The organism is Streptomyces sp. TSRI0281 (genome assembly GCF_001905125.1).
Classification (GTDB): Bacteria; Actinomycetota; Actinomycetes; order Streptomycetales; family Streptomycetaceae; genus Streptomyces.
Window position 1 is genome coordinate 342,175 of sequence record NZ_LWLE01000003.1, and the last position, 44,008, is coordinate 386,182.

The window sequence follows — 44,008 nt, forward strand, 5'->3', positions numbered from 1 at the left end:
CGCACTGCTCCCCGACGTACCGCTGGTGCCGCCCGCCGAGGTCCTCGCGCGCGCCGAGCTGGTGCTGCTGACCGTCCCCGACGACGCCCTGCCCGGCTTGGTCGAGGGCCTTGCCGAGACCGGCGCCGTACGGCCGGGACAGCTGATCGTCCACACATCGGGGCGGTACGGGGCCAAGGTCCTGGACCCCGCCCGGCGGGCCGGTGCGCTGCCGCTCGCCCTGCACCCGGCGATGACGTTCACCGGCAGCTCCGTCGACGTCCAGCGGCTGGCCGGCTGCTCCTTCGGGGTCACCGCCCCCGAGGAGCTGAGACTGGCGGCCGAGGCCCTGGTCATCGAGATGGGCGGCGAGCCGGAGTGGATCGCCGAGGAGGCCCGCCCGCTCTATCACGCGGCCCTCGCCCTCGGGGCGAACCACCTGGTCACCCTGGTCGCGGAGGCCATGGAGCTGCTGGCCAAGGCCGGGGTCACGGCGCCCGACCGGATGCTCGGCCCGCTCCTCGGCGCGGCGCTGGACAACGCCCTGCGCTCCGGCGACGCGGCGCTGACCGGACCCGTGGCCCGTGGCGACGCGGGCACGGTCGCCGCCCATGTCGGCGAGCTGCGCAAGCACGCCCCGCAGACGGTGGCCGGCTATCTCGCGATGGCCCGCGCCACGGCCGACCGGGCGCTCGCCCACGGTCTGCTCAAGCCGGAGCTGGCCGAGGACCTGCTCGTCGTCCTGGCCGACGGCGAGAGCGGACCGGGGGAGGCCCGATGAACGTCCTGCGTACCGCCGCCGAGCTGGACGCCCTGCACCGCCCGGCCGGTGCGGTGCGTGCCGTCGTCATGACGATGGGCGCCCTCCACGACGGCCACGCCACCCTGATCCGGGCCGCGCGCGCCGCCGCCGGTCCGGCCGGCCAGGTCGTGGTCACGGTCTTCGTGAACCCGCTCCAGTTCGGTGAGGCCGCCGACCTGGACCGCTACCCGCGCACCCTCGACGCCGATGTGGCGGTCGCCTCGGATGCGGGGGCCGACACGGTCTTCGCGCCCTCCGTCGACGAGGTGTATCCCGGCGGCGAACCCCGGGTCCGGATCACCGCGGGCCCCATGGGCGAGCGCCTCGAAGGCGCCTCCCGCCCCGGTCACTTCGACGGCATGCTCACCGTCGTCGCCAAGCTCCTCCACCTCACCCGCCCCGATGCGGCGTTCTACGGGCAGAAGGACGCCCAGCAGCTGGCGCTGATCCGCCGCATGGTGCGCGACCTGAATTTCGGCGTCGAGATCACCGGCGTACCCACGGTGCGCGACCCGGACGGTCTGGCGCTCTCCAGCCGTAACCGCTTCCTCTCCGCCGAGGAACGGCACACCGCCCTCGCCCTGCCCCGCGCGCTGTTCGCGGCCCGGGACAGACTGGCCGCCCAGCAGGCGCTGCACGAGCGCGCGCAGGCGACCGCGTCGAGCACGGGCCGGGCCGCCGGGCTCACCGCGCTCGGCGAGTCCCGCGCGGCGGCCGACGCCCAGGCGGTGGCGCTGGCCCGGCCGAGCGGCGGACCCGCCGCCGTACGGGCAGCCGCGCAGCTCGTCCTCCTGGACGCCGCCCGGGAACGGCAGCCGCTCGTCCTGGACTATCTGGCCCTCGTGGACCCGGCGGACTTCACCGAGATCCCCGACGACCGCGAGAGCGGGGAGGCGATCCTCGCCATCGCGGCGCGGGTCGGTGCCACCCGTCTGATCGACAACATCCCCCTGACCTTCGGAGCCCTCACGTGACCGGAATACGGCTGACCGCCCCCGCCCCCGGCTGGGCCATCGACGCGGATGTCGTCGTGGTCGGCTCCGGCGTGGCCGGTCTCACCACCGCCCTGCGCTGCGCGGCCGCGGGCCTCGCCACCGTCGTCGTCACCAAGGCCCGGCTGGACGACGGCTCCACGCGCTGGGCCCAGGGCGGCATCGCCGCGGCCCTGGGCGAGGGCGACACCCCCGAGCAGCATCTCGACGACACCCTCGTCGCGGGCGTCGGCCTGTGCGACGAGGCGGCGGTACGGACCCTGGTCACCGAGGGCCCCGACGCCGTACGCAGGCTGATCGAGACCGGCGCCCACTTCGACACCACCGACGACGGCGACATCGCGCTGACCCGTGAGGGCGGCCACCACCGCCGCCGCATCGCGCACGCGGGCGGCGACGCGACGGGCGCCGAGATCTCCCGCGCGCTGGTCGAGGCGGTCCGCTCGGCCGCCCTGCACACCGTCGAGAACGCCCTGGTCCTGGACCTGCTCACCGACGCCGAAGGCCGTACGGCGGGCGTCACCCTGCACGTCATGGGCGAGGGCCAGCACGACGGTGTCGGCGCCGTCCGCGCCCCCGCGGTCGTCCTCGCCACCGGCGGCATGGGCCAGGTCTTCTCCGCCACCACCAACCCGCCGGTCTCCACCGGCGACGGGGTGGCGCTCGCGCTGCGGGCCGGTGCGGAGGTCTCCGACCTCGAATTCGTCCAGTTCCACCCGACCGTCCTCTTCCTCGGCGCCGACGCCGAGGGCCAGCAGCCGCTCGTGTCGGAAGCGGTACGGGGCGAGGGCGCCCATCTCGTGGACGCGTCCGGTACGCGCTTCATGCTCGGGCAGCACGAGCTGGCGGAGCTGGCCCCGCGCGACATCGTCGCCAAGGCCATCACCCGGCAGATGCTCCTGCACGGCACCGGGCACATGTATCTGGACGCCCGGCACTTCGGCGCCGAGATGTGGGAGCAGCGCTTCCCCACCATCCTGGCGGCCTGCCGCGCCCACGGCATCGACCCGATCACCGAGCCGATCCCGGTGGCGCCCGCCGCGCACTACGCCTCCGGCGGCATCCGCACCGACCTGCGGGGACGTACGACCGTGCCCGGTCTGTACGCCTGCGGGGAGGTCGCCTGCACCGGGGTGCACGGCGCCAACCGGCTGGCGTCCAACTCCCTCCTGGAGGGGCTGGTCTTCGCCGAGAGCATCGCCGCGGACATCGCCGAGGACCGCCCGCGGCGTACGGAGGCGGTGCACGGGGGCGACGGCACGCCCGCGCCGCTGCTCGCCCCCGAGTCCCGTACCGCGATCCAGCGGATCATGACCCGGGGCGCCGGGGTCCTGCGCTCCGCCGACAGTCTCGCCGCCGCGGCCGACGAGCTGGAGGCCCTGCACCGTGACGCGGTCGCCGACGCGGGGAGCGCCGGTACGTCCGAGGCCAAGGCCACCGTGCCCGGGGTCGAGGCGTGGGAGGTCACCAACCTGCTCCTCGTCTCCCGGGTCCTGGTCGCCGCCGCCCGCGCCCGCGAGGAGACCCGCGGCTGCCACTGGCGCGAGGACCGGCCCGACCGCGACGACGAGCACTGGCGCCGCCACCTCGTGGTCCGGATCGCGCCGGACCGGAAGCCGGTGCTGCACCTGACGGAGACCGCCGCGTTCCCGCCCGTACGTCCCGCGAATTGAGCAGACTGCTCAGCAGGCCCGCGACCGGCCGGGACCGGGACCCGGGCCGCTGAGCGAACCCCGCACCACCCGCGGCCCGACCGCACCGCCCCGTACCACCCGCAGACGCCCCCCGAGGAGCCGTAACCGTGAGCACGCCCGAAGAGAATCCGCGCCCCACGCCCGTGGACGTACCGCTGATCCAGATCGGCGCGCCCGCACCGTCCGCGGGAGGCTGTGGCGACGACTGCGGCTGTGGCGACGGCTACGACCCCGACGCCCTGGAGTGCGGTCTGGACCCCGCGCTCGCCCAGCTCCTCGCCGAGGCGGGTCTGGACCCCGTCCAGGTCGAGGACGTCGCCCATGTCGCGATCGAGGAGGACCTCGACGGTGGTGTGGACATCACGACCGTGGCGACCGTGGACGAGGACGCCGTCGCCACCGGTGACTTCACCGCCCGTGAGGCGGGTGTGGTCGCCGGTCTGCGGGTCGCCGAGGCCGTCCTGTCCATCGTCTGCACCAGCGAGTTCGAGGTCGAGCGCCATGTCGAGGACGGCGACCGCGTCGCCCCCGGCCAGAAGCTGCTGACCGTCACCACCCGCACCCGTGATCTGCTCACCGGCGAGCGCAGCGCGCTCAACCTGCTGTGCCGCCTCTCCGGCATCGCGACCGCCACCCGTGCCTGGGCCGACGTGCTCGAAGGGACGAAGGCGGAGGTCCGCGACACCCGTAAGACGACGCCGGGCCTGCGCGCCCTGGAGAAGTACGCGGTGCGCTGCGGCGGCGGGGTCAACCACCGCATGTCGCTCTCCGACGCGGCCCTGGTCAAGGACAACCACGTCATCGCGGCGGGCGGGGTGGCCGAGGCGTTCGAGCGGGTGCGGGAGGAGTTCCCCGACGTACCGATCGAGGTCGAGGTCGACACGATGCAGCAGGTCCGCGAGGTGCTCGACGCGGGCGTCGACCTGATCCTGCTGGACAACTTCACACCGGGCGAGACCGCCGAGGCCGTCGCCCTGGTCGGTGGCCGCGCGGTGCTGGAGTCCTCCGGCCGGCTCACCCTCGACTCGGCCCGCGCCTACGCCGAGGCGGGCGTCGACTACCTGGCCGTCGGCGCGCTCACCCACTCCTCGCCGATCCTCGACATCGGCCTGGACTTCCGGGACGCCGCCCCGGCCACCGGTGAGGCCCGCGCCTGATGCTGCTCACCATCGACGTCGGCAACACCCACACCGTCCTCGGCCTGTTCGACGGCGAGGAGATCGTCGAGCACTGGCGGATCTCCACCGACGCCCGCCGCACCGCCGACGAGCTCGCCGTACTGCTCCAGGGGCTGATGGGCACGCATCCGCTGCTCGGCATGGAGCTGGGCGACGGCATCGAGGGCATCGCGATCTGCGCCACCGTCCCGGCGGTGCTGCACGAGCTGCGGGAGGTGACCCGCCGCTACTACGGCGACGTCCCCGCGGTGCTCGTGGAGCCCGGCATCAAGACCGGGGTGCCGATCCTGGTGGACAACCCGAAGGAGGTCGGCGCGGACCGCATCATCAACTCGGTCGCCGCCGTCGATCTCTACGGCGGTCCGGCGATCGTGGTCGACTTCGGCACGGCCACCACGTTCGACGCGGTGTCCGCCCGTGGTGAGTACGTGGGCGGAGTCATCGCCCCCGGTATCGAGATCTCGGTCGAGGCGCTCGGGGTGAAGGGCGCCCAGCTCCGCAAGATCGAGCTGGCCAAGCCGCGCAGTGTGATCGGCAAGAACACCGTCGAGGCCATGCAGTCCGGCATCGTGTTCGGCTTCGCGGGCCAGGTCGACGGTGTCGTGGCGCGGATGAAGAAGGAGCTGGCGGGCGACCCCGAGGACGTCACGGTGATCGCGACCGGTGGCCTTGCTCCGATGGTGTTGGGGGAGTCCTCCGTCATCGACGAGCACGAGCCGTGGCTGACGCTCATCGGGCTGCGTCTCGTGTACGAGCGCAACGTCGCACGCATGTAGGCACTGCCGGGACGGTCGGCGGGCGGGGCGCCGGACGCGGGCGGCTCACCTGCGACAACGCCCGCCGACGGCGTACCACCGCCCTCCGCGGAACCGTCGGCGGAGCCCCGGTGGAGTCCCGGCGGGCGCCGCGCCGCCGTCGGCCAGTTAAACGGATTTTGTCCATTTAGCACGTATTGTCGCGCCATGCCCACGCCCTACGGATCACGAGGCGGCATGGCGTTCGGTGCGGACGAGCTGCGGGTGCTCCGACGTGCCCTCGCCATCGCCCTCCACCCGACGCCCCTGCCCGACGAGGATGTCCAGGACTGCCTGCGGCTCGCGGGTGCCGTGGACGAGGCGGTCAGCGAGGCGGGGAGACTGCGCGCGTTCCTCCTCGCCGATCTCGCCCGCTACCGCGAAGCTCTCCCCGGCTCCGTCACCGGCTATCTGGAGCTCCTCCAGGACGCCGTGGCCGCCGGTTACGACCCCCGCCCGGACGATCTGGCCGCCCTGCGGGCCCTGCGCGGCAGGCCGGTCGCGGCAGCGCTCCTGGAACGCTGCCAGGTACTCGCGGAACGTTCCGTACGGGCCCGGCTCGCCGGCCGCTCCGTCGCGGTGACGGCCCCGGCGCCCCGAGGCCGGCTGCTCGCCCTGCCCGGCGGCCGCGCCGCGGAGCGGGAACCCGAGCGCCCCAAGGCCCCGGTCGCGCCCGGCCGTCCGCAGACCCCGGCGGAGCGGCCGATGCCCAAGCCCTCCGAGGTGTTCCCGCCCCGCCGCCGGCCCGTGCCGCCGCCCGGCGAACGCGCGGCGGGCTGAGGCCCGTCCCCGCAATCGCCGATCCCGGGAACTTTCCCGGCGGGACGCGGCGTCCTCCTCGGGAGGGCGCCGCGTCCCGCTGATCGGGGCTCGCTACTCTGGACGGCATGGACTACGTATCCGCGCTCGTGCCCCCCGTGGTGATGGCCGTCTTCTTCATCGCTCTGATCGTGGTGATCGTCAAGAGTCAGGGCGGTCCTAACAAGACCAAGGAAGACGCCGCCGTGGATGCGACGCTCGCCCGCGTGGAGCCGGCGAAGCAGACCGCTCGTCCGGAGAGTGTCTGACCGCTGGGCAGCGGCCCCGCGCACCCGTCCGGCGGGCGCGCGGGGCACCCCGTGCACCGTCAAGGGCGTACGGCTCATGGGAGCCGTACGCCCTTTCGCTGTGTAAATACCAGCTCATTCAAGACATCTGGCACTAAGGTGACGCTGTGCCTCGCCAATTGGGAGAGCTGGAAGACGCCGTGATGACCCGCGTCTGGCAATGGAACCGTCCGGTCACTGTGCGGGAAGTCCTTGAGGACCTCCAGCAGGAACGGTCCATCGCCTACACGACTGTCATGACGGTAATGGACAATCTCCATCAGAAGGGCTGGGTGCGCCGGGAAGTCGATGGCCGGGCATATCGATATACGGCCGTCTCCACCAGGGCCGCGTACTCGGCCGCACTCATGAACGAAGCGTGGTCCCGCAGTGACAACCCGGCGGCCGCTCTAGTCGCGTTCTTCGGCATGATGTCCGCGGAGCAGCGCGAAGCCCTCCAGGACGCGGTCCGCATGGTTTCCCCGGGCCTCACCGATCCGCCGCCCACAAGCCCCTCCGGTGACGTGTCGCCCGGTGCGGACGTGCCTGTGGCCGATGACGCGGCGCCGGAGAGCGGGCGATAGCGTCGGGGCATGTCCTCAGAGCTGCCGCATACCGAAGAGCCACCGGATACCGAAGAGCCGTCGCATACCGGGCCGCATACCGATTTTGATACCGACCCGTCGGTAAAAAAGCCCGCGATCACCGTCCGGCGTGCCAGGACGAGCGATGTGGCGTCGGTCCGCCGACTCCTCGACGGGTACGTGACCGAAGGGATCCTGCTCGACAAAGCGACGGTCACGCTTTACGAGGACATCCAGGAGTTCTGGGTCGCGGAACGCGACGAGGACGCGCGGGTCATCGGCTGCGGCGCACTCCATGTGATGTGGGAAGACCTCGCTGAAGTGCGCACCCTTGCCGTCGATCACAGCATCAGAGGTGGCGGAGTAGGTCATCACGTGCTGGACAAGCTCTTGCAGACCGCACGCTGGCTCGGTGTACGGCGGGTTTTCTGTCTCACCTTCGAAGTCGACTTCTTCGCGAAGCACGGCTTCGTCGAGATCGGAGAGACACCGGTCGACACAGATGTCTACAGTGAGCTGCTGCGTTCCTATGACGAAGGTGTCGCGGAGTTCCTCGGTCTCGAACGAGTGAAGCCGAACACCTTGGGCAACAGCCGGATGCTTCTGCACCTGTGATCGACAGAAGATGCCGGAACCCTATGTCCGAATCGCGCATGTTTCCCGCGTTCTTGAGCTCCTGAACCTCTCCCGGGGGTTTGTGTTTTCCGGGGAAAAGCGGTTTCCTTTCCGCGTACTCCATTTTCGATGAAAGGAAATCCGGTGGCACAGAAGGTTCAGGTCCTTCTTGTCGATGACCTCGACGGTGTCGAGGCGGACGAGACTGTGACGTTCGCGCTTGATGGCAAGACGTACGAGATCGACCTCACCACGTCGAACGCGGACAAGCTCCGTGGTCTTCTTGAGCCGTACACCAAGGGTGGCCGTCGTACCGGTGGCCGTGCCGCTACCGGCCGTGGCAAGGGCCGCGCCGTTGCCGGTGGTAACAAGGACACCGCCGAGATCCGTAAGTGGGCGCGCGAGAACGGCCACAATGTGAATGACCGCGGCCGCGTTCCCGCCGAGATCCGTGAGGCTTACGAGAAGGCCAACGGCTGAGCTGCCGACCCATCGGTCAGCAGTCCCATCCGGGCGCGCGACAGCCGGACCCGGTGGCATTCCGTCGCCGCCGCGTCCACCAGCCGTACGAGATCGGGGGCACCCCCACCGCTGCTCCCGAAGCCCGCGAGAGCCGGAAGTGTCGGCTCCACCTCGTGCCCCGGTGCGGGGGGCCGCAGCCATAACGCGGCCCCCGGTGAGCTTTCCGGCGCTCCGGCCGGTGCCGGGGCCGTGAAGCGGCCACCGGTGCCGAGAGCGGTCAGATCGAGGGCGACGCCGCCCCACTCCAGCCAGTCGAGCAGCCCCGGCAGTTCATCGGCGCTTCCCGCGGCCACCAGCAGCCTCATCCGCGCTCCGGTCAGTGCCACCGGGCCGGTGCGCACGGCACGCCGCAGGACCGCGAGACCGGCGTCGGCGGGCAGTTCCAGCACATCGAAGCGCTGCCCGGTCAGCAGTCGTAGGGGAGTCCTTCCCGCGGTGGCCCAGCCGAGTTCGCGCTCGTACCACCGCGCGAGGGCGTCAGCGGCACCGTCGGTGATACCGGCGGCACCGTCGGCATCAGCGGTAGCGGTGACACCAGCAGTAACGGTGGCTTCGGTGGCACCAGCGGCACCAGAGGCAACAGCACCACCACCGGCTTCCACGGTGCGTGCGCGGGCTTCTGGGGACGAGCGGGGTGGCGGGACGGTGAAAACCATGTCCGATGAACAGCCGAACCACCCCCGGGGTTACGCAGGGTTCCGGATCGATCGCGCTGGGTGCCCGTCCTGGGGGCGTGCGGAGGCATTCAGGAGCGCGGGGATGTTCGCCCGTAGCGGAGGGAACCGGGGCGCGCCGCATGGACTGTCAGTGATTGCGGGTAAGACTTTCCTAGTGGGAAGGGGCGACACGCAGGCCGAGGCGTCTCACGTTCGCCATCGGCGTACTGGCGAAAGGGGTATCTGCCTGGCCTGCGGGAACATCGTCTCGCACCATCGGGTTGGAGCAGTTGTCAGCTGTTCGGCAGTAAGTTTCCCCGCCGGTGCGGGGGTGATCCGGACGGATGTCGGCAGTTGGAATGAGCTGTCCCGTCCTGCGGGACTAGCATGCGGAAGGACTGGGAGGGGACCGACCCCTCACTGACCGACCGCTCTGAGGAGCGATTAACGATGTTCGAGAGGTTCACCGACCGCGCGCGGCGGGTTGTCGTCCTGGCTCAGGAAGAAGCCCGGATGCTCAACCACAACTACATCGGCACCGAGCACATTCTCCTGGGCCTTATCCACGAGGGTGAGGGTGTCGCCGCTAAGGCCCTGGAGAGCCTCGGGATTTCGCTCGAGGCGGTCCGCCAGCAGGTGGAGGAGATCATCGGTCAGGGGCAGCAGGCCCCGTCCGGCCACATCCCCTTCACTCCCCGTGCCAAGAAGGTCCTGGAGCTCTCGCTCCGCGAGGCCCTTCAGCTGGGTCACAACTACATCGGCACCGAGCACATCCTGCTCGGCCTGATCCGCGAGGGCGAGGGCGTCGCCGCCCAGGTCCTCGTGAAGCTGGGCGCCGACCTGAACCGGGTCCGGCAGCAGGTCATCCAGCTGCTTTCCGGGTACTCGGGCGGCAAGGAGGCGGCCACCGCAGGCGGCCCCGCGGAGGGCACGCCCTCCACCTCCCTGGTGCTCGACCAGTTCGGCCGGAATCTCACCCAGGCCGCTCGTGAATCCAAGCTCGACCCGGTCATCGGGCGCGAGAAGGAGATCGAGCGGGTCATGCAGGTGCTGTCCCGCCGTACCAAGAACAACCCGGTCCTCATCGGCGAGCCCGGCGTCGGCAAGACGGCGGTCGTCGAGGGCCTGGCGCAGGCCATCGTCAAGGGCGAGGTGCCCGAGACCCTCAAGGACAAGCACCTCTACACCCTGGACCTCGGTGCCCTGGTCGCGGGCTCCCGCTACCGCGGTGACTTCGAGGAGCGCCTGAAGAAGGTCCTCAAGGAGATCCGCACCCGCGGCGACATCATCCTGTTCATCGACGAGCTCCACACCCTCGTGGGTGCGGGCGCCGCCGAGGGCGCGATCGACGCGGCGAGCATCCTCAAGCCCATGCTGGCGCGAGGCGAGCTCCAGACCATCGGTGCCACCACGCTCGACGAGTACCGCAAGCACCTGGAGAAGGACGCCGCTCTTGAGCGCCGCTTCCAGCCCATCCAGGTCGCGGAGCCGTCGCTGCCGCACACCATCGAGATCCTCAAGGGTCTGCGCGACCGTTACGAGGCCCATCACCGGGTCTCCATCACGGACGAGGCGCTGGTGCAGGCCGCGACGCTGGCGGACAGGTACATCTCGGACCGCTTCCTGCCGGACAAGGCGATCGACCTGATCGACGAGGCCGGTTCCCGGATGCGCATCCGCCGGATGACCGCGCCGCCGGACCTCCGCGAGTTCGACGAGAAGATCGCGGGTGTCCGCCGCGACAAGGAGTCGGCCATCGACTCCCAGGACTTCGAGAAGGCAGCTTCCCTCCGCGACAAGGAGAAGCAGCTGCTGGCGGCGAAGGCCAAGCGGGAGAAGGAGTGGAAGGCCGGCGACATGGACGTCGTCGCCGAGGTCGACGGCGAGCTGATCGCCGAAGTCCTGGCCACCGCCACCGGTATCCCGGTCTTCAAGCTGACGGAGGAGGAATCCTCCCGTCTGCTGCGCATGGAGGACGAGCTCCACAAGCGCGTCATCGGCCAGAAGGACGCCATCAAGGCCCTCTCGCAGGCGATTCGCCGTACGCGAGCCGGTCTGAAGGACCCGAAGCGCCCCGGTGGCTCGTTCATCTTCGCCGGTCCGTCCGGTGTCGGTAAGACGGAGCTCTCCAAGACGCTCGCCGAATTCCTCTTCGGCGACGAGGACGCGCTGATCTCCCTCGACATGTCGGAGTTCAGCGAGAAGCACACGGTTTCCCGCCTCTTCGGTTCGCCCCCCGGTTACGTGGGTTACGAAGAGGGCGGCCAGCTCACCGAGAAGGTGCGCCGCAAGCCGTTCTCCGTCGTCCTCTTCGACGAGGTCGAGAAGGCCCACCCCGATATCTTCAATTCCCTGCTCCAGATTCTGGAAGACGGTCGCCTGACCGACTCCCAGGGCCGGGTCGTGGACTTCAAGAACACGGTCATCATCATGACGACCAACCTCGGGACCCGGGACATCTCGAAGGGCTTCAACCTGGGCTTCGCCGCCCAGGGCGACGTCAAGACGAACTACGAGCGCATGAAGAACAAGGTCAACGAAGAGCTCAAGCAGCACTTCCGGCCCGAGTTCCTCAACCGTGTCGACGACACGGTGGTCTTCCACCAGCTGACCGAGGAAGACATCATCCAGATCGTCGACCTCATGGTCGCCAAGGTGGACGAGCGCCTCAGGGACCGCGACATGGGCATCGAGCTCAGTGCCGAGGCCAAGTCACTGCTGGCGAAGAAGGGCTACGACCCCGTGATGGGCGCCCGGCCGCTGCGCCGGACGATCCAGCGCGAGATCGAGGACATCCTCTCCGAGAAGATCCTCTTCGGTGAGCTGCGTGCCGGTCACATCGTGGTCGTGGGCACCGAGGGCGAGGGCGAGGAGAAGAAGTTCTCGTTCCGCGGCGAGGAGAAGTCGGCACTGCCCGACGTCCCGCCGATCGAGCAGGCGGCAGGCGGCGCCGGCCCGAACATGACGAAGGAAGCGTAGGGGCGCGTAGCGCCTGAGCGTGCGGGGGCTGCCCCGGACCGGTTTCGACCGGTCCGGGGCAGCCCCTTTTTCGGGGGTCGGGGTGGCGGGCTGTGGCTCAGTAGGTCTCGACCGTGAGCCGGTCGCCCAGCTCGTCGCTTCCGAGCAGCGGTGGCGGCTGGTGGAAGCCGGAGCGGACCGTCACCCGGAGGCCGGGCCACGCCAGCAGCGGTGTGAGGTCCAGCTCCGGTGTGTCCACGGCTGTCCTCAGGGTGAGGACAGCGAGTTCGGGAAAGAGCCCACGCAGAAGCGACACATCCTCGCCGTTCTGCGGAGCCGGGACCGTCAGGCTCCTCAGCGACGGGACCGCTCCGGCGGAGGCGAACGGTCCGGCCCACGGGAACGCCGTGAGCAGGAGCCTGGTGATACGGGAGTTCTCCCGGAACCCGGCCAGCACGTCGTCCAGCGGGCCCGGTGCGTAGACGCTCAGCGAGGTGAGTGACTTCCACGCTCCGAGACCGTCCATCGGCAGCGGATGGCTGCTGCCCACGCTGAGGTGACGCACCATCGAGTGGGCGGGCAGTTCGCTCAATCGGCCGGGACCGGCGTTGTTGACGTTCAGGCGCTTCAGGCCGCGGATGTGAGAGGTCGCGGGCAGCAGGCTGAGCTGTTGGCCCATCGCGTCCATCGTCAGGTTGGTCAGCGCGGTCAGTACGGCGAGAGGGGCGAGGTCCTCGACCGCAAGGCATCCGTGGATGCTCAGATGGCTCAGCGTTTCGGCCTGGGTGCTCAGTGGGGGCAGGGACGTGAGGCGCGCGGTGTCGAGCACGAGTGTTCTCAGTCGCATCCGGGCCAATGTGGTGCCGACCTCCGTGTCCTCGACATCGCCGAGCAGACGGAGGTGCTGAAGGGCGGGCAGATGCCGCAGGGCACTCACCTGTTCTCGGCCGACGCTGACGAGTCCGTTCGTCAGATCACAGTGGGCCAGTACCTCGGACGCGTACTCGGCCGCAGGGAAATTGGCCCATCTGTGGGCGAAGAGACCGCCGTGATCGGGATGGGAGAGGGCCCAGGCGCGGGCATGGGGAATGGCCTCCCTGCCACCGACCCGGCCGATCAGGTCGATTACGTATTCGGTGGAGACCGAATCCGACGGCATGCTCTCCGGCGAGGGAAGGAATAGCAGGGCGGCGGCGCCGAGCCGGGTCAGCGAGTCGAGGTGGTTGTGGTCGGCCGGCGGGAACAGTGCCGCCGTGCTGCGCCGGACCCGTTCCCGTACCGCGCTGTCCAGCCAGGTGGCGTGCTGCTCGCACAGTGCGGCCAGGACATGGATGCCGGTGCGTGCCTCGGACCGCTCGGCGTGCCTCTCCCCGGCTTTCAGCAGCCCATCGATCAGCAGTGGGAGCTGGTGGCGGCTGCAATGCCCCGCCGCCAGCAGGATCACGTCCTGCCAGGCTTCCTCGTCCGCGTGGCGCAGCAGCTCGTTCAGGTGGTCGTCCTCGATGAGCTCCTTCGCGGCGAGGAAGTCCTGGAAGGTGCGGTGGACGAACTGGTAGGTGTCGTCGCTGTGCTCCTGGAGGAGGCCGCTGCGGTTGAGGAGATGGGTGAGGATCTTCTCGGGCGGCCCCTGACCGCTCACCCGCTCCATTCCGGTCAGGCCGCGGGCCAGCTGGCGCAGGGCCTGTTCGCGGGTGAACTCCGACTGGCCCTCGCGGACCAGCCAGACGGCGAGGCGCTGGAGGAGCTGGGTGTGCTCCTCGACGTCCATCTCGATGCCCTCGGGGTCCTCGATGCGACGGCGCCGGTCCCGGTGGCCGAGCAGCATCTCCAGGGACGAGCGGTACAGCTTCCAGCGGGTCTCGGGCAGGAATCCCTCGCGGCGGCGGTGCAGGGCGCAGATCACCGCGCAGAGCAGCGGGGTGCGGGCCAGTTCGCGCAGACCGGGGTTCCGGTCGAACTGCCGGGACAGGTCGCCCTCCAGCTCGTCCAGCCGCTCCCGGTCGTCCTCCTCGGTCAGCCGGGCCGCCCGGTGCCAGGAGGCCACGAACGCCTGGATGTCCTCGTCCCGCATTGCCAGCAGCCGCAGCTCCTCGAATCCCTCCGAGTACAGCCAGTCCGGCTCGACGGCGAGCGGCCGGACGGTCGTGACGCACCGCGTGTCCGGGTAGCGGCGCAGTAACTGGGACAGCCAGCTGTGCGCCTGCTCCCGGTCCTCCGGCGGCACCTCGTCCAGTCCGTCGACCAGCAGGAGCGCCCGGCCCGACTCCAGGACCCGGCCGGCCCATCCCTCGGGGGCCCGGTCGACCACCAGACCGGCCGCGTCGGCCAGCTGCGCGGGCCCCGGGAACGTACCGCCACGGGCCCGCAGGGTGCGCAGCGGCACCACGAAGGGCACCAGGCCGTTCAGCGGGGCCAGCGCTCCGTCCAGGGTGCGGGCCGAGGCGTGGGCGGCCAGCCACCACAGCAGGGTGGTCTTCCCGGCGCCCGCCTCGCCCCGCAGCAGGACCCGGGGGCGGTCGGTGAGCAGGGCGTCGATCCGCTGCGGCGGGGCGGGCGCGTGCTTCGCCGTCCGGCCCGCCGGTGCCTGCGCCTCCAGGCTGAGGTAGGCGGTGTCCAGGTCCCATTCCGAGTCGTGCCGGCCCAGCTCGTCCAGCCCGAAGATCTTCGTACGCCGGTACGCGGCGCCGATCGCGTCCGCGTACTCCTCCCCGTACCGCAGGTCCACCGGGAAGTGGCCGTGTACGCGTTCGTGGCGCGGGTCCATGCCGGACTGGCGGCAGACGAGCTGGAAGGGCTTCGCGCCGAGCAGGCCGCCGAGCGGGACGCACTCGACGCGCCGTCCGCCGCGCCCGTCGGGGATCTGGCGGGCGATGCCGAGCAGGACATCCCCGGCGAAGACCGGCCCGCCGGAGAGACCGGCCAGCACGGAGGGCTCACCGTCCGGGCGGGGGGCCGGCGGCCGGTCGAGTTCGCAGACCAGCAGGTCGCGCATCCGCCCCGCCAGGGGCAGAACCGTCGCGGTGTACTGGTCGGCCTCCACGTGCTTCTCGGTGCCGTACCGCTGGATGCGGGGGAATCCGGTGATCTCGCAGCCGGGGATCGCCTGCTGGGTGTCGAGGAGGCCGAGCCGTACGGGGTCCACGGGCAGCATCGGAGCGGTGGTCCGGAGCAGCGCGGCGTCCAGGGCGTGGTCGATCCAGGCGACGGTCGCGCGGGCCCGGCCCTGGAGATCGGGGTGAGCCGCGTAGCAGTGGGTGCCGTTCTTGACGACATGGGCGCAGGTCAGGATCAGCCGGTCGGACAGCAGGACACCGCTGCCCTGGAGGGCGCCGGAGACCACGACCGTACGGTCGGCGGGCCGCACCTTCGTCACGGTCGCGCCGTCCCTCCCCCGAAGTGCGCGGTACTGCCCTCGTCCTCATGGCCGATCTCCCACGCCTCGCCGGTCACGGCGTTGCGGGGGGTCAACGTGAAGGCGACCTTGTGCGTACGTCCGGTGGCGCGGGACGCGTCGGCGCCCGCCTCCACCACCCACGCCTTCACCTTGCCGCCCGCTTTGGCCTCCTTGCGGAGTTCGAGGGTGAACTCCATCTGGATGTCGCCGACCGCGAAGGAGACGGGGTGGTCCGTGGCCCGGGTCGCCGCCTCGACGAGCTGGTTGCGGATGGATTCGACGGCGTCGGCGAGCTCGATGCCGTCCAGCGCGTGGGTGTTCTCGTCGGTCATGGGGTCCCCCGGGAGCGGTTCCGGACTCTCGTCGGCGTCATGCCGTTGCAGGCCGAAGGTCCCGAATCGGACAGCCTTTGGTCCCACCGGCGGTGACAAGGCGCACAGCCTGATCGGAGCGTACTAGGCGGCTTAGGAGACCGGGCGGTGATCGCCGGAGGGACCTTGGTCCCGGGGCGGGGAGGGGCGTTGGACGTTTCGGATGAAAAGCCTGTATCGCGGCGTGATGTCCGTTTGGGGGCGCACGGAGCAGGGGTTAAACCTGCTCCGCGAAAAGGATTCCGAAGGCTGCCGGGGTCTCCCGACGTGACCCTTCGCGGCGAATTCCCGAGGGTTCGTCTACGGCTTTTGATCGTAGATGGGGGGGTTGAGCATGGGTTGGGGTGCGGGTTACCAAGGTGGGGCAAGCCCGGACAACACGCCGGGTCCACTCACCTCCGGAGGACTTCCCCGTATGTCGAAGCGCGCAACGATCCAGCACTCCACCCGCCCGTCCGTGTCCCGTGTCCGTGGCGCCGTCGTGGCCGTCGGCCTCGGCACATCGATGGTGCTCGGTGCGGGCGCCGCGTTCGCGTCCGGCACCACGGGCGCCACCGGCACCAGCGCCCACCTCGTCGGCAGCGTGACGGCCGACTCGGTCGCCCAGCAGGCGGCGGCGCAGGGCAAGGCGGCCACCACCGCCAAGAAGGCCGCGGCCGACAAGGCCGCGAAGGCCAAGCAGACGGCGGCCCAGAAGGCTGCCGACGCGAAGAAGAAGGCAGCCGCCAAGAAGGCGTCGGCGAAGAAGAAGGCCGCAGCCTGGGAGGCCCCGGTCGACCACTACACGCTGAGCGCCAGCTACGGCACCGGTGGCGCCCGCTGGGCCGCCAAGCACTCCGGTCAGGACTTCGCCGTGCCGATCGGCACCAAGGTCGAGGCCGCCCACTCCGGCACCGTCGTCAAGGCGGGCCCGAACGGCGGCGGCGACGGCCCCGCGTACGGCAACGCCGTCGTGATCAAGCACTCCAACGGCAAGTACTCGCAGTACGCGCACCTGTCGAAGATCAACGTGCACATCGGCCAGCACGTGAACACCGGCCAGAAGATCGCCCTGTCCGGCAACACGGGCAACTCCAGCGGTCCGCACCTGCACTTCGAGATCCGCACCACGCCGAACTACGGCTCCGCGCTGAACCCGGTCGCGTTCCTGCGGTCCGTGCACGTCTCCGTCTGACGGAGACCGGCCTGACCAGGTGGACCTGACCCGGTAGAGCCGGCGGGGACCGGCCCGACCCGGTAGGCCCGGCGGGACGGGCCCGACCCGGTAGACGGACGGGGACGGGCCCGACCCGGTAGACCCGGCTACGCTCCCGGGGCCCCGGGGTCGGCCCCCGGGTCATGGGCTCGTGTCACCAGCTCGACGGCGACTTCGAGGACAGCGTTGCGCTTGTCCTCGGGGTCGCCGTCGACGTCGTTCATGCCGAACATCCCGGCGTGCAGTGTGAACAGCGCGCTGAAGCAGCGCACCTGATCGGTGAGCGGTGCGTCCTTGTCCCGGATCAGGCCCACCAGGGTCAGGACCCGGCTCTTGATCGTGTGGCCGATGCTCAGGTCGCGTACGGTCGCCTGGTTCTCCTGCATGAAGCGGAAGAGCGGGGCGGCGCCGGCCAGCGCCTCGCTGTAGCGGGTCAGGATCTCCGTCTTCGTCTCCAGCGTGCGCGGCTGCGCCTCGCCCCAGACGATCAGCTCTTCGACGGGCCGGTTGAGGTCCTCGAAGATGCTGTTGAGGATGTCTTCCTTGGTCTTGAAGTGGTAGTACAGCGCGGCCTTGGTGACGTCCAGGTGTTCGGCGATCTCGCGCAGTGAGGTCTTCTCGTACCCCTGCTCGGCGAAGAGCTCCAGGGCGACGTCCTGAATGCGCTGGCGCGTGTTGCCCCGGCGCGGTTGCGGCGCACTGCCCATGCCCATCGTGCTCTCCCAGTACTTACTTGACGCCCGGCTAGTTGCGGGTCTACGTTCCCAGTCTAGTCAACTAGCCGGGCGGCAAGTAAGTGCTCGGTGTACCGGGGAAACAGGGGAGTGGGGACCATGGCGGAGCTGAGCAAGGCGTCTGCGGGGCGGACGGCCGGAAAACAGGAACCTGAGCCACGCAGCGTTCGGGTGGTGATACTCGCCCTGATGATCGCGATGCTGCTCGCCATGCTCGACAACCTCATCGTCGGCACCGCCATGCCCACGATCGTCGGTGACCTCGGAGGCATGGAGCACCTGTCCTGGGTGGTCACCGCCTACACCCTGACCACCGCCGTCTCCACCCCCATCTGGGGCAAGCTCGGCGACCTGTACGGCCGCAAGGGCGTCTTCCTCACGGCCATCGTGATCTTCCTGATCGGTTCGGTCCTGAGCGGCATGGCCCAGGACATGAGCCAGCTGATCGGCTTCCGTGCGGTGCAGGGGCTCGGTGCGGGCGGCCTGATGGTCGGCGTCATGGCGATCATCGGCGATCTCGTACCGCCCCGGGAGCGTGGCAAGTACCAGGGGATGATGGCCGGTGTGATGGCCATAGCCATGATCGGCGGACCGCTGGTCGGCGGCGCCATCACCGACCACCTCGGCTGGCGCTGGAGCTTCTACATCAACCTGCCGCTCGGCGCGGTCGCCCTCGCCATGGTCACCGTCGTCCTGCACCTGCCGAAGAAGGAACGGTCGAAGGCGAACATCGACTACCTGGGCGCGGCACTGCTCACCGTCGGCATCACCGCGATCGTCCTCGTCACGACCTGGGGCGGCACGGAGTACGCCTGGGGCTCGGCCGTGATCATGGAGCTGATCGCGCTCGGCGTGGCGGCCCTCGTCGGCTTCCTCTTCGTCGAGCGCAAGGCTCCGGAGCCGATCATTCCGCTGCATATATTCCGCAACGGCAACTTCACCCTGATGTCGGTCATCGGTTTCATGACCGGCTTCGTGATGTTCGGCGCGGTGCTCTTCCTGCCGCTGTTCCAGCAGTCGGTGCAGGGCGCGTCCGCGACCAACTCCGGACTGCTGCTCCTGCCGATGCTGCTCGCGATGATGATCGTCTCGCTGATCGCCGGACGGGTCACCACCAGCACCGGCAGGTACAAGATCTTCCCCATCGCGGGCAGTGCCCTGATGGTGACGGGCCTCTTCCTGCTCGCCCAGATGGACACCGGGACCTCGCGTCTCACCTCCGGTATCTACATGGCGGTGCTCGGTGCGGGCATGGGCTTCCTGATGCAGATCACCATGCTCGTCGCGCAGAACAGCGTCGAGATGAAGGACATGGGCGTCGCCTCGTCCGCGACCACCCTCTTCCGTACGCTCGGCAGCTCCTTCGGCGTCGCGATCATGGGCGCGCTGTTCACCGGCCGGGTGCAGGACGAGATGGCGGCGCACGGCGGCGGAGCCGCCACGGAGAAGTCCGCCCAGCTGGACGCGGCAAGCCTGGCGAAGCTGCCGCACGAGCTGAGCGAGGCGTACCAGTTCGCGGTGGCCTCGGGCACCCACATCGCCTTCCTGGTGGGCGGCTCGGTGGCGGTGCTGGCCCTGGTCGCGTCCCTGTTCGTCAAGGAGGTCCCGCTGCGGGGCGCGGGCCCGGCGGTCACCGCCGACGGTCAGCCGCCGACGGACGACGTGACGGCTGCGGTTTCCGATACTCCGGATACTTCCGCGGCTCCCGATGCTTCCGACACTGCCGCGGCTTCCGGGTCGCCCGGCGCCAAGAAGTCGCAGACCGTCTGAGCATCACGAACAGCGCGAACATCACGAACAACGAGCGGTACGTGGACGGGCCCCGGAGACTCACGTGTCTCCGGGGCCCGTCCACGTACCCATGCATGTCCACGCCTACACGCTCACTCCGCCGGCTGAAGGATCGGGAAGCTCCCGGTGTTCGTCGGCGCGTGCTCCGGCAGCCACAGCACCGCTATCGCCCCGCCCGTCCCCTCCACCGCACCCATCGGCGCCGCGTTGCGGAAGGTCAGCCGGGCCCCCAGCACCCGCGCCTGCCCGGCCGCGATCGTCAGCCCCAGCCCATGGCCGTTCCCGGCCCGGTCCGGGCTTCCCGTACGGAACCGGCTCGGCCCCTCCCGCAGCAGCGCCTCCGGGAAACCGGGCCCGTGGTCGCGGACCCGTACCACCCGGCCCTCGACCGTGACCTCCACCGGGGTGGACCCGTGCTTGGCGGCGTTGCCCAGCAGATTGCCGAGGATGCGTTCCAGGCGCCGCGGATCGGTGGAGACCCACGACTCGTGCACCACCCGCACCGTGACGTCCGGGTCCAGCAGGGCGATCCGGCGGCTGACGAACTCACCCAGCTGGACCTGCTGCAGTTCGGCCCGCTCCGAGGCACTGTCCAGCCGCGCCACTTCGAGTACGTCCTCCACCAGCGTCCGCATCGCCTGCGCCCGGTCCCGCACCAGCTCGGTGGGGCGGCCCGGCGGCAGCAGCTCGGCGGCGGTGAGCAGCCCGGTCACCGGGGTACGCAGCTCATGGGCGATGTCCGCGGTGACCCGGCGCTCCGCCTCGATCCGCTCGTTCAGCGCGTCGGTCAGCGCGTCGACGGCCCGCGCCAGCTCATCGGTCTCGTCGCGGACGACCCCGCCGACGGCCTCCCTGACCCGTACGTCCGTGTGCCCCTGCGCGACCTTGCCGGCCGCGGCCGCCGCCTTGCGCAGCCTGCGCGACAGCTGGCCGCCGATCAGGACGCCCAGGGCGCAGCCGCCGAAGACCACCGAGACCGAGCCGATGATCAGCGCCCGGTCGAGGTCGTTCATGATCGTGTCGCTGCGGTCGGCGAACCGGGTGTGCAGGGAGAGGACGTCACCGTTGGCCAGCGGCACGGCCGCCCAGACGTCGGGCACCCCGTCCTCGTACTCCTCGACATGCGTGGCGCGCCGGTTGTTGCGGACCTCGTCGCGCAGGCTCGGCGGCAGTGTGGGGTCGTTGAGCTTGGCGCCGAACTTGGGCGCCGAACTCTTCATGTTCGACGCCTCGTAGAACCGCTGGGCACCCAGCAGCCGCTCCAGCTGCACCTCGCGGGCGTTCTCGATCATCGAGACCCGGGCTGCGTTGTGCACGACAAGGCTCAGCGCCACCGCGATGAGCGCGCCGACCGCCGCGATCGCGATGCTGATCTTCCAGCGGACACCGGTCCGCAGGGCCAGTTTCTTCATGCCCGGAGCTTGTAGCCGAAGCCGCGGACGGTCTCGATGCGGTCCTGCCCGATCTTGGTGCGCAGCCGCTGCACATGCACGTCCACGACCCGGGTGTCGCCGCCCCAGCCGTAGTCCCAGACCCGTTCCAGGAGCTTGTCGCGGGAGAGCACGGTGCCGGGTGCGGACGAGAACTCCAGCAGCAGCCGCATCTCGGTCGGCGTCAGCGCCACCTGCTCGCCCCCTTTGCGTACCTCCATGCCCTCGGTGTCGATCTCCAGATCGCCGAAGGCCAGCACCCCGCCCTCGGGTCCCGTGTCCAGGTCCGTACCGGCCACCGCCCGGCCGTCCGCCCCGGCCGCGTGGCCGAAGCGGCGCAGCACGGCCCGGATACGGGCGACGAGCACGGCGCCGTCGAAGGGCTTGGTGACGTAGTCGTCCGCCCCGGCCTCCAGGCCGAGCACCACGTCGATCGAGTCGGCCCGAGCCGACAGCATGATCACGGGCACCGTCGACTCGTCCCGGATGCGGCGGCACAGGCTCACCCCGTCGAGGCCCGGCACCATCACATCGAGCAGGGCGATGTCGGGCCGGTGGGCCCGGAACGCCTCCAGGCCGGAGAGCCCGTCGGGCATCGCGGTGACCGCGAAGCCGACCCGCTCCAGCGCGAGCTGGGTGGCCTCACGGATGACGTCGTCGTCCTCGACGAAGAGGACATGGGTCTCGGCCATGCGACTGCTTTCAGCTGCTCTCGGTTGCTCTGATTTCTTCGCGTCGACTGCTTCGCGTCGTCCGTCGCGGGCTCAGCTCTTCGCCGGTTCCGGCACGGGCTCGGAGAGCGTGCCCTCCGTGCTGCCGACGGCCCGGTTGAAGTCGTTGTGCACCCGGTCGTGCTCGTTGAAGCGATCGCTCGCCCAGCGGTAGGTGACCACCTCCGAGCCAGAGGGGTAGGCGAGCGGGTCCTTCGACCCGTACACCTGCGTCGTCACCACCAGATCACCCCGGTCGATGGTGCCGTAGACCGCGGGAGTCTCGGCGGTGAAGACGTTCTGGTACGAGCCGTCGTCGCGCTGGCGGTACACATACGTCCCGATGCCCACCGAATCGGAGCAGGCCATCACGTTGATCACGACATCGGTCACGGGACCGTCGGTCATCGAACCGTAGGAGGTGTCCACCGGGTACGCGTCCCCGGCGCAGGGCTTGAGGCCGTCCTTGACCCGCTCGCTCACCTTCGCGTCGCCCCGCAGCAGTGCCACGGCATCGACCCGCCTGGCGGGCTTCGCCGTACCGGAGGGCGTAGCCACGGGAGGCGTCGTGACCTGGGCGACCGGCTGGGTTCCCGCCGGGCCCTCGTCGCGGGTGCCGGTGCCGCCCGTGGAGCAGCCGACGCAGAACACCACGATGGCGGCGAGTCCGGCCAAGGCCGTACCACTCGCCGCCATGCCCGCCCGGAGCCTGGTGCTCCGGGCGGTACCTCCACGATCGCCGTCGTGCGCGGGGCTGTCGCCCGCGCCGCCGTCGCCGCTGTCCGTCAGGCCGCGCACCGCTCCCGCCCCCGCTCGTCGTGGCGCCCGTTCCGCTGCGCCGGTGTGTGTGCACGCGCCCCGACGACCGCCGCGCGGCCGGAAGGACGGGCCACGGTCGCCCGGTGGCCCTCGGCCTCGCGGCCGACCGCCTCGCGGCTCATGATCTCGCGGCTCTCCAGCTCCTGGCGCAGCCGTGCCAGCGCCCGGTGGAGCGTGCTCTTCACCGTACCGGCCGACATACCGAGCGCGGCAGCCGTCTCCTCGGTGCTCATCTGTTCCCAGTGTCGCAGCACGACGACGCTGCGCTGCTTGGGAGCCAGCACGCCCAGGATGTCCATCAGCAGCGCCCGGTCGGCACGCTGCTCGGTGCCGTCCTCGACGCTCGCGTCGGGCAGCTGCTCGGTGGGGATCTCCTCAAGCTTGCGGGCCCGCCACCACTCGGTACGCGTATTGATCATGACGCGGCGGAGATAGGCGTCGGCGAGGGACTTGTCGGCGATGCCGTCCCAGCGGCCGAACGTACGCACCAGAGCGGTCTGCAGCAGGTCCTGCGCATCCACAGGGTCGGGGACGAGACGGCGTGCGCTGCGCAGCAGAGCATCCTGCCGGGTGCGTACATAGTCCTCGAATTCGAGCACCTCGCCCTGCGCCATTCCAACCGCCTCCGACCCCGTAGATCCCCGTGTGCACTGCTGTCGGAGACGCTACGGAGGCGTTGTCACGAGGGTGTGCGTAGCAGCCATACGCCGACGCACGGCTGCCCATCGGTTGTGTAACAGCCCTGGTCCGACCCGGCCCTACGACCGGGTCGGACCGGGATGGACCGGGGCGGAGGGGTCGGGACCCGGTCCGGTCGGGCCCGGCTCGGGTCAGGTCAGCGGCAGCCGGTACTGACCGTCGGCCAGCGGTTCGACCAGCCCGTCGGCCACCAGCCCGTCCAGGGCGCGGGCCCGCTGCACGGGCTCGTCCCACACGGCGTCCAGTGCGGCCTGCGGAACCGGGGCCACCGACTCACGCAGGACCGCGAGCAGTCGGCCGCGTACCTGCCGGTCGGTACCTGCGTACGTCTGCCCACGGCGGGCAGGCCCCTGGTGCGCGGGCTTCCCGGCCAGCAGCCAGGCGCACTGCGAGGCGATCGGGCACTGCGAACAGTCCTCGTTCCTGGCGGTGCACACCAGCGCGCCGAGCTCCATCGTCGCGGCCGCCCAGCGGGCCGCGCGTTCGTCCTCCTCGGGGAGCAGCGCCCTGGCGAGCTTGCGTTCGGCGGCGGTCGTCGCGTTCGGCGGGTACTGGATACCGGAGGCGGCGCGGGCGAACACCCGGCGGACGTTCGTATCGAGCACCGCGTGCCGTTGCCCGTACGCGAACGAGGCCACGGCCGCCGCCGTGTACTCACCGATCCCGGGCAGCGCCAGCAGCTGGTTGTGCTCGCTCGGTACGTCGCCGCCGTGCCGTTCCGTTATCGCCTGGGCGGCCCCGTGCAGGCGCAGCGCCCGGCGGGGGTAGCCGAGCCGGCCCCAGGCGCGGACCGCTTCACCGGGCGCCTCGGCGGCCAGGTCGGCGGGGCGCGGCCAGCGGGCCAGCCACTGTTCGTACACCGGGAGGACCCGGCTCACCGGGGTCTGCTGCAGCATGAACTCGCTCACCATCACACCCCAGGCGCCCGCTTCGGGGCGGCGCCAGGGCAGATCGCGGGCGTGCTGCTCGAACCACCCGATGACGGGGGTGTGGAGGGACGTGGGGGGCGTGTGTGTCGAAGTCATGGCAGTCATCGCACGTCCGATCCTGGCACGGAAGACGGGGCGAGGGTCACGGGTGCGGGGGTGTCGGCCGTCCCGGTGGCCCAGGGGGCGAGAACGCCACCCGTTCTGTCCCCTCTGCCCCTGTCCAGCGGGTGCCATCAGGGGTTCCGTGATGATGATCCGCAAAACTTCACGATCGGAGCGGCGGGTGGGGCGGGAGTTGGCCCGGATCTCTCGTAGAGTTCGGGACGTGGGTTCTATGCGCAATCCGGTCGGGCCGCTTCCCTCCACCATCTACTGGCGACGGAGGGCAGTAGCGGCGACGCTGGTTGCGCTGCTCGCGTTGCTGGTCGTATGGGTCGTCACCTCCGGTGACGGCAAGGGAAACAGAGGCGACGCGAAGGCCGACGGATCGGATCCGGTGCGGTCGATCACCCCGGGCCCCTCGGGTTCCGGACCGGCGATCAGTCAACAGCCGGGCGGACGCGACGAGTCGGGCGACACCGGCGGGGACGACGGGGGAAGCGACGGCAGCAACGGGGACCCCGGCACGGGCGACAGCGCGGGCTCCGGGTCCACCGGCACGGCGGGATCCGACGGATCGTCGACGGGTGCCGGGACGGCGGGCCAGCAGGTCCCGGCCGGCTCCCCGCTCCCCGACTGCGCCCCCGCCGCGATCCAGTTGAGCCTGCGTACGAAGGTCAGTTACGGCCCCGAGGACAAGCCGAAGTTCGAACTGATCGCCAAGAACACCTCGGCCACCGCCTGCAAGGCCGACCTCGGCCCGAAGAACGCGGTCCTCACCATCACCGAGGCCGGCGGCGACGAGGACAGTCAGGTGTGGTCCTCGAAGGACTGCCCGGCCGCCCCCGGCAGCCTGCTCCTGAAGGTCCCGGCGGGCACGACCGTGGTCCACACCGTGGCATGGGACCGCACCCTGAGCGCCCCCCGATGCGCCACACCCCCCGCGGCGAAGGCGGGCCCGGGGACGTACCTCCTGGAGGCAAGGGCCCCGGGAGAACCCCTGCAACGAGCCTCATTCGTCCTCTCCAAGGACTGACCAGCAAGGACGCCAACCCCAGCCGCCCCGGCCGACCTCAGCCGGTCCGGCCAACCCCAGCCGCTCCCGCCGACCTCAGCCGGCCCGGCCGACCCCAGCCGCCCCGGCCGACCTCAGCCGCCCCGGCCAACCCCAGCCCGTCCGGCGTTTGAGGACGGAACCGTCGCTCCGTGGGGCCGGCACAACGCGCCCCCGGCAGGACCGGTCACCCTTGGCAGGGCGCCAACCCCAACCCCAGCCGGTCCGGCCAACCCCAGCCCGTCCGGCGTTTGAGGACGGAACCCTCGCCCCGTGGGGCCGGCACCACACCGGCCCGGCAGGGCATCACACCCCAGCCCGTCCGGCGCCTGAGGACAAAACCCCCGCCACCCCTAGACGTACCGTTCCAGGATCGACGACTCCGCCAGCCGCGACAGCCCCTCCCGCACGCTCCGCGCCCTGGCCTCCCCGACGCCGTCCACGGTCTGGAGATCGTCCACGCTCGCGGCCAGCAGCTTCTGCAGACCGCCGAAGTGCTCCACCAGCCGCTCGATGATCGCTCCCGGCAGCCGCGGCACCTTCGCCAGCAGCCGGAATCCCCGCGGGGACACCGCCGAGTCCAGCGTCTCCGGCGAGCCGCTGTACCCCAACGCCCGTGCCACCACGGCCAGTTCCAGCAGCTCCGTGTGGCTCAGCGCGTCCAGCTCGGTCAGCGCCTCCGCGACCGTGCGGGACCGCTTGGCCGTCGGCTCCGGCACATAGTCGCGCACGACCAGTTCCCGCTCCGGCTCGACGCCCGCGATCAGCTCGTCCAGCTGGAGCGAGAGCAGCCGCCCGTCGGTGCCCAGCTCCACCACGTACTCGGCGATCTCGGTCGCGATCCGGCGCACCATCTCCAGGCGCTGGGCGACCGCCGTCACGTCCCGGACCGTCACCAGGTCCTCGATCTCCAGCGCGGAGAGCGTGCCCGCGACCTCGTCGAGGCGCAGTTTGTACCGCTCCAGCGTCGCGAGCGCCTGATTGGCCCGGGACAGGATCGCGGAGGACTCCTCAAGGACCCGCCGCTCCCCGTCCACGTACAGCGCGATCAGCCGCATCGACTGCGAGACCGAGACGACCGGGAAGACGCACGCCTTGGAGACCCGGTCCGCCGTGCGGTGGCGGGTGCCGGTCTCCTCGGTGGGGATGGACGCGTCCGGCACCAGCTGCACACCGGCCCGCAGGATCTTGCTCATGTCCTTGTCGAGGATCAGCGCGCCGTCGAGCTTGCACAGCTCGCGCAGCCGCGTCGCGGTGAACTCCACGTCCAGCACGAATCCACCGGTGCACATCGACTCGACGGTCTTGTCCATACCGAGGACGATCAGTCCACCGGTATTGCCGCGGAGGATGCGCTCCAGGCCGTCCCGCAAGGCCATTCCGGGCGCGACCGCGCTCAACGAGGCGCGCATCAGCGCCTCGTTGCCGGTGCCTTGGCCGGACTTTCCGGGCGATGCCGCCCGGTCGTTGGCTGCCACTGCACTCCTCCGGTCACAGGTTTGCGATGCCCTTGCGTCCCTCATACCGTTCGTACGGGCGGGCGAGACCAGGGCAAAGTCTACCGGCGCGCGCCGTCCTCCTGCGGTGCCTCCGGACGAGACCGGCGCGGGAGCACCCTCAGAGCGTCGCCCATGTCGGCGACTTCCGTGACCTTCATACCGGACGGGACCTTCCCCGGGTCGGTCGGGACCAGCGCGTGGGTGAAGCCGAGGCGGTACGCCTCGGCCAGTCTGCGCTGGACTCCGGTGACCCTTCTGACCTCGCCCGCGAGGCCCACCTCACCGATCGCGACCAGGTTCTTCGGCAGCGGGGTGTCGCTGGCCGCGCTGGCCAGGGCGAGCGCGATCGCCAGGTCCGCGGCGGGTTCGGTGAGCTTCACGCCGCCGACCGTCGCGCTGTAGATGTCCCGCTTGCCGAGGGCGCTGATACGGCCGCGCTGCTCCAGTACCGCCAGCATCATCGAGACCCTGGAGGTCTCCAGACCGGAGGTGGTGCGCCGGGGTGAAGGGATCTGGGAGTCGACCGTCAGCGCCTGCACTTCGGCGACCAGTGGCCGCTTGCCCTCCAGGGTGACGGTCAGACAGGTGCCGGGCACCGGCTCGTCGCGACGGGTGAGGAAGAGGCCCGAAGGGTCGGCGAGCCCGGTGATGCCCTCGTCGTGCAGCTCGAAGCAGCCGACCTCGTCCGTGGCCCCGTAACGGTTCTTGACGCCGCGCACCAGACGCAGCCGGGCATGGCGGTCGCCCTCGAAGGACAGCACCACGTCGACCAGGTGTTCCAGCAGCCGCGGCCCGGCGATCGCGCCGTCCTTGGTGACATGGCCGACCAGGAGCGTGGCCATCCCGCGCTCCTTGGAGGCCCGGATGAGCGCCCCGGCGACCTCGCGGACCTGGGCCATGCCCCCGGGAGCGCCGTCGATCTCGGGCGAGGCGACGGTCTGGACGGAGTCGAGCACCAGCAGCGAGGGCTTGACCGCGTCCAGATGGCCGAGCACCGCGGACAGGTCGGTCTCCGCCGCGAGATAGAGGTGGTCGTTGATCGCCCGGATCCGGTCGGCGCGCATCCGCACCTGGCTCGCGGACTCCTCGGCGGTGATGTACAGCGTGCGGTGGTCCTCGCTCGCCGCCTTGGCGGCCACGTCCAGCAGCAGCGTCGACTTGCCGACGCCCGGTTCGCCCGCGAAGAGCACGACGGCGCCCGGTACGAGCCCCCCGCCCAGCACCCGGTCCAGCTCTCCGACGCCGGTCGAGCGCGCGGTGGCCTGGCGGCTGTCGACCTCGCCGATCGGGACGGCGGCGGTGGAGACACGGCCGGCCGCGGTCGTCCGCACGGCGGGGGCGCCGCCGAACTCCTCGACCGTCCCCCACGCCTGGCACTCGGGGCAGCGACCGAGCCACTTCGCGGTGGTCCAGCCGCACTCGGTGCAGCGGTAGGACGGCCGGTCCTTCGTGGATTTCGTACGGGCAGCCATGGCGTCACCGTATAGGGGCGGTACGACAGTGCGGCCCGGGGCGGAGGCGTGCGGGGGCGCTCGCGGCGGAATTGGTGATTCCTGTCCCCTTTTGAGGGATACGTTCACCCGTAAGGGTTAAAAGTGCTGAAGGGGTACTAAGGGCATGTCCTCAATGCCTACGGTCGCCGGGTGACGAGCAGCAGGCTGGAGCCCCCCACGCACACCACCGGCGCACACCGGGCGCACCGTCGTGCGCCCCACTCGTCGGCACTGCCGCTGCCCGCAGGCGACGAGCCGTATCTCGACGGCCTCTTCACCTACTGCCTCTCCGTGCTCTGCGACCACGAAGCGGCCACCGAGGCGCTCGGCGCGGTCCTGGTGATCGCGGAGCGGCAGGACGGCCGGTGCCCCGAGGGCGAGGAGGAACGTAAAACCTGGCTGTACGCGCTGGCCAGGTGGACGTGCCTGCGCAAGCTGGCCGAACGCCACCGCGGCCGCCACGCCCACCGCCACCCGGCGAAGGAGACCCGGGCCGCGCGCACGCCGTCCGCCCGCCTGAAGGCCGCGCAGCCCGACGCCGCCCAGACCTGGGCCGCGCAAGCACCGGCGCACGTGAACCACCGCGCGCCGGTGTCCATGCCCGGCGCACCCCCGATGGGCCTCGCCACGCCCCCCACCCCGGAGGAAGCGGCCGTCCCGGCCCCCGCCGAGTCCCCGGCCGCCGAGGCACGGCGGCGCGAACTGGCCAAGCTCGCCTGGCCCGAGGCGGCGGGCACCACCCCGGAACAACGGGAGGCGCTCGAACTCGCGGTACGCCACCGGCTCCCCCCGCGCGCCGTCGCCTCCGTACTCGGCCTGGAGCCCTCCGGCGCCCGGGAGCTGCTGGCAGCCGCCGTCTGCGAGGTGGAGCGCACCCGCGCCGCCCTCGCCGTGGTCGAGACCGGCAACTGCCCCACCGTGGCCCGTCTCACCGGTGACCACCGGGTCCTGCTCTCCGCCGCGCTGCGCCGCGAACTCGTCCGGCACGTCGACGACTGCCCCCGCTGCCGTCGCGTCGCCGAACGGGCCGGTGCCGCCGGTCCCTGGCCCGGAGCCGCCGTCACACCCACCGCCGTGCTGCCGGTGGTCGAGGCGCCCCGCCCCTCCGTGCGGGTCGCCATGGTCCACGCCCGGCGCTCCAGGCCGCACACCCCGCGCTTCGACCGGGCGGGCTATCCGCTGGACCCGAAGGACCACGCCGCGCGCCGGGACCGGCTGCGCGCCCGGGTGGTGACGACGACCGTGGTCGCGACGGTCGTCGCCGCCCCCGTGATCGCCCTGTGGGCCGCCTACCGGGGGGCGCCGCACACCGGTGAGGGGCACGACGGCTCCTCGGTCACCGCGACCGAGATGGACGGCAGGGGCGGCATGGACGGAGCCCCGTACGACCGTTACGAGAACGCGGGCAACGCCCGCCCCGGAGAGAAGGGCCGCTTCACGGACGGCGCCCGTGTCCCGGGCGTGACGGCCGAGGTCATCAGCACCGGCGACGGACAGCACGGCCCCGGCCGCCTCGCCGTCACCGCCCGGTCCTCCGGAGACGTCACGACCATCACCCTGACCGCCTCCGGCAGCGGCCACCTCGCCTGGTCGGCGTGGGTGGACGCGCCGTGGCTGCGCCTCAGCCGTACGGCGGGCAGCCTCGCCGCCGGCGAGAGCGTCACGATCCGGGTCTCGGTGAACCACGCGGTGGAGCCGGACGGGCCGTGGAGCGCACGCATCGGCATCGCCCCTTCGGGGGCGGTGGTCGAGTTCGAGGGGTACGGAGCCACGTCCCCGGCGAACGGCGGCCCGTCGCGTCCCACCCCCCGCCCGACGGACCCGGGTACGAACCCGACACCACCCACGCCGAATCCCACCGGCCCCACCGCTCCCACCTCGACCCCGACGGATCCCACCCCCGGCCCTACGGGCCCCACGGACCCGGGGCCGTCCGACCCGCCGACCTCCCCGGACCCGTCCGACCCGCCCACCGGCCCGTCAGGACCGGCCCCCACGGACTGACAGCCCGCGGGGCCGGTCAGGGCCTGCGGGCTGTCGGTCCGTGGGACGAGGGCGGCAGGAAGGTCAGGCCGACGCACCGGGCCGCGGATCGGCCGGGTGCGGCGCCATCGGCAGCAGCGACGACAGCCGCTCCTCGCACAGTTCGACCAGCCGGTCGTAGCCCTCCTTGCCCATCAGCTCGGTGAGCTCGGGGCGGTAGGAGACGTACACCGGGTCCCCGGCCCCGTGCGCCGAGGTGGCCGAGGTGCACCACCAGTGCAGATCGTGGCCGCCGGGACCCCAGCCCCGGCGGTCGTACTCACCGATCGAGACCTGGAGCACGCGCGTGTCGTCGGGCCGGTCGATCCAGTCGTACGTACGCCGGATCGGCAGCTGCCAGCACACGTCGGGCTTCGTTTCGAGGGGCTCCTTGCCCTCCCGCAGCGCCAGGATGTGCAGCGAGCAGCCCGCGCCGGCCGCGAATCCGGGCCGGTTCTGGAAGATGCAGGAGCCCTCCCAGCGACGCGTCTGGCGTTCGCCGTCCTCGTCGACGCCGACCCAGCCCGTCTGCGTACCGACGTCATGGAACTGCCACAGCTCCGGTGTCAGCCGTGCGACATGGCCGGCCACCCGCTTCTCGTCGTCCTTGTCGGAGAAGTGGGCGCCCAGCGTGCAGCAGCCGTCGTCGGCGCGGCCCGCCTGGATTCCCTGGCAGCCGCTGCCGAAGATGCAGCTCCACCTGGAGGTCAGCCATGTCAGATCGCAGCGGAAGATCTGTTCGTCGTCCGAGGGGTCGGGGAACTCCACCCAGGCCCGCGCGAAGTCGATGCCCGTCTCGTCGGACCCGTTCGGTCCGTTCTTTTCCGGTTGCGATGTCTCCCGGTTCGTCTTCTGCTTCTTCGTGGCTTTGCCCGGCTTCGCCTTTTTCGTCTTTGGCACGCGCCAAGAGTAAGACCGACCGGCGCCGACCGGCCGCAGTAGCGTTCCGGTATGAGACTCGGAGTCCTCGACGTGGGGTCGAACACGGTTCATCTGCTGGTGGTGGACGCGCACCCCGGTGCCCGCCCGCTGCCCGCGCATTCGCACAAGGCCGAGCTTCGCCTGGCCGAACTCCTCGACGCGGACGGGGCCATCGGCCCCGTGGGCGTGGACCGGCTGGTGTCGACCATCGCCGGAGCGGTCCAGGCCGCCGAGGACAAGGGATGCGAGGACGTCCTGGCGTTCGCCACATCGGCGGTGCGCGAAGCGACCAACGCGGACAGGGTGCTGGCCCGGGTACGCGACGAGACGGGCGTCGACCTCGCGGTCCTCAGCGGTGAGGAGGAGGCCCGGCTCACCTTCCTCGCCGCCCGCCGCTGGTTCGGCTGGTCGGCCGGGAAGCTGCTGGTCCTGGACATCGGCGGCGGATCCCTGGAGATAGCGTTCGGCATCGACGAGGAGCCCGATGCCGCGGTGTCGCTGCCGCTCGGGGCCGGACGCCTCACCGCGGCCTGGCTGCCGGCCGACCCGGCGGCCCCGGAGGAGGTGAGGGCGCTGCGCCGCCACGTACGGGCCAGGATCGCCCGGAGCGTCGGTGAGTTCAGCCGCTTCGGCCGCCCCGACCATGTCGTCGCCACCTCCAAGACCTTCAAACAGCTCGCCAGGATCGCGGGCGCCGCACGCTCCACCGACGGGCTGTACGTCCAGCGCTCCCTCACCCGCAGGGCGCTGGAGGAGTGGGTGCCGAAACTCGCGGCGATGACCGTCGAGGAGCGGGGCCGGCTCCCCGGAGTCTCCGAGGGGCGCGCCGCCCAGGTGCTGGCCGGGGCGCTGGTGGCGGAGGGCGCGATGGACCTGTTCGGGGTCGAGGAGCTGGAGATCTGCCCCTGGGCGCTGCGCGAGGGCGTCATCCTGCGCCGCCTGGACCACCTCCCGACGGAACAGGCCGTCCTGTACTGACGCAGCCCGCGTGGATGCCGTTCGCGGACGCCGGCAGGGGTACGGGACCCGCGGGTACGGGAGGCCCGTCATGGCCCTGGTCACTTTCGGGCCGGTGCCCCTCGGCGGGGCGCATCGCTGCCCGTACGCTGTCCAGGTGGCAGAACCAGTGGTGCGCATCCCCGATGCGAAGGTCGCCCTGTCGACGGCTTCGGTCTACCCGGAGTCGACCGCGACGGCCTTCGAGATCGCCGCGCGCCTGGGCTACGACGGGGTCGAGGTCATGGTCTGGACCGACCCGGTCAGCCAGGACATCGAGGCCCTGCGACGGCTCTCGGACTACCACCGGGTCCCGATCCTCGCCGTGCACGCGCCCTGCCTCCTCATCACCCAGCGGGTCTGGTCCACCGATCCGTGGGTGAAGCTCCAGCGGGCCAGGGCGGCCGCGGAGTTGCTCGGCGCGTCGACCGTCGTCGTCCACCCGCCGTTCCGTTGGCAGCGCAACTACGCGCGTGACTTCGTGACCGGCATCTGGCGCATGGCGGACGAGACCGATGTGCGGTTCGCCGTCGAGAACATGTACCCGTGGCGCTACCGGGACCGGGAGATGCTCGCGTACGCCCCCGACTGGGACGTCACCAACGACGACTACCGGCACTTCACGGTGGACCTGTCGCACACCGCGACCGCGCGCACGGACGGGCTGGCCATGGTGGACCGGATGGGCGACCGGCTGGCCCACGTCCACCTCGCCGACGGCAAGGGCTCCAACAAGGACGAGCACCTGGTGCCCGGCCGGGGCGACCAGCCCTGCGCGGAGCTGCTGGAGCGGCTGGCCCGTACCGCGTTCGACGGCCATGTCGTCATCGAGGTCAACACCCGGCGCGCCATGTCCTCCGCCGAACGCGAGGCCGACCTCGCGGAGGCGCTCGCCTTCACCCGGCTCCACCTGGCGTCGTCGGCCCAGGCCCCCACACGTGAAACCCGGTAAGCGCGAGAAGCGCGTGACCCCTGAGAAGCACGCGACGCCCGAGAAGCGCGTGACCCCCGAGAAGCACGCGACGCCCGAGAGGCGAGAGGAACCCGAGGAGCGTGTGACGCCCGGAGCGGGCCCCGCCCCCCGGCGCCGCGGCCGCCCCTCCCGTACCGCCGGGGAAACCGGCCCCGACGCCCGTACCCGCATCCTCGAAGCGGCCCGTACCCAATTCGCGGAGCGCGGCTACGACAAGACGTCGATCCGGGGCATCGCCAGGGCGGCGGGCGTGGACGCCGCGCTGGTCCACCACTACTTCGGTACGAAGGACGAGGTCTTCGCCGCCGCCATCGAGGTCTCCTTCGAACCCGCCCTGGTCATCCCCGGGCTCATCGGCGGCTCGACGGACGGCCTGGGCGAACGGCTGGTCCGCTACTTCCTCTCGGTGTGGGAGAACCCGGCCACCCGGGCCCCGCTGCTGGCGATCCTGCGCTCGGCGCTCACCCACGAAGCGGCGGCGTCGGTCCTGCGCGGCTTCGTCCTGCGACGGCTGCTGGAGCGGATCGCGGCGGAACTGGACGTACCGGACCCGACCTTCCGGGCGGAACTGGCGGCCTCGCACATGGTCGGCATCGCGATCCTGCGGTACGTGATCAAGGCGGAGCCGCTGGCTTCGGCGGACCCGGAGGAGATCATCGCGATGGTGGGCCCGACCCTGCAGAGATACTTCACGGAAGCCTGACTCCCGGGCCGGACCCTCCTGACCTGCCCCGGAGCCGTACGCCGCCCCGGACCCGGAGCCCGTACACCGCCCTCCTTGAGCACCGCGTCCCGACATCCGGACGTCGTGTCCAGATCTTGGATTCGAGGCGTACGCTCGAAGACAGTCTTTTCTGTCGAAGGAGCGAGCGCGATGCCGCAGCTGAGGTCCCGCACTGTCACCCACGGCCGCAACATGGCGGGCGCCCGCGCCCTTATGCGGGCGTCGGGCGTAGCGAGCGAGGACATCGGCAAGCCGATCATCGCGGTGGCCAACTCGTTCACCGAGTTCGTCCCGGGCCACACCCACCTCGCCCCGGTCGGCCGGATCGTCTCCGAGGCGATCAAGGCCGCGGGCGCCGTGCCCCGCGAGTTCAACACCATCGCCGTGGACGACGGCATCGCGATGGGCCACGGCGGGATGCTCTACAGCCTCCCGTCGCGCGACCTGATCGCCGACTCCGTCGAGTACATGGTCGAGGCGCACTGCGCCGACGCGCTGATCTGCATCTCCAACTGCGACAAGATCACCCCCGGCATGCTGATGGCCGCCATGCGCCTCAACATCCCGACGGTCTTCGTCTCCGGCGGCCCGATGGAGGCCGGCAAGGCCACCCTGGTCGACGGCACGGTCCGCAAGCTCGACCTGGTCAACGCGATCAGCGACGCCGTGGACGAGAGCATCTCCGACGAGGACATCCTCCGTATCGAGGAGAACGCCTGCCCCACCTGCGGCAGCTGTTCCGGCATGTTCACCGCCAACTCGATGAACTGTCTGACCGAGGTCCTCGGCCTCTCCCTCCCGGGCAACGGTTCCGTCCTCGCCACGCACACCGCCCGCAAGGCGCTGTACGAGGAGGCCGGCCGCACGGTCGTGGAGATCACCAAGCGTTACTACGAGCAGGACGACGAGACGGTCCTGCCCCGCGCGATCGGCACCCGCGCCGCGTTCGACAACGCGATGGCGCTGGACATCGCGATGGGCGGCTCGACCAACACGATCCTGCACCTGCTCGCCGCCGCCGAGGAGGCGGAGCTGGCCTACGACCTCGACGACATCAACGAGGTCTCGCGCCGCGTCCCGTGCCTGGCGAAGGTCGCCCCGAACGTGGCCCCCGGCGGCACGTACTACATGGAGGACGTCCACCGGGCGGGCGGCATCCCCGCCCTCCTCGGCGAGCTCCACCGCGCGGGGCTGCTCAACGAGGAAGTGCACTCGGTGCACTCCGACACCCTCGCCGAGTGGCTGAAGAACTGGGACGTACGCGGCGGCTCCCCGTCGCCCGAGGCCGTCGAGCTGTGGCACGCCGCCCCCGGCTGCGTCCGCTCCGCCACCGCCTTCTCCCAGTCCGAGCGCTGGGACACCCTCGACCTGGACGCCGCGGGCGGCTGCATCCGCGACCTGGAGCACGCGTACTCCAAGGACGGCGGTCTCGCGGTCCTCAAGGGCAACCTCGCGGTGGACGGCTGTGTCGTGAAGACGGCCGGTGTCGATGAGTCGATCTGGACCTTCGAGGGCCCGGCGGTCGTCTGCGAGTCGCAGGAGGCGGCCGTCGACAAGATCCTCCGCAAGGAGATCAAGGAGGGCGACGTCGTCGTCATCCGTTACGAGGGCCCGCGCGGCGGTCCCGGTATGCAGGAGATGCTCTACCCGACGTCCTTCCTCAAGGGCCGCGGCCTCGGCAAGAGCTGCGCGCTGGTCACCGACGGCCGCTTCTCCGGCGGTACGTCGGGCCTGTCGATCGGCCACGCGTCGCCGGAGGCGGCATCGGGCGGCACGATCGCGCTCGTCGAGGACGGCGACCGCATCCGTATCGACATCCCGAACCGGTCCATCGAGCTCCTCGTCCCCGACGCCGAACTGGCCGCCCGCCGCGAGGCGCTGAACGGCGTCTACGCCCCGAAGAACCGCGAGCGCAAGGTCTCGGCGGCGCTGCGGGCGTACGCGGCGATGGCGACGAGCGCGGACCGGGGCGCCGTGCGCGACGTCTCCAAGCTGGGCTGACCCGAGCGGTACGTACGTCACCGGGCCCGCCGCCACCCACGGGTGCGGCCGGGCCCGGTTTCCTGTGACCGCCCGGCCGAGGCGCGGTCCCAAGGCCGGGGCCGGGCGGCCGGAGCACGCTCCCGGGGCCGGGAGCCTGGTGCCTCCGGCCTCCGGTGGCCGTTCGCCGTGGGGCCGCTTCACCGGCACCCCCGCTTCACCGGCCCCCGCTTCAGCGGCACCCCCGCTTCACCAGCTCCCCGGGTCCCGTCCGTCGACCGCGAAGACCGAGCCGTCCGGGGCCGTACCCACCACGGTCCGCCCCGCCGCGACGGGCGCGGGCAGCACCGACGCATAGGTGAGCCTGCCCTCCCGCAGCCGGGCGCGGGTCTGGCCCACCAGGGCGCCCCGCCCGGTGTCGACGGCCAGCAGCCGCCCGTCCGCCGCGGAGAAGTACAGCTGTTCGCCCGGCCCGAGTACGGGGGCCGAGGTGCGCCCGACACCCGTTTCCAGGCGCCACAGTTCGGCCTTCCCGTGCGAGCGGGTGTCGAGGGCGAGCAGCGTTCCGCCCCGTGCCAGCAGATACGCGGTGTCGCCGCCCAGCACCACCTGCGGATCGTTCATCCGGAAGGGCAGTCCGATACGGGTCAGGGTGCGCGGTCCGGGGTCGTAGCGGACGAGCGCGACGGTCTCCGAGTCCTCGTTCATCGCCGTCAGGACGAGCGCGCCGTCGGCGGTCCCGGCGGGAGTGAGTATCCCGTCCAGCCGCCGTTGCCACGCGGTCCGGCCGTTGTCCGCGTCGACCGCGGTGACGAGTGTGGTCGAGCCGGAGGCCGAGTGCTCGAAGGCGTAGGCCAGCCCGGACGCGCCGTCGTGGACGGCGAAGTCGGGGCGCAGATGCCCGGGGATCGTGTGCCCCCAGCGGGCCTTTCCGGTCGCGCCGTCCAGCGCCTTCACCCTGCCGCCGTCCGTGACCAGCAGCAGCGTGCCGCCCGCCGGGAACGGGGCGTCGGGGTACGCGGACACATCGGTCTCCCGTATCCGGGTGCCCTCGGCCGGGTCGTACGCGCGCAGCGTCCCGCCCGGGTCCGCGCTGTGGACGAGCCCGCCCGCGACCACCGGCGGCGACGCGCCCTTGCGCGCGCCCTTCCGGTCCGACCACAGCACACGGCCGTCCGCGGGGTCCAGGCGCGCGATGCCCGCCCCGGCCGCCGCGCAGTAGATCCCGGTCCCGGTCCCGGCGGCGGAGCTCCCGCCCGAGGAGCAGACGGGGGTGTCACTGCCGGTGGTCCGCAGCGGGGTCCGCCACGGCGCGAAGGCCGCCGCCGCCCCCTTTTTGCCGCCCGCCGGGGTGTGCGGATCGTCCGGCTCGCCCCACACCCCCAGCGCCGCCGCGCCCGCGCCGGTCACCAGCACGAGCAGCGCGACGCCCGCCGCCACGAGCAGGCCGCGCGGACGGCGTCGTACGACCGGGGGCGCGGCCCGCACATGGGTGGTGGGCCCGTCGGCCGCCTCCACGGCCACCGGCCGCCGCTGCGCCGGTATGAACGCGGCGGCCTCGTACGACGGTGGGCGCAGCGCCGTCATGATCTCGTCCGGCGTGGGCCGCTGTGCCGGGTCCTTCGCCAGGCACCGGCCGACCAGCGGCGCGAGATCCCCGGGCACCCCGGCGAGATCCGCCTCGTCGTGCACCACCTGGTACGCCACGATGTACGGGCTGTCCGAGTCGAAGGGCCCGCTGCCGGTCGCCGCGTGGACCAGCACGGCCCCCAGGGCGAACACATCGGCGGCGGGACCGACCTCGCGGGGCCGCTGGAACTGCTCGGGCGCCATATAAGGGGGCGAGCCGATCAGCTTGCCCGTCTCGGTGCGCAGATCGCTGTCGTACGGCCGGGAGATCCCGAAGTCGATGACCTTGGGCCCGGAATCGGAGAGCAGCACGTTGCTCGGCTTGAGATCGCGGTGGATGACCCCGGCCCGGTGGATGTCGCGCAGCGCCTCGGCCAGCCCCGCGGTGAGCCTGCGCAGCTCGGCGGGGGCCAGGGGGCCGTTCCGCTTCACCTGCTCGGCGAGGGTGGGGCCGGGCACGTAGAGCGTGGCCATCCAGGGGCGCGGGGCGGCCGGATCGGCGTCCACGACCGGTGCGGTGAACGCCCCGCTCACGCGTCGTGCCGCCGCCACTTCCTGCCGGAAACGCGCCCGGAACTCGGGGTCGGCAGCGTACGGCCCGTGCACCACCTTCACTGCGAGCTGGAGCCCCGATGCGGAGCGGGCCAGGTGCACGACACCCATGCCGCCCGATCCGAGACATGCCTCAAGCCGATACGTACCGGCGTACTCCGGATGCTCCGCTTCCGGATTGGCTCCGGTCCCTCGCAGCGGCGGCATCGCCCACCCCCGTGTGTTCGTGCGCAAGCGCGACGCACGGAGCCTAGTCGATGGTGCGTGCGAGCGGCGTGGGGCTTGTTAGCCTGCGCGTCGTAGTCATGGTTACTCAACGGGGGAGGCACCCATGGGTGTTGAAGACAGCGTCACCACGGTGGACACAGCAGCGGACACGGCGACGGTCACAGAGGCGGCGGCCACCGTCGAAGCCGCCTCCGACGACCTGCAGAAGTACCCGATCGCACCGGGCTACCGCGTCAACGTCCGGGTCGGACCCGGCACCAACTACCGGATCGTGCGGACCCTTCCGTACGGGATGAAGGTCCCGGTCTACTGCCAGAAGCCGGGGGAGCGGGTCACCGGCCCGTACGGCACCACGAACCTGTGGGACAACATCGCCAACGGCCAGTTCATCTCGGACGCGTACGTCCACACCGGCAGTGACGGGTACGTCGCCCCGCGCTGCGACTGACACCGGGCCGCATGTGCGGGCCGGTCCGACCCGCACGTACGGGCCGGTCCGACGCGACCACCACCCGTCCGGGGATAATCGACTCCGTGAGCGAGAACAGCGAAGCACCCGGTACCCCGCCCACCGACGCGGTCGCGTCCGGCGGCACCACCACCGCCCCCGGCCCGCAGCCCGAGCCCATCCGTTTCTTCGGTACGACCTGGGTCGACCGCGACGGGGGCTACGGGCTGCGGCGCGCCGGAGCCGCGATCGGCTCGCTCGCCGCGGCGGTCGCCGCCTGCTTCGTGCTCCGGTTCGCCTATCAGGGCCTGGAGATCGCGGAGGTCGGCAGCCTGATCGGGATGCTGGTCATCCTGATGTTCGGCATCTGCAGCGCCATCGCCTTCCGCAAGACGTGGGAAGGCTTCGGCGCCCGCCCCGCGGACCCGGGCCGCGAGGACAATCTGCGCGGCCTCAAGTCGATCGGTTTCATCGGCTCCCTGCTGGCCTACTTCTGCCGCTCGCTCCTGGAGGCACCCGGCGAGAAGCTGCGGCGTACGGAGTACGAGACGGCCCTCGCCCAGTACACGAAGCGCCGCTCGGCCCGCACCGGGAACCCGGCGGCCCGCCGCACGGCCAAGGGCAAGCGCCCCAATAACCGATAATTCCCGCCGGAGCCTCACCGAAGCCCGCCGGAGCCTCACCGAAGCCCTGTCGGCACCCTTGGCGGCGCCTTGACGGGGGGAGGGCGTCGGGACCAAAATTCATCACATGGTGAATTATGTGCGCGCCATGGAGCCTGGCCCCGAACCGGGCCCCGTCACCGAACCGGGGGGCGGCACTCCACCCGCCGTGGAAGCCCGGTCCCTCACCGTCGTACGAGGCAACCGCACCGTCCTGCGCGCTCTCGGCTTCACCGTCGAACCCGGCAGGATCACCGGCCTCCTCGGCCCCTCCGGCTGCGGGAAATCCACCCTGATGCGCGCCGTGGCCGGGACTCAGGCCAAGGTCAGCGGCACCCTCGACGTCCTCGGCCTTCCCGCGGGCCACCCGGCACTGCGCTCCCGCATCGGGTACGTCACCCAGGCGCCCTCCGTCTACACCGACCTCTCCGTCCGGCAGAACCTCGACTACTTCGCCGCCGTACTCCAGCCGGGACGCGCCCTCGGGGACGCCCGCCGCGAAGCCGTCACCCGGGCCATCCAGGACGTCGACCTCACCACCCATGCCGACGCCCTCGCCGGCACCCTCTCCGGCGGCCAGCTGAGCCGGGTCTCCCTGGCCGTCGCCCTTCTCGGCACGCCCGAACTGCTGGTCCTCGACGAGCCGACCGTCGGCCTCGACCCCGTACTCCGCCGCGATCTGTGGAACCTCTTCCACGCACTCGCCGCCGACCGGGGAACCACGCTCCTCGTCTCCTCCCACGTCATGGACGAGGCCGAACGCTGCCACCGCCTGCTGCTGATGCGCGAGGGCGAGATCCTCGCCGAGGACACGCCGGAGGCCCTGCGCGACCGCACCGGCTCCGAGACCGTGGAGGAAGCCTTTCTCCACCTGGTCGACGAGGCGGCCACCGCGACCACTCCCGGCCGGGAGGCCGCCCGATGACCTCCGACCGCACCGGCCACTCCCGCACCCCCGACCGCCTCCATACCCCCAGCCGCCTCCGTACCCCCAGCCACCTCCTGACGCCCGCCCGCACGACCGCCACCGCCGCCCGCGTCCTGCGCCAGCTCCGTCACGACCCGCGTACCGTCGCCCTGCTGCTGATCGTCCCGGTCCTGATGATCACGCTGCTGCGGTACGTCTTCGACGACAGCCCGCAGACCTTCGACTCCATCGGCGCCTCGCTGCTCGGCATCTTCCCGCTCATCACGATGTTCCTGGTGACCTCGATCGCCACCCTGCGCGAACGCACCTCGGGCACCCTCGAACGCCTCCTCGCCATGCCGCTCGGCAAGGGCGACCTGATCGCGGGCTACGCCCTCGCGTTCGCCGCGGTGGCCGTCGTCCAGTCCGTGCTGGCCACCGCGCTCTCCGTCCGGGTCCTCGGCCTGGACGTCATCGGCTCCCCGTGGCTGCTGCTCCTGGTCGCCCTGCTCGACGCACTGCTCGGTACGGCCCTCGGCCTGTTCGTCTCGGCGTTCGCCGCATCGGAATTCCAGGCCGTCCAGTTCATGCCGGCAGTGATCTTCCCGCAGCTCCTCCTGTGCGGCCTGTTCACCCCACGCGACCAGATGCACCCCGCGCTCGAAGCCCTCTCCGACGTGCTGCCCATGTCGTACGCCGTCGATGCCATGAACCAGGTCCTCCGCCACAAGGACATCACCGCGGACTTCGTCAGCGACATCACCGTCGTCGCCGGCTGCGCGCTCCTGGTCCTCGGCCTGGGCGCGGCCACCCTCCGCCGCCGCACGACCTGAACCCCCGGTGCAAGGATGACGAGGACGACCGAACCGCACAGAGCACCGCCCGAAGGGTGAACGCATGACCCAGACAGTCGCAGTCCTCGGCACCGGCAAGATCGGCGAGGCCCTGCTCAGCGGCATGATCCGGGCGGGCTGGCGCCCCGCCGACCTGCTGGTGACCAGCCGCCGCGCCGAGCGCGCGGAAGAGCTCCGCACCCGCTACGGCGTCGAGTCCGTCACCAACGCCGAGGCGGCCAAGAGCGCCGACATCCTCATCCTGGCGGTCAAGCCCCAGGACATGGGCAGGCTGCTCGACGAACTCGCCCCCCACGTCACCGCCGACCGCCTGGTCATCAGCGCCGCCGCGGGCATCACCACCGCGTTCATCGAGGACCGGCTGACCTCGGACACCCCCGTGGTCCGCGTCATGCCGAACACCCCCGTCCTCGTCGACGAGGGCATGTCCGTCATCTCGGCCGGCAGCCACGCCACCACCGAGCACCTCGCCACCGCCGAGGAGATCTTCGGAGGGGTCGGCAAGACCCTCCGGGTCCCGGAGTCCCAGCAGGACGCGGCCACCGCCCTCTCCGGCTCCGGCCCCGCGTACTTCTACTTCCTGGTCGAGGCGATGACCGACGCGGGCATCCTGCTCGGTCTGCCCCGCGCCCAGGCCCACGACCTCATCGTGCAGGCGGCCATCGGCGCCGCCGTCATGCTCCGGGACAGCGGGGAACACCCGGTCAAGCTCCGCGAGGCCGTCACCAGCCCGGCCGGCACCACCATCAGCGCCATCCGCGAACTGGAGAACCACGGCGTACGCGCCGCCCTCATCGCGGCCCTGGAAGCCGCCCGGGACCGCAGCCGCGAGCTGGCCTCCGGCAACGGCTGACCGTCAGACCGCCACCGCGGCCACCAGCTCCCCGCTCCTCACGACCTGCGCGAAACCGCCGCCGTGCAACGTCACGGCGGTGGCCCGCGCCAGCTCCTGGGCGCCGAGCGTCCACCCCCAGGGCCCGACCCCGTCGAACGTGTACGTCGCGTCCAGCGCGAAGAACACCTCGTACCCCAGGTTCCCGCCCATCCGCGCCGTCGTCTCCGCGCACATATTGGTCTGGATCCCGGCCACCACGATCTGCCCCACCCCGGCCTCCCGCAGCCAGGCATCCAGATCGGGCGTCCCGTAGAAGGCGGAGTTCACCGACTTCGTCAGGAACAGCTCACCGCCGCTCCCCTTCCCCCGCCGCTCCTCCACGTACGGCTTGAAGTCGTTGCCCGGGTACCCCGCCCGCAGCGGCGAATCGGGCTTGTCCGAGTCATGCCGTACGAACACGACGGGCCGCCCGCTCGCCTGCCACGCGTCGATCAGCCCCGCGATGTTCCGATCCGCGTCCGGGTTGTTCCGGGGCCCCCAGTACGCCTCCTCCTCGAACCCCTTCTGGACGTCCACCACAACCAGCGCCGCGTTCTCCGTGATCTCCATGCTTCGATCCTGCGCCTCCCCGCGCCCCTCGCCCAGACCGACAGAAGTCATCGACCGATGGTTTACTGCCACGATGCGCATCGCACTCGTGGCCTTCCCCGGTATCCGGGCGTTCGACGTCTCCGTCATCACGGAGGTGTGGGGCGTGGACCGCACCGACCGCGGGGTCCCCGCCTTCGACCTGCGCCGCACCGCCGCCGACCCGGCCCCGATCCCCCTGCGCGGCGGCCTCGGCCTCACCCCCGACCGCACCCTGGCCTGGCTGTCCCGGGCCGACCTGATCGTGGTCCCCGGCCTCGACGACCACCTCACCCCGGCCCCCGCCCCGGTCCTGGACGCCCTGCGCCTGGCCCACGGCCGGGGCACCCCGATCGCCGCGCTCTGCGGAGGGGCGTTCACCCTCGCCCAGGCCGGCCTTCTCGACGGCCGCCGGGCTGTCACCCACTGGAACCTCACCGAGCTCCTGCGCACCCACCACCCCCGGGTCACCGTCGTCCCGGACGCCCTCTTCCTCCACGACGACAACATCTGGACGTCGGCGGGCACCGCGGCCGGAATCGACCTGTGCCTCCACCTCGTCCGTACGACGCAGGGTGCCGAAGCGGCGGCGGCGATCGCCCGTTCGATGGTCACCGCCCCGTTCCGTACGGGGACCCAGGCCCAGTTCATCGAGCAGCCCACCCCGCACGCCGACCGCGACGCCGACGCCCTCGCCTCGGTACGCGCCCACGCCCTGACCCATCTGGCCCAACCCCACACGGTCGCCACCCTCGCCGCCCGCGCGGGCATGTCCCCGCGCTCCTTCGCCCGCCATTTCCAGGCGACCACGGGCACGACCCCACTGCGCTGGCTGATCACCCAGCGCATCGCCGCAGCCCAGAAGCTCCTGGAGCGCACCGACCACCCCCTCCCCGAGGTGGCCCGCCGCACGGGCTTCGGCAGCGAGATCACCATGCGCCAGCACTTCGCGGCCCACCTCTCCACCAGCCCCCACGCCTACCGTCTGGCCTTCCACGAAGCACCCACCAGGACCGGGGTTGACACGCCCGGCATCGATCCGTAATGTGCTCCGAGTTGTCCGACGTGAGCGCCGACCCCGGTCGGTCCCCGGACAGCCATTCCGCAGTAACCACGACAAACGAGCGACCACGTGTCGCGCTGTTTTTCGTGCGCATTCGCGAAATGAGGAATCCGCGTTCGAAGGAACGCAGCCCCGATTAGCGTCGGAGCCAAGGAATCCGCTAAAGTCTCACTCGTCGGAACGGCCCAACAGCCGGGAAGACAAGCCCCACTGACTGGGAATCAGGCCCGAAAGGATCTGATAGAGTCGGACTCGCCGGAAAGGGAAACGCGAAAGCGAAGAACTGGAAAGCGAAAATTGCTTGACCCGCTTCGACCGGGAATCGGACACGAAAGAGTCTGATAGAGTCGGAAACGCAAGAACACGAAGGGAAGCGCCCGGAGGGCCCCGGTGAAACGGGACCGAAGGAAGCGTCCGTTCCTTGAGAACTCAACAGCGTGCCAAAAGTCAACGCCAGATATGTTGATACCCCGGCCTGCTTCGGCAGGTTGGTGGTTCCTTTGAAAGTCCT

39 protein-coding genes (1 of these 39 cut by a window edge) are annotated in these 44,008 nt (G+C 71.2%); 25 read left to right on the top strand and 14 right to left on the bottom strand.

What is annotated here, in order from left to right; all coding sequences use genetic code 11:
* The 10 genes from A6A29_RS09825 to A6A29_RS09870 all read left to right on the top strand — a co-directional run.
* Positions 1-760: the 3' portion of a Rossmann-like and DUF2520 domain-containing protein gene (locus A6A29_RS09825; protein ID WP_073719609.1), read on the top strand. Its footprint begins 176 nt before the window's first position; only the last 760 of its 936 coding nucleotides appear in the window; its start codon lies beyond the left edge, outside the window; the stop codon is at positions 758-760.
* Positions 757-1,755 (top strand): pantoate--beta-alanine ligase, encoded by a 999-nt coding sequence (gene panC / locus A6A29_RS09830; RefSeq protein WP_073719610.1) that lies wholly within the window; start codon positions 757-759, stop codon positions 1,753-1,755. The genes A6A29_RS09825 and panC overlap by 4 nt, the downstream gene beginning before the upstream one ends.
* Positions 1,752-3,446 carry an L-aspartate oxidase gene (locus A6A29_RS09835; RefSeq protein ID WP_073719611.1) on the top strand — a complete coding sequence of 565 codons (1,695 nt, stop codon included), beginning with the start codon at positions 1,752-1,754 and terminating at the stop codon, positions 3,444-3,446. The genes panC and A6A29_RS09835 overlap by 4 nt, the downstream gene beginning before the upstream one ends.
* Positions 3,447-3,574: 128 nt before the next feature.
* Positions 3,575-4,624 (top strand): carboxylating nicotinate-nucleotide diphosphorylase, encoded by a 1,050-nt coding sequence (gene nadC / locus A6A29_RS09840; protein ID WP_073719612.1) that lies wholly within the window; start codon positions 3,575-3,577, stop codon positions 4,622-4,624.
* A complete protein-coding gene (locus tag A6A29_RS09845) occupies positions 4,624-5,421 on the top strand; it encodes a type III pantothenate kinase (protein ID WP_073719613.1) in 798 nt (265 codons plus the stop codon). The genes nadC and A6A29_RS09845 overlap by 1 nt, the downstream gene beginning before the upstream one ends.
* 216 nt (positions 5,422-5,637) lie before the next feature.
* Entirely contained in the window at positions 5,638-6,219 is a 582-nt protein-coding gene (locus A6A29_RS09850; protein WP_073719614.1) for a hypothetical protein, read from the top strand.
* A 107-nt stretch (positions 6,220-6,326) separates the two neighbouring features.
* Complete coding sequence (locus A6A29_RS09855) at positions 6,327-6,506, top strand: hypothetical protein (protein ID WP_073719615.1); 180 nt, start codon at positions 6,327-6,329, stop codon at positions 6,504-6,506.
* A 146-nt stretch (positions 6,507-6,652) separates the two neighbouring features.
* A complete protein-coding gene (locus tag A6A29_RS09860) occupies positions 6,653-7,108 on the top strand; it encodes a BlaI/MecI/CopY family transcriptional regulator (RefSeq protein WP_073719616.1) in 456 nt (151 codons plus the stop codon).
* A gap of 9 nt (positions 7,109-7,117) precedes the next feature.
* Positions 7,118-7,723: an amino-acid N-acetyltransferase gene (locus A6A29_RS09865; RefSeq protein ID WP_241838402.1), complete on the top strand. Its 606-nt coding sequence runs from the start codon at positions 7,118-7,120 to the stop codon at positions 7,721-7,723.
* Between the two features lie 144 nt (positions 7,724-7,867).
* Positions 7,868-8,203 (top strand): histone-like nucleoid-structuring protein Lsr2, encoded by a 336-nt coding sequence (locus A6A29_RS09870; RefSeq protein WP_073719617.1) that lies wholly within the window; start codon positions 7,868-7,870, stop codon positions 8,201-8,203.
* Here the strand turns inward: A6A29_RS09870 and A6A29_RS09875 are convergent.
* Complete coding sequence (locus tag A6A29_RS09875; protein WP_241838403.1) at positions 8,182-8,901, bottom strand: SCO3374 family protein; 720 nt, start codon at positions 8,899-8,901, stop codon at positions 8,182-8,184. The genes A6A29_RS09870 and A6A29_RS09875 overlap by 22 nt on opposite strands.
* Positions 8,902-9,351: 450 nt before the next feature.
* Here A6A29_RS09875 and A6A29_RS09885 point away from each other — a divergent pair, with 450 nt between their 5' ends.
* Positions 9,352-11,880 (top strand): ATP-dependent Clp protease ATP-binding subunit, encoded by a 2,529-nt coding sequence (locus tag A6A29_RS09885; RefSeq protein ID WP_073719618.1) that lies wholly within the window; start codon positions 9,352-9,354, stop codon positions 11,878-11,880.
* A gap of 97 nt (positions 11,881-11,977) precedes the next feature.
* On the opposite strand, the gene A6A29_RS09890 is transcribed toward A6A29_RS09885, so the two are convergent.
* Positions 11,978-15,232 (bottom strand): serine protease, encoded by a 3,255-nt coding sequence (locus A6A29_RS09890; protein ID WP_073719619.1) that lies wholly within the window; start codon positions 15,230-15,232, stop codon positions 11,978-11,980.
* Positions 15,229-15,585: a trypco2 family protein gene (locus A6A29_RS09895; protein WP_073719620.1), complete on the bottom strand. Its 357-nt coding sequence runs from the start codon at positions 15,583-15,585 to the stop codon at positions 15,229-15,231. The genes A6A29_RS09890 and A6A29_RS09895 overlap by 4 nt, the downstream gene beginning before the upstream one ends.
* Before the next feature lie 454 nt (positions 15,586-16,039).
* Between A6A29_RS09895 and A6A29_RS09900 the strand changes: the two genes are divergently transcribed.
* Positions 16,040-16,798, top strand: coding sequence for a M23 family metallopeptidase (locus A6A29_RS09900; RefSeq protein ID WP_073719621.1), 759 nt, complete (start codon positions 16,040-16,042; stop codon positions 16,796-16,798).
* 128 nt (positions 16,799-16,926) lie between these two features.
* Here A6A29_RS09900 and A6A29_RS09905 read toward each other — a convergent pair whose 3' ends face one another.
* Complete coding sequence (locus A6A29_RS09905) at positions 16,927-17,526, bottom strand: TetR/AcrR family transcriptional regulator (protein ID WP_073719674.1); 600 nt, start codon at positions 17,524-17,526, stop codon at positions 16,927-16,929.
* A gap of 126 nt (positions 17,527-17,652) precedes the next feature.
* Between A6A29_RS09905 and A6A29_RS09910 the strand changes: the two genes are divergently transcribed.
* Positions 17,653-19,323 (top strand): MDR family MFS transporter, encoded by a 1,671-nt coding sequence (locus A6A29_RS09910; protein WP_079182675.1) that lies wholly within the window; start codon positions 17,653-17,655, stop codon positions 19,321-19,323.
* 113 nt (positions 19,324-19,436) lie between these two features.
* Here A6A29_RS09910 and cseC read toward each other — a convergent pair whose 3' ends face one another.
* The 5 genes from cseC to A6A29_RS09935 all read right to left on the bottom strand — a co-directional run bounded on the left by cseC (position 19,437) and on the right by A6A29_RS09935 (position 24,036).
* Positions 19,437-20,756: a two-component system sensor histidine kinase CseC gene (gene cseC / locus A6A29_RS09915; RefSeq protein WP_073719622.1), complete on the bottom strand. Its 1,320-nt coding sequence runs from the start codon at positions 20,754-20,756 to the stop codon at positions 19,437-19,439.
* The gene (gene cseB, locus A6A29_RS09920; RefSeq protein ID WP_073719623.1) at positions 20,753-21,466 is read right to left on the bottom strand and encodes a two-component system response regulator CseB; all 714 of its coding nucleotides are present in this window, start codon (positions 21,464-21,466) and stop codon (positions 20,753-20,755) included. Before cseB ends, cseC begins: the two co-directional genes overlap by 4 nt.
* A 72-nt stretch (positions 21,467-21,538) precedes the next feature.
* Complete coding sequence (locus tag A6A29_RS09925) at positions 21,539-22,282, bottom strand: hypothetical protein (RefSeq protein WP_073719624.1); 744 nt, start codon at positions 22,280-22,282, stop codon at positions 21,539-21,541.
* A complete protein-coding gene (locus A6A29_RS09930) occupies positions 22,270-22,917 on the bottom strand; it encodes a SigE family RNA polymerase sigma factor (RefSeq protein WP_073719625.1) in 648 nt (215 codons plus the stop codon). The genes A6A29_RS09925 and A6A29_RS09930 overlap by 13 nt, the downstream gene beginning before the upstream one ends.
* Positions 22,918-23,133: 216 nt before the next feature.
* Positions 23,134-24,036 carry an A/G-specific adenine glycosylase gene (locus A6A29_RS09935; protein ID WP_073719626.1) on the bottom strand — a complete coding sequence of 301 codons (903 nt, stop codon included), beginning with the start codon at positions 24,034-24,036 and terminating at the stop codon, positions 23,134-23,136.
* A gap of 229 nt (positions 24,037-24,265) precedes the next feature.
* On the opposite strand from A6A29_RS09935, the gene A6A29_RS09940 reads away from it, so the two are divergent.
* Entirely contained in the window at positions 24,266-25,066 is an 801-nt protein-coding gene (locus A6A29_RS09940) for a hypothetical protein (RefSeq protein WP_241838405.1), read from the top strand.
* A gap of 371 nt (positions 25,067-25,437) precedes the next feature.
* Here A6A29_RS09940 and disA read toward each other — a convergent pair whose 3' ends face one another.
* Positions 25,438-26,562 carry a DNA integrity scanning diadenylate cyclase DisA gene (gene disA / locus A6A29_RS09945; protein WP_073719628.1) on the bottom strand — a complete coding sequence of 375 codons (1,125 nt, stop codon included), beginning with the start codon at positions 26,560-26,562 and terminating at the stop codon, positions 25,438-25,440.
* A gap of 80 nt (positions 26,563-26,642) precedes the next feature.
* On the bottom strand, positions 26,643-28,055 hold the full coding sequence (gene radA / locus A6A29_RS09950) for a DNA repair protein RadA (RefSeq protein WP_073719629.1): 1,413 nt from the start codon (positions 28,053-28,055) through the stop codon (positions 26,643-26,645).
* Positions 28,056-28,226: 171 nt separating this feature from the next.
* Between radA and A6A29_RS09955 the strand changes: the two genes are divergently transcribed.
* On the top strand, positions 28,227-30,080 hold the full coding sequence (locus tag A6A29_RS09955) for a BACON domain-containing protein (RefSeq protein WP_073719630.1): 1,854 nt from the start codon (positions 28,227-28,229) through the stop codon (positions 30,078-30,080).
* A gap of 63 nt (positions 30,081-30,143) precedes the next feature.
* Here the strand turns inward: A6A29_RS09955 and A6A29_RS09960 are convergent, their stop codons facing one another.
* Positions 30,144-30,998, bottom strand: a complete 855-nt coding sequence (locus A6A29_RS09960; protein WP_073719631.1) for a hypothetical protein — start codon at positions 30,996-30,998, stop codon at positions 30,144-30,146.
* A gap of 51 nt (positions 30,999-31,049) precedes the next feature.
* Here A6A29_RS09960 and A6A29_RS09965 point away from each other — a divergent pair, with 51 nt between their 5' ends.
* The 4 genes from A6A29_RS09965 (at position 31,050) to ilvD (ending at position 35,713) form a co-directional block, all read left to right on the top strand.
* Positions 31,050-31,997, top strand: a complete 948-nt coding sequence (locus A6A29_RS09965) for a Ppx/GppA phosphatase family protein (RefSeq protein WP_073719632.1) — start codon at positions 31,050-31,052, stop codon at positions 31,995-31,997.
* A gap of 136 nt (positions 31,998-32,133) precedes the next feature.
* Positions 32,134-32,967 (top strand): sugar phosphate isomerase/epimerase family protein, encoded by an 834-nt coding sequence (locus A6A29_RS09970; RefSeq protein WP_073719676.1) that lies wholly within the window; start codon positions 32,134-32,136, stop codon positions 32,965-32,967.
* A gap of 103 nt (positions 32,968-33,070) precedes the next feature.
* On the top strand, positions 33,071-33,691 hold the full coding sequence (locus tag A6A29_RS09975) for a TetR/AcrR family transcriptional regulator (protein ID WP_073719675.1): 621 nt from the start codon (positions 33,071-33,073) through the stop codon (positions 33,689-33,691).
* Between the two features lie 171 nt (positions 33,692-33,862).
* Positions 33,863-35,713, top strand: a complete 1,851-nt coding sequence (gene ilvD / locus A6A29_RS09980; protein WP_073719633.1) for a dihydroxy-acid dehydratase — start codon at positions 33,863-33,865, stop codon at positions 35,711-35,713.
* Between the two features lie 228 nt (positions 35,714-35,941).
* Here the strand turns inward: ilvD and A6A29_RS09985 are convergent, their stop codons facing one another.
* Positions 35,942-38,080 (bottom strand): protein kinase domain-containing protein, encoded by a 2,139-nt coding sequence (locus A6A29_RS09985; protein ID WP_073719634.1) that lies wholly within the window; start codon positions 38,078-38,080, stop codon positions 35,942-35,944.
* Between the two features lie 124 nt (positions 38,081-38,204).
* On the opposite strand from A6A29_RS09985, the gene A6A29_RS09990 reads away from it, so the two are divergent.
* The 5 genes from A6A29_RS09990 (at position 38,205) to proC (ending at position 41,825) form a co-directional block, all read left to right on the top strand.
* A complete protein-coding gene (locus A6A29_RS09990; RefSeq protein ID WP_073719635.1) occupies positions 38,205-38,549 on the top strand; it encodes an SH3 domain-containing protein in 345 nt (114 codons plus the stop codon).
* Between the two features lie 86 nt (positions 38,550-38,635).
* Positions 38,636-39,193 (top strand): hypothetical protein, encoded by a 558-nt coding sequence (locus A6A29_RS09995; RefSeq protein ID WP_073719677.1) that lies wholly within the window; start codon positions 38,636-38,638, stop codon positions 39,191-39,193.
* Between the two features lie 106 nt (positions 39,194-39,299).
* A complete protein-coding gene (locus A6A29_RS10000; RefSeq protein ID WP_073719636.1) occupies positions 39,300-40,136 on the top strand; it encodes an ABC transporter ATP-binding protein in 837 nt (278 codons plus the stop codon).
* Complete coding sequence (locus tag A6A29_RS10005; protein WP_073719637.1) at positions 40,133-40,951, top strand: ABC transporter permease; 819 nt, start codon at positions 40,133-40,135, stop codon at positions 40,949-40,951. The genes A6A29_RS10000 and A6A29_RS10005 overlap by 4 nt, the downstream gene beginning before the upstream one ends.
* Before the next feature lie 64 nt (positions 40,952-41,015).
* A complete protein-coding gene (proC, locus tag A6A29_RS10010; protein WP_073719638.1) occupies positions 41,016-41,825 on the top strand; it encodes a pyrroline-5-carboxylate reductase in 810 nt (269 codons plus the stop codon).
* A gap of 3 nt (positions 41,826-41,828) precedes the next feature.
* Here proC and A6A29_RS10015 read toward each other — a convergent pair whose 3' ends face one another.
* Complete coding sequence (locus tag A6A29_RS10015; protein ID WP_073719639.1) at positions 41,829-42,416, bottom strand: cysteine hydrolase family protein; 588 nt, start codon at positions 42,414-42,416, stop codon at positions 41,829-41,831.
* Between the two features lie 73 nt (positions 42,417-42,489).
* Between A6A29_RS10015 and A6A29_RS10020 the strand changes: the two genes are divergently transcribed.
* Positions 42,490-43,479, top strand: coding sequence for a GlxA family transcriptional regulator (locus A6A29_RS10020; protein WP_073719640.1), 990 nt, complete (start codon positions 42,490-42,492; stop codon positions 43,477-43,479).
* The last annotated feature ends 529 nt before the right edge of the window (positions 43,480-44,008 follow it).

Bases quoted from the DNA above. Each gene is read 5' to 3' on its own strand.
- A6A29_RS09930 (WP_073719625.1), bottom strand. From the start codon at position 22,917: ATGGCGCAGGGCGAGGTGCTCGAATTCGAGGACTATGTACGCACCCGG.
- A6A29_RS09855 (WP_073719615.1), top strand. From the start codon at position 6,327: ATGGACTACGTATCCGCGCTCGTGCCCCCCGTGGTGATGGCCGTCTTC.
- A6A29_RS09985 (WP_073719634.1), bottom strand. From the start codon at position 38,080: ATGCCGCCGCTGCGAGGGACCGGAGCCAATCCGGAAGCGGAGCATCCG.
- cseB (WP_073719623.1), bottom strand. From the start codon at position 21,466: ATGGCCGAGACCCATGTCCTCTTCGTCGAGGACGACGACGTCATCCGT.
- A6A29_RS10005 (WP_073719637.1), top strand. From the start codon at position 40,133: ATGACCTCCGACCGCACCGGCCACTCCCGCACCCCCGACCGCCTCCAT.
- A6A29_RS09990 (WP_073719635.1), top strand. From the start codon at position 38,205: ATGGGTGTTGAAGACAGCGTCACCACGGTGGACACAGCAGCGGACACG.
- A6A29_RS09850 (WP_073719614.1), top strand. From the start codon at position 5,638: ATGGCGTTCGGTGCGGACGAGCTGCGGGTGCTCCGACGTGCCCTCGCC.
- A6A29_RS10000 (WP_073719636.1), top strand. From the start codon at position 39,300: ATGGTGAATTATGTGCGCGCCATGGAGCCTGGCCCCGAACCGGGCCCC.
- cseC (WP_073719622.1), bottom strand. From the start codon at position 20,756: ATGAAGAAACTGGCCCTGCGGACCGGTGTCCGCTGGAAGATCAGCATC.
- A6A29_RS09940 (WP_241838405.1), top strand. From the start codon at position 24,266: ATGCGCAATCCGGTCGGGCCGCTTCCCTCCACCATCTACTGGCGACGG.
- A6A29_RS09900 (WP_073719621.1), top strand. From the start codon at position 16,040: ATGTCGAAGCGCGCAACGATCCAGCACTCCACCCGCCCGTCCGTGTCC.
- A6A29_RS09905 (WP_073719674.1), bottom strand. From the start codon at position 17,526: ATGGGCAGTGCGCCGCAACCGCGCCGGGGCAACACGCGCCAGCGCATT.
- A6A29_RS09935 (WP_073719626.1), bottom strand. From the start codon at position 24,036: ATGACTGCCATGACTTCGACACACACGCCCCCCACGTCCCTCCACACC.
- A6A29_RS09895 (WP_073719620.1), bottom strand. From the start codon at position 15,585: ATGACCGACGAGAACACCCACGCGCTGGACGGCATCGAGCTCGCCGAC.
- A6A29_RS09865 (WP_241838402.1), top strand. From the start codon at position 7,118: ATGTCCTCAGAGCTGCCGCATACCGAAGAGCCACCGGATACCGAAGAG.
- A6A29_RS09965 (WP_073719632.1), top strand. From the start codon at position 31,050: ATGAGACTCGGAGTCCTCGACGTGGGGTCGAACACGGTTCATCTGCTG.
- proC (WP_073719638.1), top strand. From the start codon at position 41,016: ATGACCCAGACAGTCGCAGTCCTCGGCACCGGCAAGATCGGCGAGGCC.
- A6A29_RS10015 (WP_073719639.1), bottom strand. From the start codon at position 42,416: ATGGAGATCACGGAGAACGCGGCGCTGGTTGTGGTGGACGTCCAGAAG.
- A6A29_RS09910 (WP_079182675.1), top strand. From the start codon at position 17,653: ATGGCGGAGCTGAGCAAGGCGTCTGCGGGGCGGACGGCCGGAAAACAG.
- panC (WP_073719610.1), top strand. From the start codon at position 757: ATGAACGTCCTGCGTACCGCCGCCGAGCTGGACGCCCTGCACCGCCCG.
- A6A29_RS09845 (WP_073719613.1), top strand. From the start codon at position 4,624: ATGCTGCTCACCATCGACGTCGGCAACACCCACACCGTCCTCGGCCTG.
- radA (WP_073719629.1), bottom strand. From the start codon at position 28,055: ATGGCTGCCCGTACGAAATCCACGAAGGACCGGCCGTCCTACCGCTGC.
- A6A29_RS09875 (WP_241838403.1), bottom strand. From the start codon at position 8,901: ATGGTTTTCACCGTCCCGCCACCCCGCTCGTCCCCAGAAGCCCGCGCA.
- A6A29_RS10020 (WP_073719640.1), top strand. From the start codon at position 42,490: ATGCGCATCGCACTCGTGGCCTTCCCCGGTATCCGGGCGTTCGACGTC.
- ilvD (WP_073719633.1), top strand. From the start codon at position 33,863: ATGCCGCAGCTGAGGTCCCGCACTGTCACCCACGGCCGCAACATGGCG.
- A6A29_RS09885 (WP_073719618.1), top strand. From the start codon at position 9,352: ATGTTCGAGAGGTTCACCGACCGCGCGCGGCGGGTTGTCGTCCTGGCT.